This is a genomic window from Hymenobacter sp. IS2118, assembly GCF_000715495.1.
In the GTDB taxonomy this organism is placed as follows: domain Bacteria; phylum Bacteroidota; class Bacteroidia; order Cytophagales; family Hymenobacteraceae; genus Hymenobacter.
Map to the genome: position 1 here is coordinate 57672 of NZ_JNLX01000131.1, position 57671 is coordinate 115342.

At 61.1% G+C, this 57671-nt stretch carries 52 protein-coding genes (2 of these 52 cut by a window edge); 26 read left to right on the forward strand and 26 right to left on the reverse strand.

What is annotated here, in order from left to right:
- Positions 1-919, reverse strand: partial view of an ABC transporter ATP-binding protein gene (locus GM79_RS12080; RefSeq protein WP_035564191.1) — the 5' portion only. 965 nt of this gene lie to the left of the window's left edge; only the first 919 of its 1884 coding nucleotides appear in the window; the start codon lies at positions 917-919; its stop codon lies off the left edge, out of view.
- Between the two features lie 131 nt (positions 920-1050).
- Here GM79_RS12080 and GM79_RS12085 point away from each other — a divergent pair, with 131 nt between their 5' ends.
- Both GM79_RS12085 and GM79_RS23800 read left to right on the forward strand, forming a co-directional pair.
- Entirely contained in the window at positions 1051-2307 is a 1257-nt protein-coding gene (locus GM79_RS12085) for a hypothetical protein (RefSeq protein ID WP_035564193.1), read from the forward strand.
- A 49-nt stretch (positions 2308-2356) separates the two neighbouring features.
- The gene (locus GM79_RS23800) at positions 2357-3415 is read left to right on the forward strand and encodes a beta family protein (protein WP_072008607.1); all 1059 of its coding nucleotides are present in this window, start codon (positions 2357-2359) and stop codon (positions 3413-3415) included.
- Here the strand turns inward: GM79_RS23800 and GM79_RS24930 are convergent.
- Positions 3384-3959 carry a sce7726 family protein gene (locus tag GM79_RS24930; protein ID WP_152559975.1) on the reverse strand — a complete coding sequence of 192 codons (576 nt, stop codon included), beginning with the start codon at positions 3957-3959 and terminating at the stop codon, positions 3384-3386. The two genes, GM79_RS23800 and GM79_RS24930, sit on opposite strands and share 32 nt — an antisense overlap.
- A gap of 209 nt (positions 3960-4168) precedes the next feature.
- The gene (locus tag GM79_RS12090; RefSeq protein ID WP_051718827.1) at positions 4169-4519 is read right to left on the reverse strand and encodes a DUF1294 domain-containing protein; all 351 of its coding nucleotides are present in this window, start codon (positions 4517-4519) and stop codon (positions 4169-4171) included.
- Between the two features lie 339 nt (positions 4520-4858).
- Here GM79_RS12090 and GM79_RS12095 point away from each other — a divergent pair, with 339 nt between their 5' ends.
- The 6 genes from GM79_RS12095 (at position 4859) to GM79_RS12120 (ending at position 14300) form a co-directional block, all read left to right on the forward strand.
- Positions 4859-5200, forward strand: a complete 342-nt coding sequence (locus GM79_RS12095) for an NINE protein (RefSeq protein ID WP_035564195.1) — start codon at positions 4859-4861, stop codon at positions 5198-5200.
- Between the two features lie 41 nt (positions 5201-5241).
- Positions 5242-5940: a DUF4369 domain-containing protein gene (locus GM79_RS12100; RefSeq protein WP_035564198.1), complete on the forward strand. Its 699-nt coding sequence runs from the start codon at positions 5242-5244 to the stop codon at positions 5938-5940.
- Between the two features lie 534 nt (positions 5941-6474).
- Entirely contained in the window at positions 6475-7710 is a 1236-nt protein-coding gene (locus GM79_RS12105) for an MFS transporter (RefSeq protein ID WP_051718828.1), read from the forward strand.
- Positions 7711-7883: 173 nt separating this feature from the next.
- Positions 7884-9959, forward strand: coding sequence for a DUF3857 domain-containing protein (locus tag GM79_RS12110; protein WP_035564200.1), 2076 nt, complete (start codon positions 7884-7886; stop codon positions 9957-9959).
- Between the two features lie 115 nt (positions 9960-10074).
- The gene (locus tag GM79_RS12115; RefSeq protein ID WP_035564202.1) at positions 10075-12126 is read left to right on the forward strand and encodes a DUF3857 domain-containing protein; all 2052 of its coding nucleotides are present in this window, start codon (positions 10075-10077) and stop codon (positions 12124-12126) included.
- Between the two features lie 224 nt (positions 12127-12350).
- Positions 12351-14300: a DUF3857 domain-containing protein gene (locus GM79_RS12120; RefSeq protein ID WP_051718829.1), complete on the forward strand. Its 1950-nt coding sequence runs from the start codon at positions 12351-12353 to the stop codon at positions 14298-14300.
- A gap of 241 nt (positions 14301-14541) precedes the next feature.
- Here the strand turns inward: GM79_RS12120 and GM79_RS23060 are convergent, their stop codons facing one another.
- From GM79_RS23060 to GM79_RS12140, 4 genes are all read right to left on the reverse strand, one after another.
- The gene (locus tag GM79_RS23060; protein ID WP_051718830.1) at positions 14542-16731 is read right to left on the reverse strand and encodes a beta strand repeat-containing protein; all 2190 of its coding nucleotides are present in this window, start codon (positions 16729-16731) and stop codon (positions 14542-14544) included.
- Between the two features lie 165 nt (positions 16732-16896).
- The gene (locus tag GM79_RS23065; RefSeq protein ID WP_051718831.1) at positions 16897-18411 is read right to left on the reverse strand and encodes a hypothetical protein; all 1515 of its coding nucleotides are present in this window, start codon (positions 18409-18411) and stop codon (positions 16897-16899) included.
- A 391-nt stretch (positions 18412-18802) separates the two neighbouring features.
- Complete coding sequence (locus GM79_RS12135) at positions 18803-21001, reverse strand: helix-hairpin-helix domain-containing protein (protein ID WP_081867727.1); 2199 nt, start codon at positions 20999-21001, stop codon at positions 18803-18805.
- A gap of 33 nt (positions 21002-21034) precedes the next feature.
- On the reverse strand, positions 21035-21901 hold the full coding sequence (locus GM79_RS12140) for a hypothetical protein (RefSeq protein WP_035564204.1): 867 nt from the start codon (positions 21899-21901) through the stop codon (positions 21035-21037).
- Between the two features lie 161 nt (positions 21902-22062).
- Between GM79_RS12140 and GM79_RS12145 the strand changes: the two genes are divergently transcribed.
- The 3 genes from GM79_RS12145 to GM79_RS12155 all read left to right on the forward strand — a co-directional run bounded on the left by GM79_RS12145 (position 22063) and on the right by GM79_RS12155 (position 24022).
- On the forward strand, positions 22063-22797 hold the full coding sequence (locus GM79_RS12145; RefSeq protein ID WP_035564206.1) for a M48 family metallopeptidase: 735 nt from the start codon (positions 22063-22065) through the stop codon (positions 22795-22797).
- A gap of 47 nt (positions 22798-22844) precedes the next feature.
- Positions 22845-23066: a membrane protein insertion efficiency factor YidD gene (gene yidD / locus GM79_RS12150; protein WP_035564209.1), complete on the forward strand. Its 222-nt coding sequence runs from the start codon at positions 22845-22847 to the stop codon at positions 23064-23066.
- A gap of 215 nt (positions 23067-23281) precedes the next feature.
- Positions 23282-24022, forward strand: coding sequence for a hypothetical protein (locus GM79_RS12155; protein WP_152559976.1), 741 nt, complete (start codon positions 23282-23284; stop codon positions 24020-24022).
- 73 nt (positions 24023-24095) lie between these two features.
- Here GM79_RS12155 and lgt read toward each other — a convergent pair whose 3' ends face one another.
- The 7 genes from lgt to GM79_RS12190 form a co-directional block, all read right to left on the reverse strand.
- Positions 24096-25022, reverse strand: a complete 927-nt coding sequence (gene lgt, locus GM79_RS12160; RefSeq protein WP_081867728.1) for a prolipoprotein diacylglyceryl transferase — start codon at positions 25020-25022, stop codon at positions 24096-24098.
- 103 nt (positions 25023-25125) lie between these two features.
- Positions 25126-25434: a hypothetical protein gene (locus tag GM79_RS12165; protein WP_035564210.1), complete on the reverse strand. Its 309-nt coding sequence runs from the start codon at positions 25432-25434 to the stop codon at positions 25126-25128.
- On the reverse strand, positions 25427-26071 hold the full coding sequence (locus GM79_RS12170; protein ID WP_235184054.1) for an RNA polymerase sigma factor: 645 nt from the start codon (positions 26069-26071) through the stop codon (positions 25427-25429). The genes GM79_RS12165 and GM79_RS12170 overlap by 8 nt, the downstream gene beginning before the upstream one ends.
- 288 nt (positions 26072-26359) lie before the next feature.
- Positions 26360-28279 (reverse strand): NAD(+) synthase, encoded by a 1920-nt coding sequence (nadE, locus tag GM79_RS12175; protein WP_035564212.1) that lies wholly within the window; start codon positions 28277-28279, stop codon positions 26360-26362.
- 140 nt (positions 28280-28419) lie between these two features.
- On the reverse strand, positions 28420-29145 hold the full coding sequence (rnc, locus tag GM79_RS12180; protein ID WP_035564214.1) for a ribonuclease III: 726 nt from the start codon (positions 29143-29145) through the stop codon (positions 28420-28422).
- 214 nt (positions 29146-29359) lie between these two features.
- Positions 29360-30616, reverse strand: a complete 1257-nt coding sequence (gene fabF, locus GM79_RS12185; RefSeq protein WP_035564216.1) for a beta-ketoacyl-ACP synthase II — start codon at positions 30614-30616, stop codon at positions 29360-29362.
- 164 nt (positions 30617-30780) lie between these two features.
- A complete protein-coding gene (locus GM79_RS12190; RefSeq protein ID WP_035564218.1) occupies positions 30781-31017 on the reverse strand; it encodes an acyl carrier protein in 237 nt (78 codons plus the stop codon).
- Between the two features lie 173 nt (positions 31018-31190).
- Between GM79_RS12190 and GM79_RS12195 the strand changes: the two genes are divergently transcribed.
- Positions 31191-31619 (forward strand): IPExxxVDY family protein, encoded by a 429-nt coding sequence (locus GM79_RS12195; protein ID WP_035564220.1) that lies wholly within the window; start codon positions 31191-31193, stop codon positions 31617-31619.
- 64 nt (positions 31620-31683) lie between these two features.
- Positions 31684-33123, forward strand: a complete 1440-nt coding sequence (gene pyk / locus GM79_RS12200) for a pyruvate kinase (protein WP_035564222.1) — start codon at positions 31684-31686, stop codon at positions 33121-33123.
- A gap of 67 nt (positions 33124-33190) precedes the next feature.
- Here pyk and GM79_RS12205 read toward each other — a convergent pair whose 3' ends face one another.
- Entirely contained in the window at positions 33191-34747 is a 1557-nt protein-coding gene (locus tag GM79_RS12205; RefSeq protein ID WP_035564224.1) for a T9SS type A sorting domain-containing protein, read from the reverse strand.
- A gap of 177 nt (positions 34748-34924) precedes the next feature.
- Positions 34925-35176: a 30S ribosomal protein S20 gene (gene rpsT, locus GM79_RS12210; RefSeq protein WP_035564226.1), complete on the reverse strand. Its 252-nt coding sequence runs from the start codon at positions 35174-35176 to the stop codon at positions 34925-34927.
- A gap of 245 nt (positions 35177-35421) precedes the next feature.
- Between rpsT and GM79_RS12215 the strand changes: the two genes are divergently transcribed.
- Positions 35422-36408: a YheT family hydrolase gene (locus GM79_RS12215; RefSeq protein ID WP_035564228.1), complete on the forward strand. Its 987-nt coding sequence runs from the start codon at positions 35422-35424 to the stop codon at positions 36406-36408.
- Positions 36409-36489: 81 nt separating this feature from the next.
- On the opposite strand, the gene rsmG is transcribed toward GM79_RS12215, so the two are convergent.
- The gene (gene rsmG, locus GM79_RS12220) at positions 36490-37107 is read right to left on the reverse strand and encodes a 16S rRNA (guanine(527)-N(7))-methyltransferase RsmG (RefSeq protein WP_035564310.1); all 618 of its coding nucleotides are present in this window, start codon (positions 37105-37107) and stop codon (positions 36490-36492) included.
- Positions 37108-37298: 191 nt separating this feature from the next.
- Here rsmG and GM79_RS12225 point away from each other — a divergent pair, with 191 nt between their 5' ends.
- Both GM79_RS12225 and GM79_RS12230 read left to right on the forward strand, forming a co-directional pair.
- Positions 37299-38045 carry a DUF2975 domain-containing protein gene (locus GM79_RS12225; protein ID WP_035564230.1) on the forward strand — a complete coding sequence of 249 codons (747 nt, stop codon included), beginning with the start codon at positions 37299-37301 and terminating at the stop codon, positions 38043-38045.
- On the forward strand, positions 38045-38278 hold the full coding sequence (locus GM79_RS12230; protein ID WP_035564232.1) for a helix-turn-helix domain-containing protein: 234 nt from the start codon (positions 38045-38047) through the stop codon (positions 38276-38278). The genes GM79_RS12225 and GM79_RS12230 overlap by 1 nt, the downstream gene beginning before the upstream one ends.
- A gap of 105 nt (positions 38279-38383) precedes the next feature.
- On the opposite strand, the gene GM79_RS12235 is transcribed toward GM79_RS12230, so the two are convergent.
- Together GM79_RS12235 and GM79_RS12240 are read right to left on the reverse strand one after the other, a co-directional pair.
- Entirely contained in the window at positions 38384-39007 is a 624-nt protein-coding gene (locus GM79_RS12235; RefSeq protein WP_035564233.1) for an RNA polymerase sigma factor, read from the reverse strand.
- On the reverse strand, positions 38998-40089 hold the full coding sequence (locus GM79_RS12240) for a glycosyltransferase (RefSeq protein WP_051718833.1): 1092 nt from the start codon (positions 40087-40089) through the stop codon (positions 38998-39000). Before GM79_RS12240 ends, GM79_RS12235 begins: the two co-directional genes overlap by 10 nt.
- A gap of 217 nt (positions 40090-40306) precedes the next feature.
- Between GM79_RS12240 and tgt the strand changes: the two genes are divergently transcribed.
- Positions 40307-41437 (forward strand): tRNA guanosine(34) transglycosylase Tgt, encoded by a 1131-nt coding sequence (gene tgt, locus GM79_RS12245; protein ID WP_035564235.1) that lies wholly within the window; start codon positions 40307-40309, stop codon positions 41435-41437.
- Positions 41438-41610: 173 nt separating this feature from the next.
- Here the strand turns inward: tgt and GM79_RS12250 are convergent, their stop codons facing one another.
- Positions 41611-42594 carry a GDP-mannose 4,6-dehydratase gene (locus GM79_RS12250; protein ID WP_035564237.1) on the reverse strand — a complete coding sequence of 328 codons (984 nt, stop codon included), beginning with the start codon at positions 42592-42594 and terminating at the stop codon, positions 41611-41613.
- A gap of 224 nt (positions 42595-42818) precedes the next feature.
- Here GM79_RS12250 and GM79_RS12255 point away from each other — a divergent pair, with 224 nt between their 5' ends.
- The 6 genes from GM79_RS12255 (at position 42819) to GM79_RS12280 (ending at position 49240) form a co-directional block, all read left to right on the forward strand.
- Positions 42819-43568 carry a glycosyltransferase gene (locus GM79_RS12255; RefSeq protein WP_035564312.1) on the forward strand — a complete coding sequence of 250 codons (750 nt, stop codon included), beginning with the start codon at positions 42819-42821 and terminating at the stop codon, positions 43566-43568.
- Positions 43561-44217 carry a lipid-A-disaccharide synthase N-terminal domain-containing protein gene (locus GM79_RS12260; protein ID WP_035564239.1) on the forward strand — a complete coding sequence of 219 codons (657 nt, stop codon included), beginning with the start codon at positions 43561-43563 and terminating at the stop codon, positions 44215-44217. Before GM79_RS12255 ends, GM79_RS12260 begins: the two co-directional genes overlap by 8 nt.
- Before the next feature lie 42 nt (positions 44218-44259).
- Positions 44260-45168, forward strand: coding sequence for a glycerophosphodiester phosphodiesterase (locus GM79_RS23070; RefSeq protein WP_051718834.1), 909 nt, complete (start codon positions 44260-44262; stop codon positions 45166-45168).
- A gap of 14 nt (positions 45169-45182) precedes the next feature.
- A complete protein-coding gene (locus GM79_RS23075; RefSeq protein WP_051718835.1) occupies positions 45183-46889 on the forward strand; it encodes a glycosyltransferase family 39 protein in 1707 nt (568 codons plus the stop codon).
- A gap of 243 nt (positions 46890-47132) precedes the next feature.
- Positions 47133-48212: an LptF/LptG family permease gene (locus GM79_RS12275; protein ID WP_035564241.1), complete on the forward strand. Its 1080-nt coding sequence runs from the start codon at positions 47133-47135 to the stop codon at positions 48210-48212.
- A gap of 116 nt (positions 48213-48328) precedes the next feature.
- Positions 48329-49240 carry a DMT family transporter gene (locus tag GM79_RS12280; RefSeq protein WP_035564243.1) on the forward strand — a complete coding sequence of 304 codons (912 nt, stop codon included), beginning with the start codon at positions 48329-48331 and terminating at the stop codon, positions 49238-49240.
- Here the strand turns inward: GM79_RS12280 and ispE are convergent.
- On the reverse strand, positions 49237-50058 hold the full coding sequence (ispE, locus tag GM79_RS12285; RefSeq protein ID WP_035564315.1) for a 4-(cytidine 5'-diphospho)-2-C-methyl-D-erythritol kinase: 822 nt from the start codon (positions 50056-50058) through the stop codon (positions 49237-49239). The two genes, GM79_RS12280 and ispE, sit on opposite strands and share 4 nt — an antisense overlap.
- A 47-nt stretch (positions 50059-50105) precedes the next feature.
- Here ispE and GM79_RS12290 point away from each other — a divergent pair, with 47 nt between their 5' ends.
- From GM79_RS12290 to GM79_RS12300, 3 genes are all read left to right on the forward strand, one after another.
- Positions 50106-50747: a sugar transferase gene (locus GM79_RS12290; RefSeq protein ID WP_051718836.1), complete on the forward strand. Its 642-nt coding sequence runs from the start codon at positions 50106-50108 to the stop codon at positions 50745-50747.
- Between the two features lie 8 nt (positions 50748-50755).
- The gene (locus tag GM79_RS12295) at positions 50756-51451 is read left to right on the forward strand and encodes an acetyltransferase (protein WP_051718837.1); all 696 of its coding nucleotides are present in this window, start codon (positions 50756-50758) and stop codon (positions 51449-51451) included.
- A gap of 78 nt (positions 51452-51529) precedes the next feature.
- On the forward strand, positions 51530-52690 hold the full coding sequence (locus GM79_RS12300; protein WP_035564245.1) for a DegT/DnrJ/EryC1/StrS family aminotransferase: 1161 nt from the start codon (positions 51530-51532) through the stop codon (positions 52688-52690).
- A gap of 22 nt (positions 52691-52712) precedes the next feature.
- On the opposite strand, the gene GM79_RS12305 is transcribed toward GM79_RS12300, so the two are convergent.
- The 5 genes from GM79_RS12305 to atpD all read right to left on the reverse strand — a co-directional run.
- The gene (locus GM79_RS12305) at positions 52713-53816 is read right to left on the reverse strand and encodes a DUF3616 domain-containing protein (RefSeq protein ID WP_035564247.1); all 1104 of its coding nucleotides are present in this window, start codon (positions 53814-53816) and stop codon (positions 52713-52715) included.
- A 117-nt stretch (positions 53817-53933) separates the two neighbouring features.
- A complete protein-coding gene (locus tag GM79_RS12310; RefSeq protein ID WP_035564248.1) occupies positions 53934-55064 on the reverse strand; it encodes a trans-sulfuration enzyme family protein in 1131 nt (376 codons plus the stop codon).
- 58 nt (positions 55065-55122) lie between these two features.
- Entirely contained in the window at positions 55123-56181 is a 1059-nt protein-coding gene (locus GM79_RS12315; protein WP_035564249.1) for an AI-2E family transporter, read from the reverse strand.
- A 142-nt stretch (positions 56182-56323) separates the two neighbouring features.
- Positions 56324-56569: an ATP synthase F1 subunit epsilon gene (gene atpC, locus GM79_RS12320; protein ID WP_035564318.1), complete on the reverse strand. Its 246-nt coding sequence runs from the start codon at positions 56567-56569 to the stop codon at positions 56324-56326.
- 133 nt (positions 56570-56702) lie between these two features.
- A protein-coding gene (atpD, locus tag GM79_RS12325; protein ID WP_035564250.1) for a F0F1 ATP synthase subunit beta crosses the window boundary here: on the reverse strand, positions 56703-57671 show its 3' portion. Its footprint extends 537 nt past the window's final position; the window shows 969 of its 1506 coding nt (coding positions 538-1506); its start codon lies off the right edge, out of view; the stop codon is at positions 56703-56705.

The following is a 57671-nucleotide window of genomic DNA, read 5'->3' on the forward strand; positions in this document are numbered from 1 at the left end:
CGGTGCGGGCGATGATGTAGACGTAAGCCCCGTAGTAGCCGGCCGCGCCCACAGCTGCGAACAAAGTGCCCCAGCCGGCGCGGCGCAGCACCAGGGATTTGTTCTGGCGGTAGAAGTCGTCGGACAACTCGCGGAAGCGGTTGACCAGGAAACCGGAGAGGCCGAAAATCTTGACTTCCTTGGCCGTTTCGTCGCTGGCCCCGGTCTGGCGCAGGTAGTCGAGCTCCCGGCGCTCGGGCGTCCAGGAGTGCGAGAGGGAGTAGCTGCGCTCGTTGAAATGGCTTTCGCCGAGGAAGGCGGGCACCACGGCCAGCAGCAGCAGCCCCAGCAGCCACGGCTGGAACGCCACCAGCCCGGCGGCCAGTAGCACCAGCGTCACGGTATCCTGGCCCTGGGCCAGCACCTGGCTCATGAGCACGGTGCGGGAGAGGGTTTGGCGGCGGGCACGCTCCAGCTTGTCGTAGAAAGTGCTGTCCTCGAACTGGTCCAAATCGAGGGACGCCGCGTGCTCCATGAGGCGGATGGACGACTGATTGGCAAACAGGTCGCCGAGCAAGCTGTCGAGCAGGGCCACGCCGCGCCCCAGGGCATCGGCCAGCAGCACCAGGCCAAACTCGCCGGCCACCAGCGTGAGCACGGGCGTGAGCAGGCGCTCGGGCGCGGGCAGCCGGGTGAGGGCCACCACATCGTCGATAATCAGCTGGCCGACGTAGAGCATGGCCAGCGGCAAAAAGGCCCGCACGAGGCGCAAGGCAATATTGGCCAGCGCCAAACCGGGGCTGGTGTGCCAGATGAGTTTCAGAAACGCGGGCAGGTTTTTCAGGGCCGACACCCGCTCGCGCACGCTCACGGTGGGCTGCTCGGGGCCGCGCCGGGCGTTGGGGTTCTTGGCGGAAATGGATTTTAGGAATTCAAACATTGCCGGCCAAGGGGCAAGGTTGGGGCCGGGTTTGGCGGGGCGACGTTTTGGCAGGGGGTAGTTGGGGGAATGCGGTTATATTGCGACACAATCTATGACGATACCTAAATCTACTTAAATCAGTTTTGTCAATGAAAGCGAGTGACATTTTCACCCCTGGCTCCCTTCCAAGCATTACGTATTACGACCGGCCAAATCTAGCTCTGGAAAAGGAATTAGCCCTAGCACTAGATACAAAGGGAATGATTTGCTCGATTTCAGGGCCGTCTAAATGCGGGAAGACCGTCCTCTGTGAAACGGTCATTGACAATATGCTTCTTGTAACTGGAGCTTCTATCACCAGCATTGACGTGTTCTGGGCCAAAATACGTCAAGCATTGCGCATTGAGAAATCCACCACGCGTACCGATGGTCGGACCTACGGAGGCGATTTGACGAGTACTGGCGAGCTTAGCGGCGGTATCCCTTTTGTCGGCCAAGCTAAAGGTGCTATAAGCGGGAAAGTAACGGCTGCGGGTCAACAGTCCAGCAGTCAAGCTTTTGATAAAAACGGTGCTAAAGCGTTATTCCAAGTGCTTCGTGAGCGAGGGATAACGCTGGTACTTGATGACTTCCATTACGCCAGTGCAGCCGTCCAGATAACGTTAGCTCAGGAATTTAAAGAAGCTGCACGCGAAGGCACACGTATCGTCATTGTCACCGTAACACAACGTTCCGACCAAGCTATTCGGGCGAATGGCGACCTGCGCGGCCGAGTGTCAGCCATTGATATTCCTTACTGGCAGAATGAAGAACTTATTGAAATCCCACGCCGAGGATTTGCAGAGTTGAATATCACCATCGACGAATCCAACCTGCGTCTACTCGTGAAGGAAAGTGTGTCTTCACCCCAACTTATGCAGAGTTTATGCTTGCGTATTTGCAATGAGTATGATTATATCTCTCGATTCGCTAATCCTCTCGTTGTCACTCTCACAGCTCAGGAGTTACGACTCATATTTGAACGCGCTGCTAATAATGCTAATTGCTCTACCGCTTATAGTATTCTAAGGAATGGGCCTAAACCCCGGGGTTTCCAGCGTAACTCTTACCGGCTTGCCAATGGGAGCACTGGAGATATTTATTCTATTATCCTAGATGCTATCGCCAGTGGTGAGCCAGCCCTTTCGTTCTCCTATCAGAACCTGAAAGAACGGGTTAAAGCACTCATAACCGATGATTCTGGGGAGCCACGCGGCATCGATATTACCAAAGCACTCATTCAAATGGGCAACTCTGTCAAAGACAGGTTGGGAGAAGACCGAGTGTTGGACTACGACCACGAATTGGAAACATTGAATATTCTCGACCCTTACTTTTTGTATTATCTACGTTGGGCCAAAAAGTAGGTACGTTTGTCACATTACCAGCAGGCGGACTTCTCTTCGGCCATCAACCATGCTCTACTATCCATTACTCCGCACCAAAAAAGGAGAATTGAATGCTCTTTCTACGCTCAAGCATTCCTCCATTCCGCACGTCAGACCCATTCTTCAAATACCCCCACCAGAACTTGATATGGCTGGGATTCCAACTGCTCCTTCTGGTGAATTTGTGACAAAAATAGCTAATACAGTTCAGCCTATTTTAGCTTACAACAGTCCCTTCACCTGCTTTCTGGATATCAGTCCTGCTGGACTAAATCATGACCTAATTACTGACCTTCTATTCTCTATTGCTAAGGTAGGTGGAACGCCACATCCAGTCTTTAAATTGACAGGCTCCGAGAGTTATGCTCAGTTGTACAAAAAGCTCATTGGTAATCCGAAAGAGGCTATAATTCGAATAACCCTCAATGAGATGAGCAGCAGTTTAATGAAGGCTGTCAGAACTGCGTTGGAGGCTTATCAATTAGAAGCCTCCAAAACGCTGATTCTTCTAGATATGGGAGATATCAGCGACCAAAATTTACCCATCACTTTATACGAGGGAGCAACAGTTGGCGCTATCAATCAGTTGCTTCGACTGCAAGTAGCGGGAGTAATTCTTGCCTCCGGTGCTCTACCAATGGATATTCAATCCTTACCCAAGTGGAAACTTGTCCCTTCTGTTCGACGGGAGATTGATGTATTCCGGAACGTGAGAGCAGGCGCAGAGTATAATGTACAGTTTAGTGACTACGCAACTGGTAACATCATCAAAGAACCAACACCAAGCCGCCAAGGCTCACCAAAAATACGCTACACTTTTCCAAACGAATATGGAATAGTAAAAGGTGAAAAGACCGGGCGTACTCCTAATACAATGGCTGAGCAATTTCATCGGCTTAGCCAGTTTATTGTCAAGCGCCCAGATTACTCAGGACCAGCTTTCAGTTGGGGAGACGAGTTTATCTATCAAGCCAGCAAAGAAGGTTCTCATCCCAGGGGCAATGCTACTACTTGGGTTGCGGTCAACACCTCACACCACATAGAACTGGTTGTTTCTATGCTTCCCGCCATGTCTGACGATTTTTGAGAATTCCTCTTACTTGTTCTGACAAAGCATCGATATCATCTGTATAAAAACACGCTAACCTCTCCCAAAGCTCCCATTTACGCAATTTGCTGAGCCCTTTCTTATCTCCTAAACGAATCAATAACTCTTTGGCCTCATCGCACCATAGTAGACTAGCCACCATATAACCATTGCGCCCTTCGTTTTGAGTAGCGTTTCTTACAGTTCGCAGAGAAGGAGAATCAGCACCATGCTTTTGTGTAACTAATAAGCCGCAATGTGTTGGAAGGTAAGCAAGCAGTTTAGCCTCGTGCTTTGGGCCGCACACAACTGTTATCAAGTCAAATATTTGGTTGTATATCTCTAACTGACGCGGTAATCGGAGAAGATTGTCTCGGTCACTTTTAATCTCATATCCTACCAATTGACCATTAATCACTCCAATGTCAATCCTAGCTGCATGAGCTGAAAGTCCCATCTCATCTATTACACGGGAGTTGGTATCCTCTGTGTAATGATGAAGGGTGTTCTGATATAGAAATTGTCTGATATCTCGGTCCAACATGAGAATACAACGGAAATCAACTACATCAGGTCTGTAAGCACTGACTTAATCTAGCCGCGAAGTTCACTATTTTCCGCTAAACTTCGTTTTTACACGAAATTGCTGTGCCCGCCATCCCTACATACATAGCACCGTAACACACAACTCCCCAAGAAGCCCCAGTCCCACCAGCGGCTGGAGCTTCTTCGTGTCACCGCCCACCAGCCCGATTAAAACGGCGCCTGCAAATAGGGCCATGCAAAATAGCCCATAGCCCCTTGCAGCAGCGTTAGCCCCAGGGTAACGCCCCAGAAAGCGGCTTTGCGGTTTTTATGGTGCAGCAGGAAAATTGCGGCCCAGGCGCCGGGGGCCGCGCCCGGCAGCGTGGCGAGGTGCAGCGTTTTTTCGGCAATGCGCCGCTGGCCCCGTTGGGCTTTGCGCTTATCCAGGGCGAAGAGCAGGAAACACAGGAGATTGAAAAATAACAGGCAACTCAGGAGGATGGTCATGGGTGGGCGGTGGGCCTTGCGGCTTGGGCTGGGCGGGGTTTCGGCCGGGGTGGTTGCGGTACGGGTCTGCACCGGTCAGGCTGGTTCGAGAGCGGGCGAGGAAAACGGGATGCCAGCGGTTTGGCCGCAGCAGCTGGCCCCGGCGGGGCTGCAAGTTATGGCGCGGCGCTCAGCAAAAAGGCGGGGTATCTTCCAGCAGCCCCAGCCCTGCCAGCGGCTGGGGCTGCTGTATGGCAGCGCCCGCCGGGTAGTGTTCCCTCAGGCGCTATGCTTCTGTAGCCGCGCACAAGTAACCGCAGTTTCCAAGCTGTCATGCCGAGCGTAGCCGAGGCATGACCAAACGCAATACGGTTACTTTTGCGTGACTATTCAAAAGGCCCTTCTCAAATACCACTTACTCCCCCACTCTGCATGAAAGACCGCATCACCGCCCTATTCATCGCCTTCTTCCTCGGAAGTTTCGGCGGCCAATACTTTTACCTAGGTAAAATCGGCCGGGGCATCGCCTGCTTGCTGCTGTGCTGGACATTTATCCCCTCGCTCATCGGTTTTTACCACACCGTTATCTGGCTCATGATGTCGGACCAGGACTTCAACAACGAGTACAACCAAGGCATGTCGCCCCGCAGGGGCTATGCCTCCGCGCCCGGCGCCAGCGTGAGCGACGAGCTGGCCAAGCTGTTCATCCTGAAAGAAAAGGGCGCCATTACGGAGCAGGAATACAATACCCGTAAGGCGCAGATGCTGGGGTAAACGGGCACCACAATAAGCATTCTACCAGCCCGTTATCCAGGATGAAAAAGCTGCTCTTACTTCAGGCGGGACTACTACTGGCGGCGCGCCTGAGCTGCGCCCAGAACCCGGCGGGCTACCGCGTTATCGGCGACGTGCAAGGGCTGCCGGCGGGCTCAAAAGTGTACCTCATCAACGGCAGCCTGCTCCGCGCCATCGACTCGGCAACGGTGCAGAAAAACCATTTCGAACTCGCCGGCCGCTTGGCTGAGCCCACCCACATGTACCTGCACGCCGGCAAAGGACGCGCTTCCGTTAAGCTCGCGGATATTCTGCTCGACAACCGCACCGTGCGGGTGCAGGGCGAGCAGCCCGACTACAACCGCATTGTTGTGACGGGCTCCGACATTGACCAGCACTGGAAAGACTGGTACCGCGACGACACCGAGCTGGGCACGCAGCGCTACAAAATCCGGCTGGTGGCCGAGGCCCTCACCCAAAAGCAGGACACGGCCAACGCCAATGCCCTGCGCCGCGTGATGGCCGCCGTGCAACAGTCCCGCGTTCGGTTGCTAAAGGACTACGTGGCCCGCTACCACGACTCCGCCACCGGAGCCATGCTCCCCAACCTGTGCACGCTCGGCCCGCTGCTCACCGCCGCCGACTACCAGCAGATGTACCAGTCCCTCACCCCTACCTGGCAGCAATCAACCTTCGGCAAGGAAATGCTGCTGCTGGCACAGAAAAAACCGGCCAAGTGATGAGCGGTTACGCAGTGAGGCTGGCGCGCGTCTCAGACGCGCTGCCTATTGGCTTCGAGCCTCTGGCTCGGGTTGGGAGAGCAGAGCTGATACATTCTGGTTTTTGTCGCTCTCTGCGAGCGCCTGCAACGTCATTACACGCCCAAGCCTGAAGCTCGAAGCCAACAGAGTACCTTGGGCGATGCAAAATCCATTCAGGTTGCTTGTTACTTACGCCGATTACCGGCAGGGCTTTGTGGCGGAAGTATGGCTGAATAACATTTACATTGCCGAAGTCTATGAAGATGCACTAGGTGTAAAGTGTATCGAACTGCATTGCGGGCAAAAGCAATACCTCTCATTGCCATTGGATGCCTTCATGGAGACGTTGCAAAGGGCACACGCAAACTTGTGGCCCACCTCAGAAGCGCAAGTAGGGCTACCCGACAATTGCGCAGGTAGCGTCACCGGACGCGCGCCAGTCGCAGAGAAACCCGCGCCGGCAGCCCCAGCCGCAGCCACCCGCCCGAATTCCTGCCGACCTTTGCGGTACTCATGGCCCCTCCCGCTTCCCGCCCCTACACGCTCGGCTTCTGGCTGATGTGCCTGTCGTCGTTCCTGTTTTTTCTGAGTTTCAACCTGCTGCTGCCTGAGTTGCCCGACCATCTCGCGCGGATGGGCGGCGGCGAGTACAAAGGCTACATCATTGCCCTGTTTACGCTCACGGCGGCCATTTCGCGGCCGTACTCGGGCAAGCTGGCCGACACCGTGGGGCGCATTCCGGTGATGGTGTTCGGGTCGCTGGTGTGTTTTCTGTGCGGGTTTTTCTATCCTTGGGCGCTCACGGTTTCGGGGTTTCTGCTGCTGCGGCTGCTCCACGGGTTCAGCACGGGGTTTAAGCCCACGGGCACGGCCGCCTACATCGCCGACATCGTGCCCGTGGCGCGGCGCGGCGAGGCCATGGGCCTGCTGGGCGTGACGGGCGCCATGGGCCTGGCAGCCGGCCCCGCCCTGGGCTCCTGGCTAACCCACGCCTTCTCGCTGAATACCATGTTTTACTGCTCCAGCGCGGTGGCGCTGCTCTCGCTGCTGGTGCAGGGCAGCCTCACCGAAACCCTCCCCAAAGCCCAGCGGCAGCGCTTTCGCCTGGGCCTGCTGCGGCTGCGATGGAATGAAATTCTGGACCGCCGGGTGCTCTCGCCAGCCGTGGTCACGGGATTGTGCCTGTTTCCCTACGGCGCGGTGCTCACCGTGGTGCCCGACCAAAGCCGGCTGCTGGGCCTGGACGGCCCCACCAAGGGCTTGTTCTACGTTTTCCTCACGGTGGCCTCGCTGAGCATTCGCCTCGTGGCGGGCAAGGTGTCGGACGTACACGGACGGGTGCCGGTGCTGCGCTGGTCGAGCCTGATACTGGCGGCGGGGCTGGCCTTGCTGGTATGGTCGCCCTCGGCGGCGTGGTTTCTGGCGGCGGCCACGGTTTTTGGCATCGGCGCGGGGCTGAACTCGCCGGCCCTCTACGCCTGGACCATCGACCTGAGCCACCCCGAATACCGGGGCAAGGCCGTGGCCACCATGTACATCGCCCTCGAAATCGGCATCGGCCTGGGCGCCCTGCTGGCCGGCTGGATTTTCGCCAACCAGCCCAGCCGCCTGCCCTACGTGCACGGCCTGAGTTTGCTGTGCGTGCTCGGGGCCGTGGGGTATTTGTTCCGGGTGAAAGCTTCGGGGCCCATGGTGCACCCAGTGGTTTCGGAACCCGCCCCCGAGCCCGCCCCCGAAAGGGTGGTGTGAGGCGGGGCGCTTCAAAAGTTGATAGCGAAGAACTAACCCTGCTAACCGCTCGGCTCGACGGGCAAAGGGGTGGCTTTGGGGCGAAATAAGTTTGCGTCACCTTTCGCCAACTAAGCCTCTCACCCCATTACATTTATGGTTTCGAAGACTGTCTACCCCTTTCTTTTTTGTTGATGCCCGCTCTGCTTCTCTTTTACCGCCTGTGCCGGGCGTTGCCCGGGCTACTCGGGGTCATTCTGCTTTCGGCCACTGCGTGGGCGCAAGCTCCGCCCGACCCCATCAAATACGGCCAGATTGATAAGGCGGACCTCACGGCCGCGCCGTTTCGGGGCGACAGCGCGGCGGCGGCCGTGGTGCTCTGCGACTACGGCCGCTCGCGCCTGCGGGGCAAACGCGACGGCCTGGAAGTGGTGTTTGAGCGGATTACCCGCATCAAAATCCTGAAGAAAGCGGGTTACGAAGAAGCCACGGTAGAAATTCCGCTCTACCACCGCGACGGCGACTCGGAAAAGGTGTCCAGCCTGCGGGGTGTCACCTACAACCTGGTGAACGGCGTGGTGGAAAAAACCACTCTCGAAGCCAGCGGCGCGTTCATCGAAAAGCGCACTGCCAACTTGAACGTGCAGAAATTCACGCTGCCCAACGTGCGCGAAGGCTCCGTGATTGAGTACTCGTATATTCTGGCGTCGGATTACCTGTTCAACTTTCAGGACTGGGATTTTCAGCGCGCTATTTCGGTGCGCTGGAGCGAGTACCGCTCCAGCATTCCCACGTTCTACAAATACAACATCATTTACCAGGGTACCCGGCCGCTCGATGTGAACGTGCTGAGCACAGGCTCGGTGAGCTTGGTGCTGGATAATAAGTTGTCGAGCAGCGCCGGCATCGGGGCCGGGCTAAGCGCGGGCAACATAACGCTTTCGGCTACCACCGAGAATCATCGCTGGGTGCTAAAAAACGTGCCCGCCTTCCGCCCTGAGCCTTACATGACCACGGCCCGCGACTACACCGCGCGGCTGGATTTTGAGCTCACCGGCGAGCAGTGGCCCGAGCAGCCCTACCAGGACCTCACCGGCAGCTGGGAAAAAATCAATGCCCGGCTGCTGGCATCGGAGGGTTTTGGTGGGCGCATTGGGCGCGTCGGCTTTTTACAGGACCAGCTGCAGGGCCTGCCCGCCCAATACCCCGACCTGCGGGCCCGCGCCGCCGCCGTGCGCCAGGTGGTGATGGCCGCCGTGCGCTACAACGGCCAGAACCGACTGTATGCCCCGGAGCCCCTGCGCAAGGCGTTCGATGCCCACCGTGGCACCTCGGCCGACGTGAACCTACTGCTGCTCGCGGCCCTGGAGCAGGCCGGCATCAAAGCCCATCCGCTGCTACTGAGCACCCGCGACCACGGGCGGGTGAGCCAGGAATATCCGCTGCTGGAACGCTTCAACTATGTGGTGGCGCTGGTGCCCGTGCCCGGCGAAAAAGACCTGCTCGTGGACGCCACCGCGCCGGTGCTGCCCTGCGGCGTGCTGCCCGAACGCTGCCTCAACCGCGTGGGGCGCCTCGTGAGCAAGGTGCCCGCCGAAGGCCGTTGGGTAGACCTGGCTCCCGCCCAGCGCCATGTGCACTACCAGCAAATTGACATGGCGCTGGACGCGCAGGGCGGCCTCACCGGCAAGGTGCACGAGGAGTACGGCGGCTACGCCGCGGCCGACGCGCGCGGCGAAATCGCATCCCAGGGCGAGAAAAAATACCTGGCCGGTCTGCAGCAGCGACACGAAAACTGGACCCTGCCCACAATGACCGTGAACCAGGCCGAAGCCGTAGACAAGCCCCTTAGCCTGGACTACGCCTTTAGCCAGGCGGGTGCGGAGCAGCCCGCACCCGGCCCGCTCTACCTGAGCCCGCTGAGTGAGTTCGGGCCCGGTCAAAACCCGTTTCGGCACGAGGACCGAGCGTTTGCCGTGGATTTTGGCGCGCCGCAAGAAGAAACGCTGGTTCTCAACCTCATGCTGCCGGCCGGCTACGAGCTGGCCGAAACGCCCAAGCCGGCGGTGGTGAGCCTACCCAACGACACCGGCCGGTTCCGCTACTCGGTCAGCACGGCCCAGCCGGGCGTGGTGCAGCTCGTCAGCCGCCTCACCCTGAGCAATGCCGTGTACCCGGCCGAGGAATACGCCAGCCTCCGCGAGCTGTACCGCCTGCTGTTGCAAAAGCAGGGCGAGAAGCTCATCATCCGAAAAAAACCGGGTGGCTAAACTCAATTTCAATCCCCACTCCCAAACTCACTTCTCCCAATAAGACTACTATTCCTCGAAACCTCACTAGCTTTAGGTTCCTGGATTGTCCCCTACCCCCTTCCTGTTTTTTTGCATGAAACTACCCTTACGCTACCCTTCTCTGCTAGCCGCAATCTTGCTGAGTGCCTTGGCTGCCCAGGCCCAGACCGAACCCATCAAATTTGGTAAGCCCGACCCCAAGGACCTGACCGCCGCACCCTTTGTGGGCGACAGCGCGGCGGCGGCCGTGGTGCTGTGCGATTTCGGCACCACCAGCTTTCAGTACGTCAACAACAGCTTCAAGCTGGTGTCGGAACGTACTACGCGCATCAAAATCCTGAAGAAAGCGGGTTACGACGTGGCCACGGTTACGGTACCGCTGTTCCACCGCAATGGCGGCGACGAGAAGCTGTCCTCCCTACGCGGTTTTACCTACAACCTGGTGGATGGCAAGGTGGTGAAATCGAAGCTGGAAACCGCGAACACGTTTGTCGAGGAGCGCGACAAGAACTGGCGGGTGCGCAAGTTTACCTTGCCCGACGTGCGCGAAGGGTCCGTCATCGAACACGGGTACACCGTGATATCGGATTTCACCTTCAACCTGCAGGACTGGTCATTTCAGCGCGAGATACCCACGCGCTGGAGCGAGTTCCGGGCCACTATTCCCGAGTACTTCGACTACAAAATGGTGCTCCAGGGCTACCAGCCCCTGGCTGTGCAGCAAAAAACCGATAACCTGGCCCAGTTCACGATAACCTCGGGCGGCGGCTATTCGGGCGGGGGCTTTGAGGTTAAGCGCGAGGCGGGCAGCAGCGAAACCATTACGGCCCACGTCAACAGCTACCAATGGGTGATGAAGGACGTGCCCGCCTTCCGCGACGAGCCCTACATGACCACCTCCGACGACTACGTGGCCCGGCTCAACTTCCAGCTGGCCGGCGAGCGGTTTCCGGGCGAAGCCTACCGCAACATTGCCGGCACCTGGGATAAAATCAACACCGAGCTGCTGATTGACGACGATTTCGGCGCCCAGCTCGGCCGCGGCAGCTTCCTGAAAGACCAACTGCAAGGAATTCCTGCCAAATACCCCGACCTGAGTGCCCGCGCCGCGGCCGTGCGCCAGGTGGTGATGGCCGCCGTGCGCTACGACGGCACCAACCGCTACCGAACCAACGGCTCGTTCCGCAAAGCCCTCGACGCCCACCGCGGCACCGCGGCCGACGTGAACCTGCTGCTCATCGCGGCCCTGCGCACGGCGGGCGTGCCGGCCCACCCGCTGCTGCTGAGCACCCGCAGCCATGGCCGCGTGAACCAGCAGCTACCGCTGCTCGACCGCTTCAACTACGTGGTGGCCCTCGTGCCGCTGGCCGAAGGCCAAGACCTGCTCGTGGACGCCACCGAGCCGCTGCTGCCCTGCGGCGTGCTGCCCGAGCGCTGCCTTAACCAAACCGGCCGCCTCATCATGAGCAAGCCCGAGGATGCCCGCTGGGTGAACCTGGCTCCTACGCAGCGCTTTGTACACTACCAGCAGGTGAGCATGGCCCTCGATACTCAGGGCGGCCTCACCGGCAAGGTGCACGAGGAGCACGGCGGCTACTCGGGCGTGGATGCCCGCCAGGAGCTGAGCCAGCTGGGCGAGAAAAAATACTTCGCCCAGCTCGGCAGCCAGCACACCGGCTGGACGCTGCCCAAAATTGCCGTGGTCGACCGCGACGCCGTGGACAAGCCCCTGACCGTGAACTACGAGTTTGCCCAGCCCGCCGACGACAACACCACGGCTGGCACCATCTACCTGAGCCCGCTGCGCGACTTTGCCAGCGAGCAAAACCCTTTCCGGCACGACGACCGGCAGTTTCCAGTGGATTTTGGGGCCTTGCAGGACGTGACTACCATGATTACCCTGACGCTACCCGCCGGCTACGAACTGGCCGAAACCCCCAAACCCGCCGTGGTAGACCTGCCCGACGGCGGCGGCCGCTACCTCTACAGCGTGGCCGCCGTCACACCCGGCGTGGTGCAGCTCACCAGCCGCCTGAGCCTGCGCAAAACCATGTACGTAGCCGAGGAATACGCCAACCTGCGCGAATTCTACCGCCTGATGCTGCAAAAGCAGGGCGAGAAGCTGGTGATTAAAAAGAAGGCATAGCTAACCCGAATGGCTGCCATGCCGCTCCTTGCACTTATTCCCGAACAAGCAGAAATGAGAAAGGACCGTCATGCTGAGCTTGCCGAAGCATCTCTACCGCTTCGTTGATTCATTTGGATTAGTTGCGCGGTAGAGATGCTTCGGCAAGCTCAGCATGACCGTCGATTTGATGCCTTTCTGTATTAATCAGGAACAAGCTCGATAATCAATTATCCTACTATCCCGTGAAAAATCTCCTACCCCTGCTTGCCGCGCTGCCCTTGAGCAGCTTTCTGTTGGTTACCCCGGCCGCGCCCGCGCCCAAGTATGCGGTGGCCGACATTCCGGCCGCGCTGCGCGAGGGAGCGCACGCGGTGTTGCGGGCCGATGACGAGGTGGTAACCGTGAAATCGGCGGGCCGGCTGGTGCACACCGTGCACCGGGTGGTGACGGTGCTCGACGCGGCCGGCGACGACCTGGGGCGCCATGCCGTGAGCTACGATGCCCTCAATGCCGTGAGCTACCTGCGCGGCGCCGTGTACGACGGCGACGGCCGCCTGCTACACCAGCTGCGGGCCGCCGAAATCCACGACCAGGGCATGGGCGACGCGGGCGGCAGCTTCATGACCGATGTGCGGGTGCGCTACGCCGACCTGCGCCAGCCTCAGGCACCCTATACCGTGGAATTCGACTACGAAGTGGTGTCCGACAATACCTTGTTTTACCCCAAATGGCAGCCCCAGGAAACCGAGGGCCTGGCCGTGCAAAGCGCCACGCTGCGCGTGATTACCCCCGCCGCGCTGCCCCTGCGCTACCAGGAGCGGCAGCTACCGGCCGGGGGCGCGGTGGCCCGCAGCACGGCCGGCGGCCTGGAAACCTACCAGTGGCAACTAGCCGACCTGCCCGCCGTGGAGGAGGAAGAAGCCGCCCCGCCCCTGGCCTACGCCACACCGGCCGTGGCCCTGGCCCCCGGCACTTTCGAGGTGCAGGGCCACAAGGGCTCGGCGGCCACCTGGCAAAGCCTCGGGCAGTGGAACTACGAGCTGAACGCGGGCCGCGACCAGCTGCCGGCCGCCACGCTGGCCAAAGTAACCGCCCTGGTAAAAGACGTGCCCGATGCCCGCGAGCGCGCCCGGCGCATCTACGAGATGCTTCAGAGCAGTACCCGCTACATCTCGATACAGCTGGGCCTGGGCGGCTGGCAAACCTTTCCGGCCAGCTCGGTGGCCGGCAATGGCTACGGCGACTGCAAGGCCCTGAGCAACTACACCAAGGCCCTGCTGACGGCGGCCGACGTGCCCTCCTACGTGGCCCTGGTGGGGTCGGGCAACGACAGGCCCGACCTGCGCGCCGACTTCCCCAGCTCGCAGTTCGACCACGTTATTTTGTGCGTGCCCCCGGCCAAAGGCAGCCGCGCCGATACCCTGTGGCTGGAATGCACCAGCCAGACCGACCGGTTCGGCTACATGGGTAGCTTCACCGGCAACCGCCACGCCCTGCTGCTCACTCCGGAGGGCGGCAAGCTGGTGGCCACGCCCCGCTACGGGGCAACTGAAAACCGGCAGGTGCGCCGCATCGACTTGTTCTTGGACGCCGTGGGCAGCGCCACGGCCACGGCCCGTACCCTGCGCACCGGCCAGGACCAGGACTTTTACGCCCAGCTCCTGCACGGACTTGGCCCCACCGAGCAAAAAAAGTACGTGACCGACCAGCTCCGGCTGCCCACCTTCACGCTCACTAAATTCAACTTGGCGGCCACGCCGGCCAGCCCCGTGCCGGGCGTGGTGGAAACCCTGGGGCTGTCGCTGCCGGGCTTTGCCATGCCCAGCGGCAAGCGCGTGTTCGTGACGGCCAACCTGCTGAGCCGCCTGCCCGCCCTGCCCGCACAAATAGGCGAGCGCAAAGCCCCGGTGTGGCTATCCGATGCTTGCCTGCACGCCGACACCGTGCGCCTGCACCTGCCCGCTGGCTTCCGGGCTGAAACTCTGCCCGCCGCCGTGCAGCTCAGCACCGCCTACGGCACCTACGCCAGCCACTACCTCGCCCTGCCCGATGGCACGGTCCAATACATTCGCCGCCTCGAACTCAAGCGCGGAAAGCTACCCAGCACCGCCTACGCGGGCTACCTGGACTTCCGCCGCAAAATCAGCATCGCCGACAAAGCCCAGGTAGTGCTGCTGAAACTGGAAAGCTGAGTCAGCCACAGTTTGCTGAAATGGGTAAGGTTGGCGGCCGGGCGGCGAAACTGCTGTTGCTTAAAACCCTGACAAATCTTGCGTGCAAGCTTCATGGCAGCCCTTGCAAAAGACTTGGCCACGGCCCGCCTCCCGGACCTCGATGAAAAAGCGGCACGGCGCCGCAACAAAACGCCCCCGGCCAGCGCGGCCGGGGGCGTTTTACCGTGGTGTCCGACCGATTATGGGATGAAGGCGCGGCCTACTGAATCACGGTCAGGTAATAGTTACCGGCTGCCACGTTGATACTACTGCCAGTGCTGTTGGAGAACTTGACTGTCACGGTACCGGGGCTGCTCACGCGGGCGTAGCTGATGTTGGCGCCGTTCACCAGGTCGTTGGCGGGCGAGATGGCGACCGTGGCGCCAATCACGGCATTGGGTACGGCAAAAGTGACGGTAACGGCGCTGTTGGTACCGATGGGACCGATGGCCGTCTTGAATACGGTGGCCTTAATTACGCTGGCCAGTACCGTGCCATTGGTGCCTAGTTTAAAGTCCCCGTCCACATCGAGCCGGGCGCTGGGGCTGGGGGTGCCAATGCCCACGTTGCCATCGCCGCCAATGCGCAACAGCTCCACGGAAGTCCCGCTGTCATTGCCCCGATAAAAAATATGGTTGTAGCTGGCGCTGGCCACCTGGTAGCGCAGGGTGTTAGGGTCACTGCCAAAGCCCAGAAACTGGTGGTCGTTGTTATTGGCTTCAAACAGCACCAACTTGCGGTTGGCGTCGGTGTTGGCCAATTGCAGCGGGGCGTGGGGGGCGGTGGTGCCGATGCCCACGCTGCCCCCCACGAAACCGTTGCCGCTGATGTTGAAGTTGGACGCAGCCTGAAGGGTAGTCTGGTTCTGAATAAAGCTGGCGCTGCCGGTGCTGCTGCTCAGGTTGCCCAGGGCATCGGTTTGCACTACGCCGGCCGTGGTGAGGCCCCGCAGGCGGGTGCTGCCGTTCACGTCGAGCAGCGCGGTGGGGCTGGTGTTGAGGCCAAAAAAACCGTTATCAATAAAGCGGGCCCACTCCGTAACCGCGTCGCCCGTGGTCACCCGGCCGAAACGAATGCCGGCATCGCTGCCACCAGTACCCTTCTGGTTGAGCAGCCAGCTGGAGCCGTCGCCGCCCAGGCGGTTCCATTGCAGGTAAGCGCCCTGGCTGCCAACGGCCGTGGTGCCGACGGCTTGCAGCGATTTGGCCACGGCGCTGCCGCCAATGGTCCCGTCGCCGCTGATGTTGAAGTTGGACATGGCCTGTTGGGTGGTGCCGTTCTGGATAAAGTCGGTGCCGAAGGCCGTGGTGGCGGTGCTGCTGCTCAGGTTGCCCAGGGCATCGGTGGTCACTACGCCGGCCGTGGTCAGGCCCCGCAGGCGGGTGCTGCCGGCCACGTCGAGCCGGGCGCTGGGGCTGGTGATGCCAACGCCCACGTTGCCCCCCACGAGGCCGTTGCCGCTGATATTGAAGTTAGACGAAGCCTGCAGGGTGGTACCGTTCTGAATGAAGTTGGTGCCGAGACTGGTGGCGAGGGCGGCGAAGGTGGTGGTGCCCAGAACCCCGGCGGCGGAGTTGGTCACGATGCCGTCCGTGTTCAGGCCCGGTAGCGCCACGGTGCCGTTGTCGCGCCCGATGCTAACGATGCCAGCATTATTACCGGTGCCGATGTTGGTAACGGCAGTGGTAGTGTTGTTGGTGTTGATGCTGGTGGTTCCGTTAATGGTAGTTGTACCTGTGATTCCGGTGGTGCCCCTCACCGTATTGGTGCCGTTGGTGCGCCCGATGCTCACGTTGCCCGTGCCGCTGCCAGTACCGATGCTCACGGTGCCCGCGCCGCCGCCAGTACCGATGTTGGTGACCGCGCCCCCGCTGGTACCAATGTTGGTAACCGCGCCACCGGTGGTACCGATGTTGGTAACCGCGCCACCGGTGGTACCGATGTTAGTAAGCGCGCCCCCGCTGGTGTTGATGTTGGTGGCTCCGACGATGGTGGTGGAACCTAGCGTGGCGCTACCAGCCGTGAGCAGGCCGCCCACCGTGCCGGCCCCGCTGATGTTATAGCCCGCGGTCTGGGCACTGGTGGTCTGGTTCTGGATGAAGTTGTCGCTGCTGGCACTGGCCGTGGTGAGCTGCTGCCAGGCCGCCCCGTCGTAGTAGTAATAGCCGGGCGTGCTGTTGGTCTGAAAGATGATGAGGCCAGTGGCCGGGCTGGCAATGAGCCCACGCTCGCCCACCGTCAGGCGGGGCAGCAGGATTCCCTTGGTGCTGCTTACGATGTCAAGCGCCGCCGAGGCATTGGGGGCGGTAGTGCCGATGCCTACGCCGTTCTGGGCGCGGGCCGTCAGGCCGCCAACAGTAAGAAAAGCGAGCAGCAAGAGCCCGCGCCGGGGAATAAAAAATTGCTTCATCTTGAAGGGAATGAATAAGGTGAAAATGTTGGGGCAGGCGCTTACTGATATCGGGCAGGACTTCTTGGTTGTTTGAGTTTTCGGGGGGTTATGGGTGGTTGGCTTTAAGGCTTTCTGATGTATCAGGCCCAAAAAAGCAGAACTGAAGAGTGCAGTGGCCGGCGCCTACTCCACCACGCAACGGGTGGTGAAGCGGCCAGCAGGGCCGGCGTAGCGCAGGAAATAGGCCCCGGTAGCCAGTCCGGCCATTGGCACCTCACCCTGGGCGCGACCATCAAGGGCTATGGTGCCCATTAGCTGCCCGACAACGCTCAGTATTTCCAGCGTTCCCGCCTCAGCCGGGCCGGTGTAGAGGTAGCGGACTGCCTGCCCGCTGGCCACGCGGGTGGGGTAGACCACAAAGCCAGCGGCCAGGGGCGCGAGGCCCACCGAGCGCACGGGCGAGTAGCTCACCTCCCCGCTCACGTCGGTCTGGCGCAGGCGGTAGTAGAGCAGGGTGGCCCCGGCCGGCAGCCGGTCGTCGAGCAGGGCGTAATCGTGGCGGGCGGTGCTGTTGCCGGCCCCGGCCACGCTGCCGATGGCGGCGAAGTTGCGGGCATCGCGGCTGCGCTCCACCGTGAAGCCGGCGTTATTCAGCTCCGTGGCGGTGGCCCAGCTCAGGCGCACGGCGGCCAGCCCCTCGGCACGGGCCGTGAAATCGAGCAGGGTTACGGGCAGCGGGCTGGCCGCGTTGCTGACGGTGAAGCGATTCAGGGTGCCGAAGCTGGCCGTAATGCTGCGGCCGCTGGCATCGGTTTCGGGGCCGTGCAGGGCCCAGGGCTGTCCGTTGGCGGTTTGCCCGTAGATGCGGGCCTGGGTGAAGCCGCTCATCCCATTGTCATCGTCGGCCAGCCAGCTCAGGGTGAGCTGCACGGGGGCGTTGGCGGCGGGCTGGGTGGTCGGAACCACGGTCCAGATGCGGTCGATGCCCTTGTAGATATTACTGGCCAGGTTTACGCCCCGGCTCACGTTGTCGGTGAGCAGGCCGGCGGTGCGGGTAATGGCCACGGTGCCCAGGGCGGAGCCGGGGCTGAGGCTGGCCCCGTGGCCGAAGTCAACCAGCCCGCTATTGACGGCGTTACGGGTGATTTCGAGGCTTCCGAGCACGTAGCGGCCCGTGGCCTCCCCGGCGAGGGTAGCGCCGTGGGGCAGGCGCAGGGTGCTGATGGTGGACCCGTTCTTGGTATTGAGCAGGCCGTTGGTCAGGGTCAGGTTGCTGGTCAGGGTCAGGTCGCCGGCCAGGTGCAGGGTGTTGGCGCCGGCCGTGGTTTTATTAAGGAGCACCTGATAAAGGGAAGCACCGCCGGAGGTCAGGAGCTGGTCGGCGGTACCGGTGAAGCTGACGGGGCTGGTACCGGGGGAGAGCGTACCGGCATTGGTGAAGTCGCCGCGCACTTCAACGGTGCCGGTGCTTAAGTTAAGTGTACCGCCGGCTTGGTTGGTCAGGGCGCCATCGACGCGCAGGGTCCCGGTATTGGTGAGGGAGCTGCCCGCTTGGTTTATGAAGCCGCCGGCACCCACGAAAAGGGTAGCACCAGCCTCGACGGTGATGGCGGCCCCGGCATTAGTCAGGTCCTGGGCAGCGGCGGAACCGCTCAGCAGCAGGCCCGCGCCGAAAAAGAGGGGAAACAGGTGTTTCATACAAACATTGATTAGGGTGCGAAAAGCACTGATGAAACTTGTGCAAAACCAAGACTCAACAAATGTTTTACATAGAAACCGGAGTAAGTGAGTTCATCAACTACCATCGCAAAAAAGCCACTCAGGGCAATTAGTGCGCGTGATGAATGGCCTGACCGACAGCGCTGGCAAGTGACCGCAATGATACCCGAGCCAGACAATGGCATGTAGTATTTTTCATAGAAAAAATACTACATGAAAAAGCTTTCCTGACCCTCTCTTTTGGTTTCGAAAGAAAATATAACAGGATGAAATTACTATAGAATTTCAATTAAACACCATAGCGTTTAATAATTTTTTATTATCCCCCGTTAAACTATGGCTAATCCGCGTTGAGGCCTTGAAACGTGCCCTAAAACTTCACCCGCATCTGGGCTTTCACCTCGCCGCGCAGCGGGCCCTGAATGGTTTCCAGGCCTGAGCCGACGGTGGTTTGGTAGCGGTAGCGCGTCTCGGCGTAGCGGAGCCAGAGGGTAATGGCGCGATTCACGCGGACTTCGGCGATGCCGTAGACGCGCGTGCCCTGGCCGTAGAGGGCCGGAATGGATACCGCCAGCAGCACGTCCTGCTCATACACGTACTGGCGGGTGTCATAGTCGTCGGAATCGAATAGGGAGTAGCGGGCCGTGAGCCTGAGCACGGAGTTGGGGCGGTAGCTCAGGTCCTGGGCCAGCACGTAGCCCCGGCGCCAGGCCCGGCCGTCGTCGTCGCGCAGGCGCGAGGCTTGCACGCGGGTGCGCAGCTCCAGGTTGGGGGCCGGCGCGGTATTGTAGTACAGCAGCACGCTTTGGCGCAGCTGCTCGCCGGGCAGCGGCACCGGGCGGGTGGCACCGTCGGCGGGCAGGTCGCGGGGTTTCAGGCGCTGGCGCAGCTGCACATAAAGCAGGTTGGTTTTGCTGGGCGTGAAGGCCAGGCGCAACAGGGCGTCGTGGCCGTCGGTGGGGGCGCTGGCCCGGTAGCGCAGCCACGGAAAGCTAAACTGGTCGTAGTAGGCCGACACTTCCCAGCGGGCCACGGGACGCACTTTCAGGCCCAGGTACACCCCGGTTTCGTTGATGTTGCGGGTGTTTTCGCCAAAGGCGTTGCCGTAGATGGTGTGGAAATTCCGGTCGTAGTGCCGCACCAGCACGGCCGCGTCCACCGTGGGGCCAAGGCTGGCTAGCAGGCCGTTCACGGTGCCCAGCCCCCCGCTGCTGCTGCGGGCCGACTCGCCAAACAGCAGCAGGTTGCGCCACACGTAGCTGTAGTTCACCGACAGCGCCAGGTTTTGCTTGCCGCTCAACTCGAACCGGTTGTAGGGCTCGGCCCGCCGGAGCAGCGCCGTGCCGTAGTGCGTGAACACGCCGGTGGCCGCCACGGCCAGGTTGCCACTGCGGCTGGTGTAGCCCAGGTTGCCGCCGCCCACGGTTTCGGCCAATTGGTGGCGGTTGGCCAGCTCCGAGGCCGTGCGGTGAAACCCGGTCAGGAGCAGGCCCGACGTAAACTCGTCGAACTGCGCCAGCGAATCCTGGGCTTGCTGTAGGTTGGCATCCACGTTTTTGTGCGACACGAAGCCGGTGGCCTGCACGGTGGGCGCCACCTGCACCGTGGCCGCCCCCCCCCGAAAAAACGAGTTTTCGAGCAGCGATGAATACGCCCGCACGCCCACCGACGAGCGGCGCAGCGTGGTAATCGTTTCGGCCCCCTTGCCCACGCCCAGGCCCGACGAGAGCAGCAGCCCCTGCCCGAATTGCAGCTGATAGTCGCCCAAAGCCAGCGTTTTCAGCCGGCCCCGCTCCTGCACCAGGAAGTGCGCCGACACGTAATCGGCGCCGAACTGACCATTTTTGGGGTTCCAGGTGAGCTGTTCGCCGGCATCTTTTTCCAGTGAAAAGCCCAGGCTGAAATCCTTGGTGTGGCTCACCCGGTAGCGTATCAGCATCTTATCGGGCGAGCCGAGGTAGCGCGTGGTGGGCCGGCCCTGAAAGAGCGTGGGCGGCGTGTAGCCCTGGCGCTGCTGCAGCACCCGCTCGTAGCGCAGGTACAGAGCGTTGTTTTCTTCGCGGGCAATGCGCTGCCACAACGAGCCACGGGCCGCGTTCTGGCTGCCACTCAGCACGCTCATAAACGGCAAAATGCGGTTTATCGTCCGCAAGTCGTAGCCCTCGATGCTTTGCAGCTCATACACGCTCAGCAGGTCGCCATTGGCCTCGCGGTGCCGGAGCAGGGTCGTTATCTGGTTTTCAGTCAGCAGCAGCAGCGACCGCAGCTCCTCACGAGTAGCAGTGTTGAGGTTGATGGGCGTCTGATAATATTGAAGCAGCGTTTCGTATAGGTCCTCGTACGGCACCTGGTCCGATTGTATTTCCGCGAACAGCTCCTGCGTGAGCCGGTCCAAATCGGGCGCCCGCCGGATATAATCCTGAGCTTGGGTATAATTAGTAATCAGTAATTGAGAATTAATAATTACCAGAAGAAATAAAATGCGCTTATAATTGCAAATCAGCAGATTATAAACCTGATGAATTAAATTATTAATCAGCAAAAAACTGAGCGTAACGAGTTTTTTCATTCTTAATTACTAATTGTTAATTACTAATTAAAATTAATTTCCCCAGGATTTACTCACGCTCAGGTGCTGGCTGAAGCCCAGGGATTGCTGAAAAGCTGCCGCGTAATCAATTTGAAACGCACCGGCCAGCACGCCGATGCCCGCGCTGGCCTGCTCCGTGGCGGTGGCCAGCCCGATGCGGGCCGCCAGCGCGGGCACCGGCCGGTACTCCAGGCCGGCCTTGAAGTTGGCGACCCGCTCCACGTCCTTTTCGGTTTCGACCACCAGCAGCACCTGCGCGGTGGGGCGGTAGGCCAGGCCGGCCTTGAGCACAGTGGGCACCCGCTCGTCCTGGTAGCTGGCCAGTTGGGCCTGGTTGAGGTTGTAGAGCGAAGCACCGAAGCTGAGCCGCCGGGGAATAACTTCGATTTGGCCGCCCAGGGTGCCCAGCAGCACGCGCCGGCTACCCAGCCCCTCAATGCTCACTTGCAGCATATCGACGCGCCCGCCCAGGCTGATTTGCCCGAAGCGGTAGCCGTAGCCGGCCCCCACCCGGGTTTCGTTGTAGAGCTGGCCGCCAAAGCGCTGCGCCTCGAACGCCACCACGCCGTGACGGGCCCAACTGGGGGCCACGGCTGCGGCAGGCACCTCGCCGGCCACAACGGGCGCCACCCCAATGCGGCCCAGCGGCAGGGCCACTGCCAGGCCCCCCACGTTCAGGGCAGAGCTGAAATAGCGGTTTTCGGCGTAGAAGCCCACTGTGGGCCGCTGCATCTCGCCCAGCCCGGCCGCGTTGTTGCCCATGCTCCATACCTCGCCGGCCAGCGCCACCGAGGCGTTGCCCAGCGCGGCCGCACGCGCGCCCCGCACCCCCGGCCCATTGCTTTGGGCCACGGCCGAAGCCACCGGCAGCAGGCTCAAACAGCCCAAAAAGAATCGAAAAATTGAAAGATAGCGGGGTAAATAGTGTTGCATGCCGGGAAGGTAACATGCTGCTGGCAAATGGCTGAGGTTTGGGCCGAAATTATTTTACCCCGCTCGGGGGTTACTCATTCAGGCCCCATTGCCGAACTTGCCAGCCCATGCCCCGCTCCTTCTCTGCCGCGCCGCGCCGCGAAACCCTGCTCTACAAAAACCAACCCCTTAGCTACACCCTCGTCTTCCGGTCGCGGCGCACCATTGGCTTTGCCGTGCGGCCCGATGGTAGCGTGCAAGTGAGCGCCCCGGCTGGCCTGCCGGCCGAGTGGGTAGCCCAGCAGGTGTTAAAACGGGCCGACTGGATTCTGAAACATCAAGCCACTTTTGCGGCCCGCCCGGCGCCCGCTCCCACGCGGCACTTCGATGCCGGCAGCGTGCATTACTACCAGGGCCAGCCCTTGCGGCTGCGCTTTATGGCAGCGCCCCGCCCCGATGTTGCCGTTGTGGGCGAGGACTTGCTGGTTTATTCGCCCAGCCCGCTCTCCACAGCCCAAACCGAAGCACTGCTCCTGGCCTGGTATGCCCGCCAGGCCAGCCAGCACTTTGCCGAGTCGCTGGTGCGCGTGTGGCCGCGCTTTGCCGAGTTTGGCCTGCTTCGGCCCACGCTGGTGGTGCGCCAGATGCGGACGCGCTGGGGCAGCTGCACGCCCCGCTCGGCCCGCATTCGCCTCAGCCCCGAGCTGGTGCGGGCCCGCCCCGAGTGCCTCGACTACGTGCTGCTGCACGAGTGCTGCCACCTGCTGGTGGGCGACCATTCCAAGGCTTTTTACGACCTGCAAACGCGGCTTATGCCCGACTGGGAGCGGTGGAAGGACGAGCTGAATGCCTTGCCCAGGTAGCAACCTCAGTAATTCAGCTTCTCAAATTCAGCTTTTAAATTTCTGCCATGTCCCGGTTGTTTCGTGCCTTTTTCCTTGGTCTGGTCTGGTTCTACCGGCACTTTATTTCGCCGCTCACGCCGGCCAGCTGCCGCTACACGCCCACCTGCTCGGCTTATGCGGCCGAGGCCATCACCAAACACGGGCCGTGGCGCGGCGGGCAGTTGGCATTGCGGCGCATTGCCCGCTGCCATCCGTGGGGCGGCCACGGCTTCGACCCCGTACCCTAGTGCTTTGGGCGCGTATAGACAGGATTCATTCTCTAGCTTAGCAATTCCGAATTTTAATGCATTTTAGCTCCATCCTGCCTGCGGCCTTAGCCGTTCTCCTTACTTCTACTGCCTGCTCGGAAGTTAAAAGCAGCGAAAATTCTACTGGTGAACAGACTGGCAAATCCCAAGAGGAGAACAAGGAATCGCTCGAAGACCGACTTACTGATGCTGCCGTGCCCGGCCTACGCCAGGTGGGGCTGCTCGAGGGCGTATCCGAAAGCTCGGGCCTGGCCCCTGGCCCGCAACCGGGCAGCTACTTCACGTTTGGTGATAATGGCAATAAAGCCATTCTTTACCAGATAAACGACTCGGGCGGCGTCATGAATAAAGTGAAAGTAGAGGCCAAAAACCACGACTGGGAAAGCCTGACCCGCGACCCACAGGGCAACTATTTCATCGGCGACTGCGGCAACAACGGCTCCAACCGCCGCAACCTGCGCCTGCTGCGTCTGAACCCGGCCACGCCGCAGCAGGTGGGCGAAATCAACTTCACCTACGCTGACCAAGACGAGTTTCCACCCAAGAAAAAGCAGCGCAATTTCGACTGCGAGGCCACGCTCTGGCACGAAGGCCAGGTGTGGCTCTTTACCAAAGACCAGCAGGAAAAGTCCAGCAACGTGTACACCGTATCCGACCAGCCCGGTACGCACACCGCCAAACGCGTGGGCAGCATCGCTATTCCGGGGCAGGTAACCGATGCCGCCCTGAGTCCCGGCGGGCGCCGGCTGGTCCTGCTCGGGCGGGAAGAGCTGTTTGTACTGGAGGGTGGTTCGTGGGCCGAGATGCTCAAAGCCACGCCCCGCCAGATTGACCTCAAAGGCGCCGGCCAAACCGAAGGCGTTGCTTTCAAAGATGAAAATACGCTGGTTATCAGCACTGAACAAGGTAACCTGTACGAATTCACGCTGCCGTAGCCAACTGGCCATCGCGCCGAAAAAAGGCCCGCTTGGTTTGCTCCAGGCGGGCCTTTTCAGGTGGTTGAGGCACTTATTTTTTGGGGGCGGGCACGGCCGGCAGCGTGGTTACCGGGTCGCCTTCGCGGCCCAGGTCGCGGGGGGCGTAGCCGTAGGGATTCTGCGGGTCTTTACCGGCCCGCCACAGCACCCAGATACCGATAAAAATCAGCGGAATACTTAGCAGCTGGCCTTGGTTGAAAAGGTTACCATCCTCGAAAGCCACCTGATTTTCTTTGAGGTACTCGCCCAAAAACCGCTGGGTGAAGAGCAGCACCACAAACAGGCCAAACAGCTGCCCGCGTGGCGTGCGCTCCTTGGTACGGTTCCACATGAAGTAGAGCAGAATGAGCAGGAACACGCAGAAAATAGCCTCGTAGAGCTGCGTGGGGTGGCGCGGCACGGCCACGCCCTGAATTAAATGCTCGGTATCGCGGGGGAAAATAAAGGCCCACGGCACGTCGGTGGGCTTGCCCACGATTTCGGAATTCATCAGGTTGCCGGTGCGGATGCAGGCGCCGCCCAGCGCCACCACAATCACAATCCGGTCGAGCACCCACAGATAATCAAACTTGTTGTTGCGGGCAAACAGCCAGCAGGCCAACAAGATACCAATGGTAGCACCGTGGCTGGCCAAACCGCCCTGCCAGATGCGAAACACCACCATGGGGTCGGCCATCAGCGCATCGAAATCATAAAACAGCATGTGGCCCAGCCGGGCACCCACGATGGTACCAATCAGCATGTAGATGGTAATCACATCGACCCACTGCGGCGACGTGCGCTCCGAGCGATAGATGTGGGTGAGCACGAACGTACCCACCACGAAGGGCAGCATGAAAAACAGCCCGTACCAGCGCAGCGTAATCGGCCCCAACTGTGTACCAAATACCGTCCACGGACCAAAAGCGTGAATGATGGGGTCGACGTCCCAATAAATAGAAGCGAGAAATGGCAACATGCGGCGAAGGAATTAAATAAGGCTCAAAGGTACTGCGACCGGTGAACTTGATGGTTTTTGATGATAACAGCGACGCCAGGCAGCGCGCTGGTTGGCAGTTTGGCTACTGCGGATGAGAACGTAGCGGGGACGCTGCGGCCGGGGCAGTAGCAGGAGTAGCGGCCGGTGCCGGGCGCAAAGCCCCAACATCGCCGCTGAGTACCAGCATTATCACGCCGAGCAGCGCCGCGTAGGCCGGACGGCGCATCCACACGGGCACGGCCCGGCCCGGAGTAGTGGGGCGGCCGGCGAGCCGGGCGCTTACCCGGTTATAAAAGAACGGGCGGGGCTGCCCTTGCGCCTGGTCGTGCAACTGGCGCACCAGGTCTTCCCATTCCTGCTCGGGAGTGGGGCGAAATGCAGAATCAGACATAGCGAAGGTGGGGTTGAATGTGTTTGCGAAGCGTTTGCCGGGCGCGGAATAGGAGGGATTCCACGGCGGGCACGGTGGTTTGTAGCACCGCCGCTATTTCGTCGTAGCTCAAGGCCTGCTCGTGGCGCAGGGTGAAGGCCACCTGCTGCTGGTCGGGCAGCCGGGCAATGTGGGCGAGCAGAAGCTGGAGCTGCTGTTGGCCTTCGAGCAGCGCCTGCGGGTGGGCGTGGTCGGGCGGCTCGTGCAGCACGTCGTTATCGAAGCCCAACAGGCTGGTGAAGTAGGCGAAGCGCTTTTTGGTCTGAGCCTTGCGGCGGCTTTTCAGCGCCCGCGAAGTAGTCAGCCGGTAGAGCCAGGTCGTTAGCGAAGCGTCGCCCCGAAACCGGGCAATGGTCTGGTAAACCTCCACAAATACTTCCTGGGCCACGTCTTCCGCTTCTTCGGGGGTGCGCAGCAAGGAAAAGGCCGTGCGGTAAACCCGGTCCTGGTACCGCGTCACCAACGTTCGGAAGGCGACTTCGCTGCCCGCCTGCAACTGCGCCACCAGGTCAGCCTCAGCATCTGCCATTCCAGCATCAGGCAAGGGAATACTGGCCGGCAAATCGGGCACCAAAAGTAGCGGAAGGGAGTAAGCCACGAAAGAACGAGCAGCAGGGTGAGTGAAGGCCAGCCCCGGCGCGGTTTCGGCCGGGGCTACAAAGCATAAGGCCCCAACTGCCGGGAAAACTTGCGCGGACTTGTGCTTTTATTTTTTTATGCGCACTGCCTACGCGCCGCACAAACTGAAGCAGCTGCCTAGTAGGTAGCCATTAGCTACAAGGCTTGTTCCTAAATACGGAAAAGCATAAAACTGACGGTCATGCTGACCTTTCTTTATTGATTTCTGCTTATTCGGAAACAAGTCTTGTAGCTTAAAGCTCCCCAATTACAATGCCGCCAGCTCGGCCGCGAAGCCGCCGCTGAGAATGGGGAAACGCAGCCACGAGCGCGGGTCCACGTTGTAGTCGTCGAGGTGGAAGCTGGGGGCGTAGCGCTCACGCTTCCACTGGTTGCGGCTCCAGAGGTTGTAGAAACGGCGCACATAGGTTTTCAATTGCTCGTGGTCGAAGCCAGTCGCTTCGGTTTCCAGCGTGGCCAGCACCTGGCGCGGGCTCAGCCGGTCGTAGAAGGCCAGCCGTTCGATGCGGTTGAGCAAGGTGTAAGGCATGAGGTCGCGCTCGTCGGTTTGCTGGTCTTCCAGGGGGCGCAGCTCGGCGGTGGGTTGCAGGGCGTTTACGTGGCGCAAGGCGGCGTAGCCCAGCTCGGTTTCGGCCCAGCGTAGCCACTTTTTTACGAAGTCTTTATCTACGCCCGCAATGGGCGAGATGCTGCCGGCCGTGTCGCCGTCCATGGTGCAGTAGCCCACGCTGGCCTCCGAGCGGTTGGAGGTGGTGATGAGCAGGGCGTTCAGCACGTTGGCCAGCAGCCAGATGCCGGGCGCCCGCACCCTGGCCTGAATGTTTTGCAGGGCCAAATCATCGGTTTGCCAGGTCAGCTCCCGGCCCAGCGCGCCCTGAATTTTGCCCACGTAACCAGTCACTTCCGCGTCGATGCCCCAGTTATGAAAACGGGCGCCAATGCTCTCGGCCAGCTCTTGAGCGGAGTTGAGCGTGTCGTCCGAAGAATTCACGGTGCCCTGGTAGGCGCAGGTGAGCAGCTGCCGCACCAGTTGCTGGTTGTCGGTCAAAACCGAGGCTTCGGAGGTGGCCGGCGCGGCATCAACTACCTGCGCCGCCGCACCGCCCGCGCCAGTTTGCAGCACTACTTTTTCAACCTCAGGAAAGCAGCCGCTGCGGCGCTTAAACGATTCCATTCCCAGCTCCTCCACGCCCAGCCGCACCATTTCGGCCACGCCCACGGCGCAAAAGCTGGAGTCGGCCCCGCCACTCAAACTCAACACGAAGCCGCTGGTGCGGGACTTGCGCAGGTAGTCGAACAAGCCCAGGCTCATGGCCTGGTTCAGCTCCTTATACTCATCAGGCGCGGGCAGGGGCACGACTTCAGCCGGCGCTAGCTCCGCGTCAAAATCCACGTCTATCCACTCCAAATCAACTTCCTTGAAGCTCAGCAGCTGGTTACGCAGCAGCAGGTGGCCGTTGCGGGCCACCATAATTTCGCCATCGAAAATAATCCGGCCCGACTCGTTGCCCAGCAAGTTGGCGTAGAGGTAGGTGCAGTTGAAGGTGCGCGAAGCTTTGGTCACCAGCTGGTAGCGCACGTCGGTTTTGCTCATGGCAAAGTGGCTGGCCGAGGGGTTCACAATCAGGTCCACGCGGCCCACCAAGCGGCAAGCGGGGCGCACATCGTCGGGCCGCCAGGCATCTTCACAAATCTCAAAACCAAAACGCACGCCCTGGTGCTCAAAAACCAGGTCGCCCAGCTGCCATTCCTCGCCTTCCCACTTTACGGTTGTGGTTTCGCCCGCCACCCAGGGCGCAAAAAACCGGGTTTCGTAATGCACGCCGTCGTTGGCCAGAAACTGCTTGGCCGCGAAGCCCAATATTTCGCCATCGCGCAGCACCGCCGCCGTATTATACGTCCGGCCGCTGAGCCGCACTGGCAGGCCCACCACCACGCAAATGCCGTGCGTCCAGGGCCGCACGGTTTGCAGGTGCGTCAGCGCGGCTTCAGGCATCCAGTCGCTCAGAAACAGGTCCTCGCAGCCGTAGCCGGTCAGGCACAGCTCGGGCAGGCACAGCAGCTCCACGCCCGCCGTTTTGGCCTGAGCTATGGCCGTTTCGATATTGCGAAGGTTGTTCTCCCAGTCGATGGGAATCTGATTGAGGGCGGCTCCGGCAATACGCATGGGTTGTAGGGTATGAGGGTAAGCGGGTGGGAGGGAAAGAAGCAGAAACAGTCGTGATAAAAACGTTGCGGGTACCGGCGTTTGCAGCGGCAAGGCCCTCCTACCCACACACCCTCAAACCCTCCTACCCTGATTCACCCCTAACTTACGCCCAGCGACGTTAGCGCGCGTTCAGCGGCCAGCTGCTCCGCTTGCTTCTTGCTCAGGCCCATGCCGGTAGCCACCACTTCCTCATCCAGCAGCACCGTGGCCGTAAACTCCATCATGCCGCCCGGCCGGGCTTCCCCGGTGAGGTCGTAGCGGAGAGTTTTGCCCTGGCGCTGGGCCCATTCCACCAGCTTACTCTTGAAATTGGCCGTGGTGGTGGTGAGCGTGTGCACGTCCACAAAGCCCTTCACGAGGCGGGTGAGCACAAATTTACGGGCGGCCTTGTAGCCCAAATCCAGGTACACGGCGCCCACCAGTGCCTCCAGGGCATTGCCGTTCACGGAGCGCGAGCGGGCGGCGCGGCCCTGCGCTGTGTCTAGCTGCACCAGCTTGTCGAGGCCCAGTTTGAGGGCGATGCCGTTCAGGCTTTCGCGGTTTACGATGCGCGAGCGCATTTCCGTCAGGAAGCCCTCCTGCTCGTAAGGGTACTTCCGAAATAAGTATTCGGCCACCACGGTGCCCAGCACGGCATCGCCCAGAAACTCCAGCCGCTCGTTGCTTTGGTGGCGCCCCAAAGCGGGCTGTTGCCGCACCGCCGACGAGTGCGTGAAGGCCAGCCGGTACAGCTTCACATTGGTTGGCGTGAGGCCCGTCACCGTGCTGATTGCCTGACGAAAGGCTTTATCCGAACCAAAAAAACGGGAAACGAAACCGAGCATGAATCACTGATTGTCGCTGACTAACCGTGATTTTGCTGATTATAGTCAGCTAATCAAGTCAAGCCTGACGAAGGAAATAGGGTGGCGAAGTGGCGGCCTCAAAAATCAGCGAAATCACAAATAATCTGGAACAATCAGTGATTAAGCTTTCGAGGAAACAGGGTGGCAAATGGCAGCCTCAGAAATCAGCGAAATCACGGTTAATCCGCAACAATCAGTGATTAAGCTTCCGGAAAATTACTGAGGTGTTGTGGCCGCCAAAACCGAAGGTGTTGCTCATGGCAATGCGCACGTCGCGCTCCTGGGCCACATTCGGCGTGAAGTTCAGGGCCTGGTTGATTTCCGGGTCGGGCGTGTGCAGGTTGATGGTGGGCGGCACCAGACTATGGTGCATGGCCAGCAAGCAGGCCACGGCTTCTACGCCGCCGGCTCCGCCCAGCAGGTGGCCGGTCATGCTTTTGGTCGAGGAAATGTTGAGCGTTTCGGCAAACTCGCCGAACACCTTCTCAATGGCTTTGATTTCGGCCCCGTCGCCCAGCGGCGTGCTGGTGCCGTGGGTGTTGATGTAGTCCACCTCACCGGCCGTAATCTGGGCGTCGCGCAAGGCGTTCTGCATCACCAGCACCACGCCGCTGCCGCTGGGGTCGGGCGCGGTGATGTGGTAGGCGTCCGACGACATGCCGCCACCAATCAGCTCAGCATACATTTTGGCGCCGCGAGCCTTGGCGTGCTCGTACTCCTCAAGCACCAGCGCACCCGCACCTTCGCCCAGCACAAAACCGTCGCGGTCCTTGTCGTAAGGGCGCGAGGCCGAGGTGGGGTCATCGTTGCGCTCGCTCATGGCCTTGAGGGCGTTGAAGCCGCCCACGCCCGATTCGGTGATGGCTGCTTCGGAGCCGCCGGTCACCATCACATCGGCCAGGCCGAGACGAATGTTGTTGAAGGCCGCAATAATGGCATCGTTCGACGAGGCGCAGGCGGAGGTGGTGACGTAGTTGGGACCGCGAAAGCCGTTTTTGATGGAAATGTTGCCCGACGAGGAGTCGGCAATCATGCGCGGAATGAAGAAGGGCGAGTAGCGCGGTGTACCGTCGCCACGGCCAAAGGAAATGCACTCCTCCTGCAACGATTTCAGGCCACCGATGCCGGAACCCCAAATCACGCCCACCCGGTCCTTGTCTACGCCGCTTTCCAGAATGCCGGAATCGGCAATAGCTTCGTCGGCGGCCACCACCCCAAACTGGGTGAAAAGGTCCATTTTACGGTGCTCCTTGCGGTCGAAGAAATTATCGGCCTCGTAGCCTTTCACTTCGCAGGCGAAGCGGGTTTTGAACTTGGCCGGGTCGAAGCGGGTGATGGTGGCGGCGCCACTTGTGCCCGAGCGCAGGCCCTCCCAGTAAGCTACGGCAGTATTGCCCAGCGGTGTAATGGCCCCAAGGCCGGTAACGACAACCCGTCGGATGGACGACATAAGCAAACGCCAATGGCGCGAAAGATGAAGCAGGATAAAACAGCAAAACCGGCCGGCGGCGGGCCGGCCGGTATGCGCAGAACTACTTGTTCGTGCCCACCGAAACGCAAAATCTGGTCAACGTAATTCGTTCAAATTCTGCGTTTCGGTGGGCGATGACAAAACTATTTAGCGTGCTCCTCGAGGTAGCTGATGGCTTGGCCCACGGTACCGATGTTTTCGGCCTGGTCGTCGGGAATGCTCACGTTGAACTCTTTTTCGAACTCCATAATCAGCTCGACGGTGTCCAGCGAGTCAGCACCCAGGTCGTTGGTGAAGCTGGCTTCGGTGGTTACCTCCGAGGCTTCAACGCCCAGTTTATCAATAATAATGGCCTTTACTTTTTCTGCGATTTCAGACATCTCCGTGGGGTTTAGGGAAAACTACGGCGCAAAGTAACGAGAGATTTCCCAACTAACCCATGCCCGCGCTTCCCAATTGCGGGTATAAGATTATGGCGGCGGGTCTGGCAGCGGCCCCCGGCAAGCCGTAGCTTTGCCCCTGTCCGCCCGGCGGGCGCCCCATCCGTGGCCTTATGAAGACCTTCATTCTTGACGTTGACTACGAGTGCGACTTTGCCCTGTTTGGGCTCGTGAGCAGCTCCCGCGACTACACTCTGGCCTGGACCCTGAACCGGGCCCTGCGCCTGCGCCTCATCAAGCAGCCCGAGCTGCTGCTCAACCTGCTCAGCCGGGGCCGGCTGGTGTTTACGCACTACCTGCACGCCACCGAAACGCTTACTTTTCGACTGCTGCGCAACCGCTCCATTGCGCCCTCTAACTTAAAAAAGCCTTTCTTAGCGCCTGATATTAAGGAGTACGACTATTTGCTGGCCGTGAGCAACGGCTGCGGCGCCTTCGCCGACGAGGAATTGCTGCAACAGCTCGCGGCGCTGGACGCCGTGCAGTACGTGTGTCAGTTCGACCCCAACACATTGAAATACAAGGAAAACCTGCTGCTCTAACTTAAATTCGTAACTCCCCTGCTTTTCAAGAAGGGGAATTTTTTTGTCATTAAATCGCCAATTCATGGAAAATCGTTCTGCATTCAACAAAACTAAAATCGTGGCCACGGTTGGCCCGGCATCTAATACCTACGAACGGCTCGGCATGCTTATTCGCGAGGGTGTGGACGTGTTTCGGCTCAACTTCTCGCACGGCTCGCACGAAGACCATTTGTCGGTCATCAACACGGTGCGGCGGCTGAACAAGGACCTGCGCACCTCGGTGGGCCTGCTTCAGGATTTGCAGGGGCCCAAAATTCGCCTTGGCGAGGTGGAAGGCGGCGGCGTGGAAATCAAGGCCGGCGATAAAATCAAGCTCGTGTGCGGCGAAAAGGAAATCAGCACGGCCACGCGCCTGAGCACGATTTATATGGGGCTGGCCCGCGACGTGAAAGCCGGCGACATGATTTTGATTGACGACGGCAAAATTGAGCTTAAGGTGCTGGCCACCGACCGCGAACAGGAAGTGGACGTGGAAGTAATTTACGGCGGCCTCGTGAAGCCTCGCAAAGGCATCAACCTGCCCGACTCCGAAGTGTCGGCCCCGAGCATGACGGAGAAGGATATCGAGGACCTGGCGTTTGGCCTGGCCAACGACGTGGACTGGGTGGCCCTGAGCTTTGCCCGCAAAGCCGATGACATCCTGTTCATCAAAAAGCTGATTGCCGAAGCCGGCAAGAAAACCCGCGTCATCGCCAAGATTGAAACGCCTGACGGCCTGCGCAACATCGACGAAATCATCGCCATCACCGATGCTGTGATGGTGGCCCGCGGCGACCTTGGCGTGGAAGTGAAGATGGAAGAGGTGCCAATGGCCCAGAAAATGATTATTGCCAAGTGCAACGCCGCCGGCAAGCCCGTGATTGTGGCCACCCAGATGATGGAGAGCATGATTACGGCCCCGCGCCCCACCCGAGCCGAAACCAGCGACGTGGCCAACGCCGTGCTCGACGGTGCCGACGCCGTGATGCTCTCGGCCGAAACCGCCGTGGGCGCCTACCCTGCCGAAGTTATCCGCTCCATGGTGGGCACGATTCTGAGCGTGGAAAACAACAGCCCGCAGCTCTTCCACAAGTGGTGGCCCATCGACTCTGACACCACCCATTTCATGGCCGACAGCGTAATTTCGGCCGCCTGCCACTTGGCCAAAAACACGGGTTCCAAGGCCATCACCGGCATGACGCACCATGGCTACACCGCCTTTCAGCTGGCCAAATACCGCCCCAAAGCCAATATCTTCGTCTTCACCGACAACCGGCCCTTGCTCACGGTCCTGAGCCTGGTCTGGGGCGTGCGCAGCTTCTATTACGACCGCCTCATCAGCACCGACAGCACGATTACCGACATCCGCTACGTCCTCACCACCACCGGCCACCTCGTGGCGGGCGATGTTTTCATCAACACCGGTTCCATGCCCATTCAGGAAAAGGGCAAAGCCAATATGGTGAAGGTGAGCGTGGCGTAGGCTTCCAGCTTTTTGTATAAAAAAAACGCCTGTTTCCGGCTGGAAACAGGCGTTTTGCATAAATCACCTACTGCTTATTCAGGCGGAAAGTGGCAGTAGCTCCGGCCGCGTCTTGCAGGCGGACTACGTACACGCCCACCGGCTGGCCCGCCAGGGGTACCAGCACCGCCTGCTGGCCGGGGCGCAGCGCAGTGGCCCACAGGCGGCGGCCCAGCGCGTCCAGCAGCTCGACGCGGGCGCCGGAGCGGGCAGAAGGGGCGTTCAGTTTCAGGGTGACCGTTTCCGCCGCCGGGTTGGGGAAGAGGCTGGCAACGGCAATGGCCGGCGCCACCCGAACGGGCAGCAGCGTGGCGAAGCCGACCGGCGAGCCGCACACCAACGGAGTGCCCGCGCCGCGCCGGTAATACACCAGCTCCGTTTGCCTGGTTCGCACATCGCCCATGCCCGCCGCTGGCCCGAGATACTGGTTCCAGGCCAGGGCATCCAGGCCGGGCGCGTAAGTAACGTCCGGGCCGCTGTCGGGGCGCTGGTATACCCGCTGATAGGGCAGCCACGTACCGCTGCTGAAGCAGTTTCCAAGGGAGTTATCGCGCAATCCCCCACCAACAAGGTAGGCTTGCGGAGCGGTGAAAAGCGGGTCGGGCCGGTACTCGCCGCTGAGCAGGCCCAGCGCCGGAAACTGGGGCGAGCGGCCGGTTAGCGTGGAGAAAGCCATACGTCCCGTTTGCACGGGCTCGGTGCTGATACCAGCAGCAGTGCCGCAGCCGGTGCCACCTAAATTCTGCTGCTGTATTTGCTGTTGGTAGCTGATAATGAGGCTATCGGCCCGCTCCTGCCGGGTCAGAATGCGGCGCAACGTGTAGCGCCGCAAGCAAACAGGCGGGTTGAAGTAATTGAACGGCTCGAACACATACCCCAATTCATCGCCGGCCCGCATCGCAAACAAGGCCAACGGATTGTAGGGCGACTGCGCCACCGCCACCGGCAAGGCCGCCAGCAGCGGCGCACTCGCCGTAGTACCGGCATGCGCACCGCCCAGCCAGGGCGTAGCCGCCACCAGCCCATAACTGCGGCTCAGGGTGAAGGCCACCAGGGAAGCGCCCGTGGTAGCCGTGCCAGCGCGCAGCTCAATCGTAACCACCGAGTCTGGCACGCCCGGCAGCACCGCCAGAAAGCTCCGCGCCTGCACAGTAGCCGTGAGCAGGGGCACGGTGCTGGCTACCCAGCTTTGCCCCACGGCCACCCGCGGATAGATGCGGAGACTGCTGGCCGCTTGCACGTTGGGCTGCGCGTCAGCCTCAAACACGTAAAAGCCTTGGCCTGGCGTCCAGCGCAGGCGCGCACCAAAAAGGTTGTTGCGGCTTTTGGCGTATCCGCCGGCGACGGGCGTGCCCACGGACTGGCGCATCAACCGGTTGAAGGTGTATACGGAGTCTCCACCGGCCGTTTGGTAGGCCGAATCGACTCGCAGCGTGTGCGTGGCGTCGGTACCATTCTGCAGGGCGTAGCTGTAAATTAATCCCGGCCGGAAGGGGCCCCAAATCTGCTGGGCGCCCGCATTTAAACCATTGAACAGCAGAAATAGGACCAATAGGGGCCGTAACCGGCGGTAGGTGTGTTTCATTGCCAGGGTAGGTTGGGTTGGAAAGTGACCCGGAAGGTACGCCCCGGCCCGCGGCCCGGCAACTTACCGGTTCCGAACGCAAAAAGCCTCACCCGTTGCGGAGTGAGGCTTTTTGTTAAGAGCGTAGAACCAGACCTTGGGGCGGCGCAGTCTGGCCCTACTAAACTCGTCTCGCACTTAGAGCGCGTTGACGAGCTTTGTCAGCTTGCTTTTGTTATTAGCAGCTTTGTTCTTGTGGATGATGTTCTTTTTGGCCAAACGGTCCAACATCGAGGTCACTTTTTTCAGCAGCTCCTGAGCGGCCGTTTTGTCGGTGGCAGCGCGCAGCTTCTTGATGGCCGTGCGGGTGGATTTGTGCTGGTAACGGTTCAACACGCGCTTAGCTTCGTTGCTGCGGATGCGTTTGAGGGCCGACTTATGGTTTGCCATGAGTTGGAATATATGAGAGCGTTATGCTTGAGTTCTGTGTTTGGGAGGGCAAAGGTACGAAGCTGACCGGCAATATCAAACCATGAAATCAAAAATATTGAAAGCCCCCTGAAACAACTCGTCGGAACACTTTTATACGGTCGTCAAATCAACCCAAAATTAGTATGCATGCCGATTATGTGCGAGCTTTACTCCGCTCCCCTTGCCACCCATCGCGCAGTTGCCCCACCTCTTCTATTTGCGCCATGCCTCTTGTAGCCAACTCCCGGTACCAACCGCCATTTTACCTCTTTAATGGCCATTTGCAGACGATTGTGCCCAGCTTGTGGCGCACGGTGCCCGAGGTGAGCTACCAGCGCGAACGGCTGGAGCTGCCCGACGGCGACTTCCTGGACCTGGACTGGAGCCGCCTGCCCGCCATGCGCCCCACCGATGGGGTTGTGGTTGTGTCGCACGGCCTCGAAGGCGACGCTTCCCGGCCTTACGTGCGGGGCATGGTGCGCGCCCTCAACCGCGCCGGCCTCGACGCCCTGGCCTGGAACTACCGTAGCTGCGGTGGCGAGATGAACCGCCTGCTCCGCTCCTACCACCTCGGCGACACCGACGACCTGGACCTGGTAGTGCGGCATGCGTTGGCCACGGGCCGCTACCAGCGGGTGTACCTGGTGGGCTTCAGTGCCGGTGGCAACGTGACACTGAAGTATTTGGGCGAGGCGCCGACGCATGTGCCCACCGAAGTGAAGCGGGCGGCCGTGTTCTCGGTCCCGACCGATTTGCGGGCCAGCTCGGTCCACATCGGCCGGCTCCAGAACCAGGTATACATGCGCCGCTTTCTGAAATCTCTGCGCCTGAAAGTGCGCGCCAAGGCGGAATTACTGCCCGGTCAGGTAGACCTTTCGGGCATTGAAGAGCTGCGTAATTTCGAGGAGTTCGACAGCCGCTACACCGCGCCCATGCACGGTTTCGACTCCGCCGAAGCCTACTACAAGCACGCCAGCTCCGGGCGCTACCTGAGCGGCATTCGGGTGCCGGCCCTGCTGGTGAATGCGCAAAACGACCCGTTTCTGCCGGCCTCCTGCTTCCCGCGCGAGCTGGCTACCAATTCCCCGTTTGTGTTTCTGGAAACGCCCCCGGCCGGCGGCCACGTCGGCTTTCCCGAAGGCTCTCCCGATGGCGAATACTACTCGGAGCGCCGCGCGGTGGAATTCCTGACGGCGGAAGTGCCGGCGTAGGCGCCCTATACAGAACGCTATGCCGAGCGTAGCCGAGGCATGGCGTTCTGTTGGCAAAAGCTGCGGGCGGCTACCGGGCCCCTACTTCGCGGCTACGAAAACCACCTTTTTGGTTTCGTAAAATTCTTCGCTGAAAAAGTTGCTCAGGTCGGTTACGCGGGCTTTCAGGCCGGACTCGGCAATTTCCTCGGTCAGGTCGCCGCCTTTGAGGTAGTAGAGGCCGGTGCCGGGGGCGCCCTGGGGTTTGTAGCGGTTGGCTATCCAGGGGTGGAAGGTGGCCAGGCGCGCCACGGCCCGGCTCACCACGAAGTCGAACTTCTGGCGGACCTGCTCGGCGCGGGTTTGCTCGGCGGTCACGTTGTCGAGGCCCAGAGCGGCGGCCATGAACTGCACGGCCCGGATTTTTTTGCCGATGCTATCTACGAGGTGGAACTGCACTTCCGGAAACATGATGGCCAACGGCAGGCCGGGCAAACCGCCGCCGGTGCCCACGTCGAGCACGGCGCTGCCCTTGGGAAACTGGACGACTTTGGCGATGGCCAGGGAGTGCAGCAGGTGGCGCTCCTCGAAGTTCTCCATGTCGGGACGCGACACGAGGTTGATGGTTTCGTTGGTGGCCCGAAACTCAGTTTCCAGCTGCTTAAACAGCTTCAGCTGCTGGGCGGTGAGGTCGGGGAAGTAGTGCTGCAGAAGGTTCATAGGTGCAAAGTTGCACGGTTCGGCGGTATTGGGCCACCGGCGGTGGGCTTGCGTGCGGTGCAACCGCTTCATGGGAATGGACACCTGAACTTGATTGCATCACAATATAAATTTACTTTTTATCAACACATATTTATTGAATATCAATAAATATGTGTTCCTTTGCTGCCGGTAATTAATTCTTATTCGTCATGCAAAAAGAAAAAATGAAGCATTGGTTTGGCCTGAAAAGCCTGTTGCTCCTAAGCCGGGTGGTAGTGGGCCTGCTGCTGTTTGGTACCTTCGTGTTTTCAATCCAAGCAATTGGAAGAACGTATGATATTGCCACCGGAGGCTCCGAAGTGCGGCTGGCACTGAACACTTTTTCGCCCAATTTATTCCCGGCGATACACGACACCAAGGCGGGGCTCGACGACGGCTGGCACGGCCGCCCCCTGCGCGCAGACCGCGGCCCCCTGCCTGCTCTACAAGTTGCTGCTCCGGATTTTGAGCTGGCGGCCAACCCACGCGAACCACTCCTGCGCTACCGCGAGCCCACACCCTGGAAACGTGTGGCTTTGTTTCACCTGGGGGCTTCCGACAGCCTCTTTTCCCTACCCTGGCTGTTTTTCCTGAGCATCGGCAGCTGCTTGCTGTGGCGGCTGCTACGCGACGTAACGCCCGCCACGCCGTTCACTTTTGCCAACGCCCGGCGGCTTAGCAACCTGGCGCTGCTCGTGCTCGGCTCATACATCTGGGAGCAAGTGGCCTACGTGCTGGTGCGGGCGCTTGTGCCCGCTTTCAGGGCGCCGGGGCTGGCCGAAACCCTCAACCACCACGTATCGCTAAACACCGAGCACACGTTGCCGAGTGTGTGGGTAGGCGTTGGGCTGACCGTCATCGCCTTGGTGTACCGGCGCGGCGTGGAACTGAGCCAGGAGGCCGAACTCGTTATCTGATGCCGATAATTGTAAACCTCGATGTGATGCTGGCCCGGCGCAAAATGACCCTCAGCGCCCTGGCCGAAGCCGTCAACATCACGCTAGCCAACTTGTCCATCCTCAAAAGCGGTAAGGCCAAAGCCGTGCGATTCAGCACGCTGGCGGCTATTTGCCAGGCGCTGGAATGCCAGCCTGGGGACCTGCTCGAACACCGCCCCGACCCGCGCGACTTGCGCTCGGCAGAGGAGTGAGGTAAGCTTTAGCTTGCCGTCTTATTCACTACCCTTTCCGGCAAGCTAAAGCTTACCTCACAAAAAAAGCCCCAACCTGCGTTGGGGCTTTTTCATGATTCCCGATTAAATAATCTGCTTGGTGTGCTTCACCATGTCGTAGAGCAGCTCGCGGGCGCGGTGGAGCTGGGCTTTCACGGTGCCGAGTGGGGCTTTGAGCTCGGTGGCGATTTCCTCGTAGCTGAGCTCGTCGAAATAGCGCAGGCTCACAAGGCGCTGGTACTTGTCGGGCAGGCGCGACACGACGTGGCGCATGATTTCGATTTTCTGGTTGCGTACGGCGTGCTCGGCTGGGTTCAGGTCGGTGTCGCGGAAATCGATGGTGATTTCGTCGCCGTTGTCCACCTTGATGGCGGAGTCAATCGACATGGTTTTGATTTTATTCTTGCGAATAAAGTCGATGCAGTTGTTGGTGGCAATGCGGAATAGCCACGTGCTGAACGCATACTCGGGGTTGAACTTGTGCAGGTTGCGGAAGGCTTTGGCGAAGGCTTCAATAGTGAGGTCCTCGGCGTCGTCCTGGTTGCGCACCATCTTGAGCACCACGTGGTAAACGGGCTTTTTGTAGATGTGCATCAGCTCGGCGTAGGCCTTCTCATCGCCGTGGTCCACGGCGGCGCGAATCAGCTTAAAGTCGTGCTTGGCTTTAGCTGAAAACTGCTTTTGAATATCTTGATTATTTACTTCCATCGAAGGGTGCGGTTAAGGAATAGCGAGATTCCCAGGGCCAGGTATTGAACGAAATAGACTACATCGAGCACAGGAAGCAATCCGACGGTTACGGACTGGCCGAGGCGGCGACTTAGGCGGGCGTACACGGCGCTCACAAACAACGTTCGGAGGGCGCATACTACTGCCAAAGGTATCCAATTGTTTGGCGAAAATACTAGTGCAACGGCGGCTAAATAAAACAACATATTGGCTACTAAGAAGGTGCCCAACCGCAAACGGTCAGGAAAACGGTAGGCCCGGCCCGCTGACAAATGCCGCCGTTTTTGGTGCCACCATGCCGCCCAGGAGGCTGCGGGTTCACTCAGGGTTTGGGCAGAAGGGTCGGCCACTACAGCTACGCGCTGGCCGGCCCGCACGGCATCCTGCACCAGCAGGTCATCGTCGCCGGAAAGCTGGCGAATGTGGGAAGCGAAACCCTTGGTGGCTGTGAAGCAGGCCCGGGTGTAGGCCAGGTTGCGGCCCACGCCCATGTAGGGCCAGCCTCGCCAGGCAAAGCTGAGGTACTGAGCGGCAGTGAGCAACGTCTCGAAACGGATGAGCTGATTGAGAAAGCCTGGGGCTGTGGTGTAGGCTGAGAAACCAACCACCAAATCGGCGGCCTGGCCGTGGGCCGAAAACCCGCGCTGCATGAGGCGCAGCCACTGGTTGGTGGCCGGAATGCAGTCGGCATCGGTGAAAAGCAGGCGCGGATGGCGGGCGGTTTTAATGCCCAGGGTGAGGGCGTACTTCTTGGGCGCGAAGTCCCGGGGCGTGCGGGCCACACTCACCAGGCGCACTTTGTCGTGGTAGTACTGGGCCAGCTGCTGGGCGTAGAGGTAGGTATCGTCCTCGCTGCGGTCGTCGATGAGGATGATTTCGAAGCCGGCGAGGTAGTCCTGCTGCAGGAGCAGAGGCAGCAGGCGGCGCAGGTTGTCGAGCTCGTTGCGGGCGCAGACGATGACGGAAACGGGTTCGGTGTCGGGGCCAGGCGCGTCGGCCGGGGCTTCGGGGGCGCGGCGGGCGAAAGGCCAGAAGAAATACGCCGCGTAAAAGAGCTGCACCCCGACGCACGCAAGCAACAACCAGAAAAACGGGGACGTGGGAACGGAGAACTGCAACGCGGAAGCATATTTGAAGGGCCGGCAAAAGTACGGGACGCCGGGCGGGCGCGGTATCTTTGCCGGAAGTGTTGGGGGTTGAGATTTGAGTGTTGGGGGAAGCACCGGTTCGCTTCAACAACTCAACACTTCGCACTCTACGCCCACTACTGCTTTGCTTATGACTTTCGACCTTCTTGCCCAGGACCCCGCGACCAAAGCCCGCGCCGGCCGCCTGGAAACAGCGCACGGCACCATTGAAACCCCCATTTTTATGCCCGTGGGCACGGCTGGCACCGTGAAAGCGGTGTCGCAGCACACCCTCAAAGCCGACATCAACGCCCAGATTATTCTCGGCAACACCTACCACCTGTACCTGCGGCCGGGCCTCGACGTGCTGCGCGCCGCCGGCGGCCTGCACAAGTTTAACGGCTGGGACCGGCCCATTCTCACGGACTCAGGCGGGTACCAGGTGTATTCGCTCAGCAACACCCGCAAAATCAAGGAAGAGGGCGTGAAATTCCGCTCGCACATTGACGGGAGCCAGCATTTGTTCTCGCCGGAGGGCGTAATGGACATTCAGCGCGTGATTGGGGCCGACATTATTATGGCCTTCGACGAGTGCACGCCCTGGCCTTGTGAGTACGACTACGCCGCCCGCTCCCTCGACATGACGCACCGCTGGCTGCAGCGCTGCATTCAGCGCTTCGACAGCACCGAGGGCCTGTACGGCTACCAGCAGGCGCTTTTCCCAATTGTGCAAGGCAGCACGTTCAAGGACTTGCGCATCAAATCGGCGGAGTTTATCGCGGCGCAGGGGCGCGAGGGCAACGCCATTGGCGGCCTGAGCGTGGGCGAGCCCGCCGAGCTGATGTACGAAATGACCGAGTTGGTCTGCGATATTCTACCCAAAGACAAGCCCCGCTACCTGATGGGCGTGGGCACGCCGGCCAATATCCTGGAAAACATTGCCTTGGGCGTGGACATGTTCGACTGCGTGATGCCCACCCGCAATGCCCGCAACGGCATGCTCTTCACCACGCAGGGCATTATGAACGTGACGAATAAAAAGTGGGCCACCGACTTCTCTCCCATCGACGCCGAATTGGGTGGGCACGCCAGCACGTTTTACTCCCGGGCCTACCTGCGGCACCTCTTTCAGTGCAAGGAAATGCTGGGGCCGCAAATTGCGTCGGCGCACAACTTGGCCTTCTACCTATGGCTGGTGAAGGAAGCCCGCCAGCAAATCGTAGCCGGCACCTTTGGCCCCTGGAAAGACCGAATGGTGAAACAGGTGATGACGCGGTTGTAGTGGTGCAGCTTTCCCAGACGCAAACCCCATCCCCTAACCCCTTCCCCTCCGGGAGAAGGGGGACTAATTCTAGTCATAGTATTTTGGCAGCTAGAATTTTAAAGCTAAAAGCTAGTCCCCCTGCCCCCGGAGGGGAAGGGGCTAGGGGAAGGGGTTTGCGCCTGGGCGAAGTGTTAATGCTCACTCACCACAACTTCGCCCGGCGCTGGCAGCCAGGCCACAAACTGACGCAGGCCTTCAGCCAGGCTGGTTTGGGGGGCGTAGCCGAATAGGCGTTGGGCCTTGCTGATGTCGGCAAAGGTGATGTCGACATCGCCGGCTTGCATGGGCTGGAAGGCGAGTTCGGGCTGAACGCCAACGGCGTGGCCCACGGCGGCGATTAGCTCCAGCAAGGGCACGGGGTGGTGGTTGCCCAGGTTCACGGTTTCGAACACGCCGGTGTGGTCGAGCAGGTAGCGCACGCCCCGGGCAATGCCGTCCACGGTATCGGCCACGTAGGTGTAGTCGCGAGCCGTGCTACCGTCACCGAACACGGGAATGGCCTTGCCGGCCTGCAGCAGGCGCGCAAACTTGTGAATAGCTAAGTCGGGGCGCTGGCGGGGGCCGTACACGGTGAAGAAGCGGGCGTTCAGGGCATCCAGCTGGTAGAGGTGGTGGTAGGTGTGCACGAGCTGCTCGCCGGCCAGCTTGGTGGCCGCGTAGGGCGAAATGCAGGTGGCCAGCGTGTTGACATCTTCCCGAAAAGGCTGCTCGGGCGCGTTGCCGTAGACGGACGACGACGAGGCAAAAAACAGCTTGCGGCGGCCCCCCAAGCGCATCCATTCCAGCAGGTGCCCGGTGCCCAGCACGTTGTTTTCGAGGTAGGCGGCGGGGTCCTGCACCGAAGGGCCCACGCCAGCCTTGGCGGCCAAGTGCACCACCACATCTACTGCAATGGCGGGCAGCGCGGCGGGGCCGTGGCGCAGGTCAGCTTCGTGAAAGGTGAAGTGCGGGTGCCCGGCAAAGGCCGCCAGATTGGCTTCTTTGATGGCCCGCGGGTAGAAAGGGTCGAAATTATCGAGCCCCACCACGCGGTAGCCGTCGGCCAAAAGCCGCTCGCAGAGGTGCGAACCAATAAAGCCGGCGCAACCGGTAACGAGAACAGTGGGAAATGGCAAGTGAATGGGCGGATTGAGGCGAACGGACCGGAAAAGTACGAACAAGGCCCCTCTTCAGCAGAAGAACCGACGGACGGGCCGGGGTGAAATCGGGCTTGTCTGTGCAGAGCCCAAAGCAGGGCCACACGTTGTTCTGCTGGCCTGCGGGAAGCCAGGGGCCTCGCGCTTGGCCAAAACGTGCCGAACTTGCAGCGGCTTTCGGGCCTTTCATGCAGCAAATCATTATGTCATCATCTGAATACCTGGCCCGGCAGCAGCTCACGGTGCTGGTGCCCGTGTACAACGAAGAAGAGAGCCTGGGGCAATTTGTGCTCGAAATGAACAAGTTTCTGGCCGAAACCCCGGTGCCCACCACCGTGCTGTTTGTGAACGATGGCAGCACCGATGGGTCGCTGGCCTTGTTGCGCGACATTTGCAAAGCGGCACCGCAGTACGAGTTTATTTCGCTGCGCCTCAACAGCGGCCTGAGCACGGCCATCAAAGCGGGCATCGACCATTGCCGGGGCACACTGGTGGGCTACATCGACAGCGACATTCAGACCTCGCCAATGGATTTCCTGAAGTTCTTCGAATTCTTTCCGGAGTTCGACATGGTGAACGGCATCCGGGCCAAGCGGCAGGACACGGCGGTGAAAAAGCTGTCGTCGAAAATAGCCAACACCGTGCGCCGCGCCCTCATCAACGACGGCATTGAGGACACCGGCTGCCCGCTGAAAATCATGAAGATTGAGTACGCCCGGCGCGTGCCGCTCTTCCACGGCATGCACCGCTTTTTGGGCGCGCTGGTGCAGCTGCAGGGTGGGCGCGTGAAGCAGCTGCCGGTGCAGCACTTTCCGCGCTTTGCCGGCACGGCCAAGTACAACCTCTGGAATCGGGCCTGGAAGCCGCTGGTCGACACCTTCGGCTTCCGCTGGATTCGCAGCCGCTGGAAAAATTACGAAATAGGCGAGCAGCACACCGGCGACCATGCTTAAAACCGAAACCGTGGCGCTGGGCATAGGCCTGCTGGCGCAGGGGCTGTTTTCGAGCCGCATTGTGCTGCAATGGGTGCAGAGCGAGCGGGCCAAGCGGGTGCTGGTGCCCACGCTATTCTGGAAAATCAGCCTCATTTCGTCGCTGATGATGATAGGCTACGGCATGCTGCGGCACGACCCCGTCATTCTCGGCGCGCAAATCATCAGCTACGGCATCTACATCCGCAACCTGCAGCTGCTGGGCGACTGGCGCAAGCTGCCGCAGGTGTTCCGGGTGGGCGCCTACGTGCTGCCGGTGCTGGCCTTGGGCTGGTTTGTGGTGGGCACGCCGCATTTCAGCCTGTGGACTATGCTGAACACCCCCATTCCGGGTGGCTGGCTGGTGCTGGGGGCCGTGGGGCAGAGCGTGTTTCTGCTGCGCTTCGTGTACCAGTGGCTCTATTCGGAGCGCAAGGGCGAGTCGGTGCTGCCGCTGGGGTTCTGGGTGGTGAGCCTGGCGGGCTCGGTGCTTATTCTGGCCTACGCCCTGCTGCGCAACGACGCCGTGCTGCTGCTCGGCAACGCCTTCGGCACGGTGGTGTATGCGCGCAATATTGTGCTCATGCGGCGCGAGCAGCAGCAGTTGGCGGCTGGCAAAGTGGCGCAGTAACTACTTGGCATTCACTCAAACACGACAGCTGTTCAGTTACGCATGCGAACCAAAATTCTTCTCATCCTGGCCGCTGCGCTTGCCCTGGGCTGGATGTGGCTGCGCTACTGGCAGTACGCGGCCATCGCCTTGCCCGCTACGGCACCCCGGCCGCTGGTACTGGGCCATGCGGGCTCGGGCTTTTTCACGCCCTTCAACCCCTTCAATCCGCTGCCGCCGAGCAGCCTGGCGGGCGTGCGGCACGCCCTGGCCCAGGGTGCCGATGGCGTGGAAATCGACGTGCAGCTCAGCCAGGACAGCGTGCTAATGCTCTACCACGACCAGGAGCTCAACAACAGCACGGCCGGCGGCACGGGCTGCGTAAGCCAGTACCCGGCCGCCGAGCTGGTGCAGCTGCGCTACCAGGGCGGGTGGCCCTACGACTGGTTCCAGGAAGAGCGGGTGGCTGCACTGGACACATTACTGGGGGAGTTCAAGCAAAAGGCTACTTTTCCTTACCTGCACTTCGACCTGCACGAAGAAGATGCGTGTGCCGCTCCAAAAAAGACCTATGCCCGCTCGCCGGTGCTGGCCCGGCAGCTGGTGCGACAGCTGGTACGGCACCAGGTGCCGCTGGGCCGGGTGCTGGTGACCAGTATGCGATTGCCCACCCTGAAATACGTGCGCACCCTACTCCCAGCCGTGCCCGTGGCGCTGGAAATAGTGCTGAAGTTTGACTCCGTCTTTGCGCAGGCCCAGGCTGCGGGCATTAAGACGGTGTTGGTGAAAAAGGACCAGATTACGCCCGAGCGGGCCGCCCGCATACAGGCGGCCGGCATGCAGCTCGTGCTCTTTGGCGGGCGCAGTGCGGGAGCCATGAAAAAGCAGCTGGCCTTTGGCCCCCACGCCATCGAAACCGACAACGTGACGGGCCTGCTTTCTTTACTGAACCGCCCGGTAGGCAAGGAATAAGCCCCGCTTTATTTATGGAACCAACTCTCCAACGCCCTTCGGTTTTTGCTCAAAAGTGGGTGCGGCTGCTCGCCATTTTGGCCGTTTGCGGCTGCAATTTCTTTGCTCACCTGGGCGTGCTGGAAGTGGGCCTGATGGAGGCCCGCAACTTCGTGGCGGCGCGCGAAATGGCGGCCGGCGGCTCCTGGCTGGTGCCCACCATGAACGGACAGCTGCGCCTGGCCAAGCCGCCGCTGCCTACCTGGGCCGTGGCCACGGTGATGCAAGCCACCGGCAACACCACCGACCCGGCCCTGCTGCGGCTGCCGGCAGCGGCCATGGCCACCCTACTGGTGCTGTTTTTCTGGGGCCTGACGCGGGAGCTGACCCGCGATACCGAAGCCGAAACGCTGGCCCCTGGCCGCACGGCCTGGCTGGCGGCGCTGGTGCTGGGCAGCAGCCTGCTCACCATCACGGTGGGCCGCGAGGGGCACTGGGATATTTTCTCCAACAGCTTCGCCGTGGGCAGCCTGTGGCTGCTAATGCGCGGCTGGAACCGCCCGCCGGGCTCCTACGCGTCGTTTGTGGGAGCCGGGGTGCTGCTGGGCTGCACCTTCCTGAGCAAAGGGCCGGTGAGCCTATACACCATTGTGCTGCCGTTTGTAGCCATGCTGGCTACCCGCTGGCAGCCGGGCGGTCGGGCCAAGCTGCGGGCGCACTGGCGCGGCACGGCGGTGGCCGTAGTCATCATGGCGCTGATTGGGGGCGCGTGGCCGGTTTATATCTGGCAGCACGTGCCGGCCGTGGCCGCCGCCGTGGCCCGCACCGAAGCCAGCTCCTGGGGCGACCGGCACGTGCAGCCGCTGTGGTACTACTTCAACTTCGCGGTCTTTGCCGGGGTGTGGGCGGTGGTGGCGCTGGCCGCGCTGGCGGTGCCGTATGCGCGGCGGCGGGCTGCTCCTTTTATACCGTATGCGTTTGCCTTGGCCTGGCTGGTGGCGTCGCTGGTGCTGCTGAGCGTGGTGCCCGAGAAAAAGGAGCGGTACATGCTGCCGCTGCTGCCGCCGCTGGCCCTGCTACTCACCGGGCTGCTGCGCTACTGGGAACAGGAATGGACCAGCCGGCGCGCGCTGCCGACCAAGGCCGACAACTGGCTACTGCGCGGCTGGGCCGGAGTGCTGGTGCTGGCTTGCCTGGCCCTGCCGGTCTTTTTGAGCGTAACGCGCTTGCCTGGCTTCGGCTTTGCTTCGCTGCCCTTTGCCGCCACCGTGCTGGTGTTTGGCGCGCTGGCTGTGTGGGTGGGCTGGGGCGGCTGGGGCCAGCGCCGGCCCGCGGTACTCATCACCGCATCGGCCCTCACCATGAGCGCGCTGCTGGTCCTGCTGGTACCCGCCTACCCGCTGCTACGCGCCCGACGGGCCGACGCCGGCCTGCGGCACCTGTCAGAGGCCCGCACCACGCCTAGCTGGCAACAAAAGCAGTGGCTGGCCCTCGACGAGCTGCACCTGACGCAGGTGTGGGCCGCGGGCCGGGCGGTGCCCACCTGGGTTGCCCCGGCCGATAGCTTGCCCGCGCTGCCGGCCCTGGTTTTTGCCGCCACACCGCTGGCCCAGCGGCTGCCCGCCGCATGGCGGGGCCGCATAGGCATTGCCAGCACCGATAGCTTTTACCTGGGCACCAAACGCCGCGACGGGCAGTTTTTCGTGGCGGTACTGGAGGCCGCCCCGGCGCCTGGCCAATAGCGCGGGCCGTACCTTTGACGATGCCCGATGGGCGGCGGAAAACGTCGCGGCAATATCTCGCCCGGTTGGGCAGTTAGGGCGGGGGCGTGTTTAGCGCTCGCGCAAGAGTAACGGTAGCAAAAAGGTAGCAAAAATTTGGTCATGCCGAGCGCAGCCGAGGCATCTCGCTCGCTTCGTTGAACGGGGCGAGCGAGATGCCTCGGCTGCGCTCGGCATGACAGTTAAATTTAGACGGAGCTGTTCATGAATATTCTCGATAAATACATTATTAAGAAGTTTCTCGCCGCGTTTTTCTTCTCGGTGGTTATTCTGGTATCGGTTATCTGCGTTATTGATTTCACTGAGAAAAACGACGATTTTATTCAGCATAATCTGTCGATGTCGAAAATTATTTTCGGCTATTACCTCTACCTGTTTCCGTATTTCGCCAACCTGCTTTCCCCGATTACCATATTTATTGCCGTCGTATTTGTGACGGCGCAGCTGGCGGCGCGCACCGAAATTGTGGCCATTCTGGCCAGCGGCGTGAGTTTCAAGCGGCTAATGCTGCCGTATGCCATTGGCGGCGCGGTGGTGGGGCTGCTCATTTTTGGGCTCACGGGCTGGGTGCTGCCCATTGGCAATAAGTCGCGGGTGGCATTTGAGCGGGCTTATACCAAGCGGCCGTACCGGTTTCAGGGGCGCAACGTGCACTACAAAATTGGCCCGCGCCATTACGTGTACATGGAGAGCTACGACAACGTGAACAACATCGGCTTTCACTTCGCGCTCGAAACCGTGGACGGTACCATCCTGCGCCGCCGCCTCACGGCTGATGCCATCAGCTGGGATTCCATCAAGCATGTGTGGCATCTTTCGCCGCAGCTGGTGCGCACGTTTCAGGGGCCGAAGGACGAGCGGCTGCAAACCATGCCGGCCCGCGACACCACGCTCAACCTTTTTCCCAAGGACTTCGCCAGCACCTACCGCCTGGCCGAAACCATGACCCTGCCCGAGCTCAACGCCTTCATCCGGACCAAGATTGAGCGCGGCGCCGACGACACGCAGCTCTACCTGAGCGAGCGTTACGAGCGGTATTCGTACCCCTTCGCCATCGTGGTGCTCACCTTGATTGGCGTCATTCTCAGCGCCCGGAAGTCGCGCGCCGGCGTGGGCGGGCAAATTGCGCTGGGCTTCGTGCTGGCGTTCGTGTTCATTATTTTTGTGATGCTGAGCCGCAACCTCGCGCAAGTAGGCAGCCTCGACCCCCTCATTGCCGCTTGGGTGCCCAGCACGGTTTTCACCATCATCGGGGTGGTTCTGTACCGGTTTGTACCCAAGTAGTCTTTAGGGTTTTTAGGGTAGGAGGGTAAGGGGGTAGGAGTTATTGGGACCATACCCTCCTACCCCCATACCCTAACACCCTCTTACCCTCACACCCTCTTACCCTAAAACTTCCCTTGCTCAAAGACTACCTCAAACTCCACTTTATCGTGCTCCTGTGGGGCTTCACGGCCATTCTGGGCAAGCTGCTCACGGTGCCGCCGGTAGAGCTGGTGTTTTGGCGCACGCTGCTGGCCGCGGCCGGCCTGGCGGTGCTGCTCGTGGCCCGGAAACAGGTGTGGCGCATTCCGGCGGGGCAGGCGTTACGGCTGTTGGCGGTGGGCGCGTTGGTGGCCGCGCACTGGATTACCTTTTTTCTGGCGGCGCGGCTCTCGTCGGTGAGCGTGTGCCTGGCGGGCCTGGCCACGCTGGCGCTCTGGACGTCGCTGTTGGAGCCCCTGCTGCTCTGGCGCCGGGTGCGCGGCTACGAAGTGGGGCTGGGTCTCATCACGATGGTGGGTCTGTACCTGGTGAGCCAGGCCGAACTGGACCAGCTGCTGGGCCTGGGCGTGGCGGTGCTGTCGGCGGGGCTATCGGCCCTGTTTAGCGTGCTCAATGCCAAGCTGATTAAAACTCACTCGCCCCTGCGGCTCACGTTTTATGAAATGCTGGGCGCGTGCTTGAGCATCGTGCTCTTCTTCCCCATCTACAGCCGGTACTTCACCCAGGGCCAGGGCTTGCAGCTGGCCTGGCACGGCTACGACTGGCTCTGGCTGCTGCTGCTGGCCGGCGTGTGCACCGTGTACGCCTTCTCCACCTCGGTGGAGCTGATGAAGCGCCTCTCCCCTTTCGCTGTGAACCTGACCATTAACCTGGAGCCGGTGTATGGCATCGGGTTGGCGGTGCTCATCTTCGGCAGCCAGGAGCGCATGGCCACGGGCTTCTACCTGGGCACGCTACTCATCGTCATCAGCGTGCTGATTCACCCGCTGGTAGCCCGGCTGATGAAGAGCAAGAAATCCGCGCCGACGCCGGTTATGCCGGTTTAGAGCACGCCCTGCCACACCGTGTACTCGGCGGGCCATTGCAGCGTTGCGGGCTGATTTGCATTCCACAACCCGTACACTGCCGAACCCGAACCTGACAGGCTCGCATAGCTAGCACCGGCGGCGTAGAGCTGCTCCTTAATGGCGGCCAGCACGGGATATTTAGGAGCCAGCGACTGCTCAAAATCGTTGCGCACGGTGTCGCGCCAGGTTTCCAGCGGCTGCGCCAGCGCCTCCCGCAGCCCGTGAGCAGGTGGCCGCGGCGTGATGCCCGCAAAGGCTTCGGGCGTACTGATGTGCAGATTGGGGTACACTACCACGCACCCGGTACCAGTCAAATTCAAGTCGATTTCCTGAAAAACGTCGCCTCTTTCCACGGCCAGTACCGGCTTGTTCTGGATGAAGAAAGCGCAGTCCGCGCCCAGCCGACGGGCGTATCCTTCCAGGTTTTCGGAGGAAAGTTTCAGCTCAAACAACGCATTGGCCGCTTTCAAAGCGAACGCAGCATCGGCCGAGCCGCCGCCCAGCCCCGCACCGATGGGCACTATTTTGTGCAGGTACATCTGAACCGGGGGCAGCTCGGGAAAATCGTTCTGCAGCAGCTCGTAGGCCCGCACGCAGAGGTTGGTGGCCGGGTCGCCGGGGATGGGGCGGCCGGTGAGGGTGATGCTGGTGGACTCGCCGGTTTCGACCGGTAGAATTTCCAGGGCGTCGGTCCAGGGCAGGGGCAAAAACACCGTTTCCAGGTTATGGAAGCCGTCGGGGCGGCGCTCGGTGATGTAGAGGCCGAGGTTGAGTTTGGCGTTGGGAAACACGAGCATGAGCAGGGCGCAAGCCAAAGCCTGCGCCGCAAAGGTACTTTTGTGCCGTGCCCGCTCCCCATTCTTTTTACGTTCGCCACGGCAAGCGCCTGCTCGACGTGGCCCTGGCCCTGCCGCTGCTGGTGCTCGCGCTGCCGTTGCTGGCCGGGGCGGCCGCGCTGGCGGCCGGGCAAAACCGCGGCCGGGTGCTGTTTCGGCAGGTTCGGCCGGGCTGGCACGGCCGCCTGTTCACGCTCTACAAAATCCAAACGATGACCGACGGGCGCGATACCGACGGGCGCCTCCTGCCCGACGCCGCACGCCTGCCCGCCCTGGGCCGCTGGCTGCGCGCCACCTCGCTCGACGAGCTGCCCCAGCTCTGGAACATCCTGCGTGGCGACTTGAGCCTGGTGGGCCCACGCCCGCTGCTGCCCGAGTATTTGCCGCTGTACTCCCCTGCCCAGGCCCGCCGCCACGACGTGCGCCCCGGCCTCACGGGCTGGGCCCAGGTAAACGGGCGCAACGCCATTTCCTGGGAAGAAAAATTCGCTTACGACGTCTGGTACACAGAAAACGTATCCTGGCGACTGGATATGAACATCTTGTGGCGCACCGCCGGGCGCGTGCTGCGCGGCAGCGGCATCACGGCCCCGGGGCAAGTCACCACGCTGGCCTTTCGGGGCACCCCTCCCCCTCCGCTTTCCCCGTAGATTACGCCATGACCCAGTTATTTTTCTCCGAATACGAAGAAGCTCCGTCCGGTATTCCGCTCGTGATTTTTGGCGCGGGCGGCCTGGGGCGCGAGGTGCTGCTGCTTATCCAGCAGCTCAATGCCGCCACCGCTCCCGCGGCCTGGAACGTGCGCGGCTTCTACGACGACCACGCGCCGACCACTGCCACCGTGGCGGGCCTCCCCTACCTAGGCACTAGCGCCGACCTGAACGCCACCCCCGAACCGCTGGCCGTGGCCGTGGCCGTGGGCAGTCCGGCCAGTCGCGCCGCGGTGGTGGCGCGGCTCACCTCCGCGCAGCTGTCGTTTCCGGTGCTGGTGCACCCAAAAGTCGCTCTGGCTCCGCAGCAGCGCATTGCAGTGGGCGAGGGCAGCATCATTCAGCAAGGCTGCATCCTGACCTGCGACATCACCCTGGGCCGCTTCGTGCTGCTGAATCTCGGCTGCACAATCGGCCACGATGCCGTGCTGGGGGATTTTTCGTCCCTCATGCCGCACGCCAACCTGAGCGGCGCGGCCCGGCTGGGGGCGGGGGCGTACCTGGGCACCAACGCTACGGTTATTCAACATATCAGCATCGGCGAGCACACTATTTTGGGTGCCGGCGCCGTAGCCGTGCGCGACCTGCCCGCCAACGTAACGGCCGTGGGCGTACCGGCGAAGGAATTAAAAATTGAGAATTAAAAATTAAAAACCATGCGCGGCTTAGGCGCTGGTAACGGCTCATTTTTAATTCCTAATTCTCAATTTTTAATTCCCCAAATGCATAGCCAAGACCACGACCGCCTGTTTCTCTCGCCGCCCCACTTAGGCCGCCACGAGATTAACTATGTGCACAAGGCGATTGAGGACAACTGGGTAGCGCCGGCCGGGCCAAACCTGAAAGGTTTTGAGGACGACATCTGCGCGGCAACCGGCGCGGCGCATTGCGTGGCGCTGTCGTCGGGCACGGCGGCCATTCACCTGGGGCTGATTTTGCTGGGCGTGGGCCCCGGCGATGAGGTGCTGTGCCCCTCGTTCACGTTCGTGGCCACGGCCAACCCCATTTTGTACCTCGGCGCCACCCCCGTATTTGTCGACAGCGAAGCCGAAACATGGAACATCTGCCCCGAGCGCCTGCGCGAAGCCATTGTGGACCGCCTGGCCCGAGGCAAAAAGCTTAAAGCCCTGCTGCTGGTGCACCTCTACGGCATGCCCGCCAAGCTCACCGAAATCATGGCCATCGCGGCGGAGTTTGGGCTGCCCGTGCTCGAAGACGCAGCCGAAGCCCTGGGGTCTACCTTCAACAAGCAGCCGCTGGGCAGCTTTGGCAAAGTCGGCGTGTTTTCCTTCAATGGCAATAAAATCCTGACCACCAGCGGCGGCGGCGCCCTGGTTACCACCGATGCCGCGCTGGCTCATAAAACCCGTTTTCTCGCCACACAAGCCAAGGACGACGCGCCCCACTACCAGCACTCCGAAGTTGGCTACAACTACCGCCTGAGCAACGTGCTGGCGGGCATCGGCCGCGGCCAGATGGGCCTGCTGGACGAGCGGGTGAAGCGCCGCCGCGAAATATTTGCCTGGTACCGGGAGCACCTGGCGCACCTGCCGGGCCTCACCGTGGCCCTGGCCCCCGAGCCCACTAGCAGCCGCTCCAACCGCTGGCTCACCACCATCCTCCTGAACGCTCCCGACCCGGCCGCCCCACCCCAGCCCGCCGTCACCCCCGAAACCGTGCGCCTGCAGCTCGAAACGCACAACATCGAAAGCCGCCCGCTCTGGAAGCCCCTGCACTTACAACCCCTGTTCCAGGCGGCGCCCATGTACGGCGGCGCGGTCTGCGCCGATTTGTTTGCCCGCGGCCTGTGCCTGCCCAGCGGCACTGCCATGACCGATACGGAGCTGCGCCGCGTGGCCGGGGCCCTGGCCGAGTGTTTCTAAATTCCAGTCGTTAGTTGCCGGCTCAGTCGGGCAGGCGGTAGGAATCGGCTATTACCTGGTTGGCGCCCGTTTTGCGGGCGTCCGTGGGGCTGTCGAACACGATGAGCACGTGCTGGTCGTCGAGCAGGCCCATGCCTTCGGCCTTATCCTGGCCGGCGGTGGGGCCGTGGCCGTGCGGCACGTCGAAGATGCGTTGCAGCTTTTTGCTCGGCACAAGGCTGTCGGTGGCTTGGTGCGTGGCGTTGGACCAGCGGTAGACGGCAATGGTGCCGTCGAGGTCCATGGTGGGGCCGGCCAGCAGCAGCATGTCGCGGCCGCGCAGGCGCAACTCGCGCACGCCCATGCCGCCCAGGTCCAGGAAATGCTTTTTGTAGTAGGTTTCGGTGGCGCCCTCCACTTTGCCCAGGCGCAGGCGGCCGTGCTTGTCCTCTTCGGGGCGCAGCTCCAGCACCAGCGCCCAGCCACGGAGCACGGGCCCGCGCAAGCCTACAAACAGCTGCCCCTGCCTGCTCACGGCCAGTCCTTCAATGTCGAGCCCGTTGTCTTTGCCCGGAATCTTAGCGAAGTGTTTCAGGTGCGGGTCGTGGGCCAGCAGGTCCATCAGCTCGTTGGTTTTACCGGTGCCGTGCAGTTGAGCGGCGGTCAGCGTTTGGTCCTTTTCGGTGGGGTGCGGCGCGGATTTGTGCAGCTCGTAGTCGCCTGTTTCTCGGTTCAGCAGCAGCGGAATGCGGGCCAGCAGGTAGCGGTTGGCGTCGGATACGGTTTTCGCCAGCTTTTTAATTTGCTTGGCTACGTTGGCGTCGTCGGCATCGGGCTGCTTGCGCTTGAGGCCGTGCGAGCCCAGCAGCCAGAGGTAGTGCCCGGCTTCTCCAATGCCTTCGATATCGACTTCCACATCGACCCCACCCGGCAGGTCCAGGAAATCGGTTAGCTTGTAAGAAAAATGCGCGCCGAATTCATTGCTCCCGGTGCGCCGCAGCCGTTCCACTGTCGTGCGCTCATCGCAGGTTAGCCACAGGTTGTCACCGGTGCGCAAGGTGGTCGAGAGCCCATCGCGCACGTGTTTTTTGTCGGCGTTTAAGCTGAGCTTAGGGTCGAAGTGGAGGGTTTGGGGCTGGCGGCGCATGGAAGACGGGAATATATATGTACACGCCAACCGGCCCAATCGGGCCAAAGTTTTGGGCCGCATCTGACGGTCCCTATTTACGCAGCGTACCCGCAATAGCGGCCTTGTTTATCCAGGCTAGGCCAGCGCGTGTGCCAAATCCGCCAGCAGCTCCTCCACCGGCTCAATGCCCACGCTCAGCCGCACCAGCCCCACGGTAATACCCAACTCCTGCCGCTGCGCATCCGTCAGCGCCCGGTGCGAGGTATAGAGCGGATGCGAGCACGACGAGTCCACGCCTGCCAGCGAGGGCGCAAACGGAAACCGCTGGCTCCGCTGCATAAAGCGGTTCACCACCGCGGCATCGTCGGGCAGGCGCATCGAGAGCATGCCACCAAACAGGCCGTGGCCCTGCCCGGCGGCCAGCTCGTGCTGCGGGTGCGTGGGTAGGCCGGGGTAATACACCGCCTCCACGGCCGGATGCACCTCCAGAAACTCCGCCACTTGCTGGGCGTTGTGGCTGTGCGCGGCCACGCGCAGCCGCAGGGTTTTCAGGCCGCGTACACTCAGCCAGCTTTCCATGGGGCTCAGCGTAAGGCCGAATACGGTGCCGATTTGGCGCAGCCGCGCGGCGTCTTCGGGCGTGCGGGCTACCACGGCCCCGGCCGTCACGTCGGAATGGCCGGCCAAATATTTAGTCACGCTGTGCAGCACCAAATCGGCGCCGTGCGCCAGCGGCTTGGTAATCACGGGCGTGGCAAAGGTGTTGTCCACCACCAGCTTCACACCGTGCCGGTGGCACTCCTCGGCAATGGCGCGCAGGTCCACCACGCGCAGCAGCGGGTTGCTCATCGTTTCGCACAGCAGCAGCTTGGTGCTGGCCTGCACGTGGGACTTGAGGTCATATAGCTCCTCAAACGGCACGTAGCTCACGCCTATGCCCAGCCGCGACAGCTCCAGGTTGAGCAGGGCTGCCGAGCCGCCGTAGATGTCGGCGGCGCACAGCACGTGGTCGCCGGCTTGGCAATACGTCATCAGGGCCGCGAAAATGGCGGCCATGCCCGAGCCCGTGGCCAGCGCACCGGCGCCACCTTCCCAATGGTTCACGGCCGCGGCCAGCTCGTCGGAGTTGGGGTTGCCGTTGCGCGAGTACAGGTAGCGGCTGCCGGGCTCGTCGAAGTATTGCTGCACCGCATCCAGGTCGTCGAACTTGAAAACGGACGTTTGGTAAATTGGGGTGATTTTGGGATGGATAGCCGTTGGGTTCATACAGGCAGCGAGTGGGAATAGGTGCGGCAAAGGTCGGCAACGGCATCCGGCTTCGCCACTAGCTGGTTTTCTCTTCCATCGCCCGCCGATTTTCGCGCCGGAATACCTCCATCAATACCAGAAAGTAGGACACCAGCAGCGGCCCAATAACCAGCCCAATCAGCCCGAACATCTCCACGCCCAGCACCAGCCCCACCAGCGTCACCAGGGGGTGAATATCGCCCATACGCTTCGCCAGCATGATGCGCAGCAGGTTGTCCACGTTAATAATCACGATAAAGCCCACCAGCAGAATGCCAAGCGCCTGCCCGTTCTGCCCTTGCGAAAACTGATACAGCGCCGCCGGCCCCCACACTAGCGGCGTACCCAGCACCGGCAAAAACGCCATAAAAAACGCCACCACTCCCCAGAACACCGGGTCAGGCACGCCAAAAATCAAAAGCGTGAGCCCGGTCAATACGCTTTGCACCATAGCCACCAGCACCTGCCCCAGCACGTTAGCGTTCACGTTGTTTCTCAACGACTCGCCCAGCTCCTCCAGCGTCTCGTTCCGGAACGGCAGGTACCGGTGCAGGCCCAGCATAAAGTACGTTTCCTGCATAAACAGGTAGTACATCGTGAACAGCATCAGCCCCACCACCACCAGAAAATTGAGGGCGCTGCTGGCCAGCGTGGGCACCCAGCTGCTCACCTTGGCGGCGCCCTGCAGCAGTATTTGCCGCACGTTCAGCTGCTCCGTGATGGTGAAGCCCGTGGCCGCCTCCACCTTGTGCAGCGCGTCCAGGATGCGCTCGGGGTGCCGGGCAAACGTCACGAGTCGCTCCAGCAGCAGGGAGCTCAGGGCGTAGAAAGGCACCACCAGCACCACCACCGTCACCAGCAGAATGCCAATGGTAACCAAGCGGTGGTTCCATTTGCGGCGGTGCACCAGCGCCACCCACCACGGCCGGAACACCACAAACAGAATACCCGCCGCCAAAAACGCCGTCAGGTACTGCGCCAGCCCCACCACCATCAGCCCGGCCAGGCTCACAATGGAGAGCACCAGCAGCACGTAGCGCTGCCGGGGCGTGTAGATATTTTCGACGTATGCGAAGGGTTTGGGAGGTCGGTGCATGGCAAAAGATTAACAAAGTCCCGGCCCACCACCTGAGGGCATCGCCGTGGGGCTACAACGCAAAAAGCCGTTCCTGCCAGGCAAGAACGGCTTTTTAAAACATAAATCGCAATCGCGCAGCGTAGCCGGGGTTCGCTGGCAGTTACGCCACAACGCCCTCGGCCAGCACTATCACGTTGTTGCGCAGTACTTCCACCACGCCGCCCTCGATGCGTATGGCCTCGCGGCCGGCCGCGCCGGTCAGGGTAACGTTACCGGCCTTCAAGGCGGCAATCATCGGGGCGTGGTTGTTCAGCACTTCAAACAAGCCATCGGCACCCGGAAACTGGGCCGACGTCACTTCGCCTTCGAATACCTTGCGGTCGGGGGTGATGATTTCTAAATGCATGTTTTTATAAAATGTCAGGCTAATAAAGAACGTCATGCTGAGCTTGCCGAAGCATCTCTACCGCGCAACTAATCTATTTTAGTATGGCGGTAGAGATGCTTCGGCAAGCTCAGCATGACGTTCCGCTTACCACTTATCGGGCTTCAGCAATCAGCTTCTCGCCTTTCGCCATGGCATCCTCAATGGTGCCCACCAGGTTGAAGGCCGCCTCGGGGAGGTGGTCGTATTTGCCGTCGATGATTTCGTTGAAGCCTTTGATGGTGTCCTTGATGTCAACGAGCACGCCCTGCAGGCCGGTGAACTGCTCGGCCACGAAGAAGGGCTGCGACAGGAAGCGCTGCACCCGACGGGCGCGGTTCACTACCTGCTTGTCTTCTTCCGACAGCTCGTCCATGCCCAGAATGGCGATGATGTCCTGCAATTCTTTGTAGCGCTGCAGAATCTCCTTCACGCGCTGGGCGGTGTCGTAGTGCTCAGCGCCCAGCACGTCGGCCGAGAGAATGCGCGAGGTGGAGTCCAGCGGGTCCACGGCGGGGTAAATGCCCAGCTCCGCAATTTTGCGGCTCAGTACCGTGGTGGCGTCCAAGTGGGCAAACGTGTTGGCCGGAGCCGGGTCCGTCAAGTCGTCGGCAGGCACGTACACGGCCTGCACCGAGGTGATGGAACCGCGCTTGGTGGAGGTGATGCGCTCCTGCATGGCACCCATTTCGGTAGCCAGCGTGGGCTGGTAACCTACGGCCGAAGGCATCCGGCCCAGCAGAGCCGATACTTCCGAACCCGCCTGCGTGAAGCGGAAGATGTTATCGATAAAGAACAGGATGTCGCGGCCGGCACCGGTGCCGTCGCCATCGCGGAAGCTTTCGGCAATGGTCAGGCCCGACAGGGCCACGCGGGCGCGGGCTCCGGGAGGCTCGTTCATCTGGCCGAACACCAGCGTAGCCTGCGACTTGAGCAGCTCTTTCTCGTCTACTTTCGACAAGTCCCAGCCACCGGCTTCCATCGAGTGCTTGAACTCTTCGCCGTAGAGAATGATGTTGGATTCGATGAATTCGCGCAGCAAGTCGTTGCCCTCGCGGGTACGCTCACCCACACCGGCAAACAC

Coding starts and splice junctions, on each gene's coding strand:
- GM79_RS23065 (WP_051718831.1), bottom strand. CDS start 18,411: ATGAAACACCTGTTTCCCCTCTTTTTCGGCGCGGGCCTGCTGCTGAGC.
- GM79_RS12305 (WP_035564247.1), bottom strand. CDS start 53,816: ATGCGCCGCCAGCCCCAAACCCTCCACTTCGACCCTAAGCTCAGCTTA.
- GM79_RS12260 (WP_035564239.1), top strand. CDS start 43,561: ATGCTTAAAACCGAAACCGTGGCGCTGGGCATAGGCCTGCTGGCGCAG.
- GM79_RS12105 (WP_051718828.1), top strand. CDS start 6,475: ATGGCCCCTCCCGCTTCCCGCCCCTACACGCTCGGCTTCTGGCTGATG.
- GM79_RS12235 (WP_035564233.1), bottom strand. CDS start 39,007: ATGGAAGTAAATAATCAAGATATTCAAAAGCAGTTTTCAGCTAAAGCC.
- GM79_RS12190 (WP_035564218.1), bottom strand. CDS start 31,017: ATGTCTGAAATCGCAGAAAAAGTAAAGGCCATTATTATTGATAAACTG.
- GM79_RS23070 (WP_051718834.1), top strand. CDS start 44,260: ATGCGAACCAAAATTCTTCTCATCCTGGCCGCTGCGCTTGCCCTGGGC.
- GM79_RS12255 (WP_035564312.1), top strand. CDS start 42,819: ATGTCATCATCTGAATACCTGGCCCGGCAGCAGCTCACGGTGCTGGTG.
- GM79_RS23075 (WP_051718835.1), top strand. CDS start 45,183: ATGGAACCAACTCTCCAACGCCCTTCGGTTTTTGCTCAAAAGTGGGTG.
- rnc (WP_035564214.1), bottom strand. CDS start 29,145: ATGCTCGGTTTCGTTTCCCGTTTTTTTGGTTCGGATAAAGCCTTTCGT.
- GM79_RS12085 (WP_035564193.1), top strand. CDS start 1,051: ATGAAAGCGAGTGACATTTTCACCCCTGGCTCCCTTCCAAGCATTACG.
- lgt (WP_081867728.1), bottom strand. CDS start 25,022: ATGTTGCCATTTCTCGCTTCTATTTATTGGGACGTCGACCCCATCATT.
- GM79_RS12205 (WP_035564224.1), bottom strand. CDS start 34,747: ATGAAACACACCTACCGCCGGTTACGGCCCCTATTGGTCCTATTTCTG.
- fabF (WP_035564216.1), bottom strand. CDS start 30,616: ATGTCGTCCATCCGACGGGTTGTCGTTACCGGCCTTGGGGCCATTACA.
- GM79_RS12225 (WP_035564230.1), top strand. CDS start 37,299: ATGCAAAAAGAAAAAATGAAGCATTGGTTTGGCCTGAAAAGCCTGTTG.
- yidD (WP_035564209.1), top strand. CDS start 22,845: ATGTCCCGGTTGTTTCGTGCCTTTTTCCTTGGTCTGGTCTGGTTCTAC.
- rpsT (WP_035564226.1), bottom strand. CDS start 35,176: ATGGCAAACCATAAGTCGGCCCTCAAACGCATCCGCAGCAACGAAGCT.
- atpC (WP_035564318.1), bottom strand. CDS start 56,569: ATGCATTTAGAAATCATCACCCCCGACCGCAAGGTATTCGAAGGCGAA.
- rsmG (WP_035564310.1), bottom strand. CDS start 37,107: ATGAACCTTCTGCAGCACTACTTCCCCGACCTCACCGCCCAGCAGCTG.
- ispE (WP_035564315.1), bottom strand. CDS start 50,058: ATGCTCGTGTTTCCCAACGCCAAACTCAACCTCGGCCTCTACATCACC.
- GM79_RS12310 (WP_035564248.1), bottom strand. CDS start 55,064: ATGAACCCAACGGCTATCCATCCCAAAATCACCCCAATTTACCAAACG.
- GM79_RS12135 (WP_081867727.1), bottom strand. CDS start 21,001: ATGAAAAAACTCGTTACGCTCAGTTTTTTGCTGATTAATAATTTAATT.
- GM79_RS12115 (WP_035564202.1), top strand. CDS start 10,075: ATGAAACTACCCTTACGCTACCCTTCTCTGCTAGCCGCAATCTTGCTG.
- GM79_RS12300 (WP_035564245.1), top strand. CDS start 51,530: ATGCATAGCCAAGACCACGACCGCCTGTTTCTCTCGCCGCCCCACTTA.
- GM79_RS23800 (WP_072008607.1), top strand. CDS start 2,357: ATGCTCTACTATCCATTACTCCGCACCAAAAAAGGAGAATTGAATGCT.
- GM79_RS12315 (WP_035564249.1), bottom strand. CDS start 56,181: ATGCACCGACCTCCCAAACCCTTCGCATACGTCGAAAATATCTACACG.
- GM79_RS12295 (WP_051718837.1), top strand. CDS start 50,756: ATGACCCAGTTATTTTTCTCCGAATACGAAGAAGCTCCGTCCGGTATT.
- GM79_RS24930 (WP_152559975.1), bottom strand. CDS start 3,959: ATGTTGGACCGAGATATCAGACAATTTCTATATCAGAACACCCTTCAT.
- GM79_RS23060 (WP_051718830.1), bottom strand. CDS start 16,731: ATGAAGCAATTTTTTATTCCCCGGCGCGGGCTCTTGCTGCTCGCTTTT.
- GM79_RS12095 (WP_035564195.1), top strand. CDS start 4,859: ATGAAAGACCGCATCACCGCCCTATTCATCGCCTTCTTCCTCGGAAGT.
- GM79_RS12215 (WP_035564228.1), top strand. CDS start 35,422: ATGCCTCTTGTAGCCAACTCCCGGTACCAACCGCCATTTTACCTCTTT.
- GM79_RS12100 (WP_035564198.1), top strand. CDS start 5,242: ATGAAAAAGCTGCTCTTACTTCAGGCGGGACTACTACTGGCGGCGCGC.
- GM79_RS12195 (WP_035564220.1), top strand. CDS start 31,191: ATGAAGACCTTCATTCTTGACGTTGACTACGAGTGCGACTTTGCCCTG.
- pyk (WP_035564222.1), top strand. CDS start 31,684: ATGGAAAATCGTTCTGCATTCAACAAAACTAAAATCGTGGCCACGGTT.
- GM79_RS12145 (WP_035564206.1), top strand. CDS start 22,063: ATGCCCCGCTCCTTCTCTGCCGCGCCGCGCCGCGAAACCCTGCTCTAC.
- GM79_RS12230 (WP_035564232.1), top strand. CDS start 38,045: ATGCCGATAATTGTAAACCTCGATGTGATGCTGGCCCGGCGCAAAATG.
- nadE (WP_035564212.1), bottom strand. CDS start 28,279: ATGCGTATTGCCGGAGCCGCCCTCAATCAGATTCCCATCGACTGGGAG.
- GM79_RS12110 (WP_035564200.1), top strand. CDS start 7,884: ATGCCCGCTCTGCTTCTCTTTTACCGCCTGTGCCGGGCGTTGCCCGGG.
- GM79_RS12165 (WP_035564210.1), bottom strand. CDS start 25,434: ATGTCTGATTCTGCATTTCGCCCCACTCCCGAGCAGGAATGGGAAGAC.
- tgt (WP_035564235.1), top strand. CDS start 40,307: ATGACTTTCGACCTTCTTGCCCAGGACCCCGCGACCAAAGCCCGCGCC.
- GM79_RS12275 (WP_035564241.1), top strand. CDS start 47,133: ATGAATATTCTCGATAAATACATTATTAAGAAGTTTCTCGCCGCGTTT.